Genomic DNA, 57671 nt, shown 5'->3' with positions numbered 1-57671 from the left:
ATCATAAATACCAATACTATCTTTTGTACACACTAATGAACCAACCGATACGACTTCATTTTTATAAAACCCTAAGTACAGTTTCATATTTTCACTATTCCATAAATGGAAAGAAGTAGTTTGATTGTAGAATGCTTGTACATATATACCTTCCTCTGATGTACCAAATAGACTAGCTAACGCTTCTCCAAACTTTTTAATTTGTTCTGATGAAGATGCTTTTTGTATCGTAAAACCTTCTGGCAAGTTTGTTGTTGGATGTATTGTATGTAAGTTTGCTACCATCGCGATATTTTGTTCTGTTTCTTTTAATCCAAGCTTTATTAATTCATTCTTTATAGTATCCTCTAGCTTCTCGTCCCAAAACCAAACACTCATTGGATATTTCTTTTGATTATAGTATGCTACCTCCTTATATAATTTCTCGATATCTTCCGTTACATTATTGTTTAGTAAAGTAATGATATTAAATGTATCTGCAGGTAAACCACAGTCGACAGCAATGTAATCCTTCGTTTCTTTTACATTCATTCCCTGTGCCTGCCGTGCAATATATGAAGTTTTATATGTAAAATTATCTATTAGTAACTGTTTAAAATTCATTCATTTTTCTCCTTTCATAATATTTGTAATCGAATACTTCAGTATTAAATATAACATATAAGAAATGCACCTATTTCTATAAAAATATCTCTTTACATCACTCTTTGCGCCCTAAAAGAATAAAAAACGATATAACGTTGTCGGAATGAAAAAAGTGGTATATAATAAATATTAACATTACTAGTAATTATTTTAGGTATTCCTAGAATAAAGGAGCGATACATATGAAAATTACTATTTATTTCGGAAGTCATGAAGATCAAGATGTTCGTACTATGGACTGTCATTTAGATGTAGAAGATACAGAAGAGATTGTTTCTGTGTCATAATATAAATTGTATGGATGAACCCTCTTCCCTACAGCGTTTAAGGCACCTTTTGCAGGTGTCTTTTTTGTTGTTTTTTTCTTCAAAAACCCTTTACTTTAGAGCGTTTTAATAGTAAAATATAAACATACGAACAAACGTTCTTTTTAAACTTACTTGTACATGAAGGGATGATTTTTACAATGGCTCAAGCAAAGCGCAGAGGAAGAAAAAAGCAAACACCTATTATTTCAAATACAGGCTTTATCGGCTCTGTCTTTATTGATACATTGGAGTTACAAAAGAAATCCTATTATTTCGCTCGTAAAAAACTTCAAATTGTTCATCACGTATTAGATGGTCTCTCTGGAGCAACAAGTTCTTTATTTAAAGAACATAATATTTCAGCATATATGTCATGTGTATATTTACATAAACAAAAGAAAATCGGCTTTGTTCTTTCAACGAAACCATTTGAACAAAGTGACGGTGTTGCTTATTTTGTAAATTATTTAATCGAAAAGAATTTTTACGGTAATCATGACGAAGACGTAGAATATCAAGAAGTATTTAATACAGGTTTTATCGGTGTAGTATTCGCCGATTTATGTAGTATAGATCGCTTTAATTTCGAGTTTGAAATGGGTATGTTAACGAAATTAATGAAAGATATGATTATTCCGGTTAAAGAACTCTTTTTACGCCACAATGTACCGGCATACATTTCCACTTCTCATCTAGAGGAACAAAACAAATTAGGTTTCGTTCTATCTGTAAAACCATATGATGAACGTGCAGAAGCAGATTTATATTTTGAAGCGTATTTAAAAGAACGCGGGTTATTTATTGGTGATGAAGAAGATGATATTGATAAGATTGTTATTAGAAAAACAGCTGAATTACGATAGACAAGCGCAGGATTATCATCCTGCGCTTTTTCGATATTATTTAATTACGTTCAACACTATACCCTTTTGAATGAATTTCTAAATTCAATTTATTTGAGTAAGCCTGATTCAAAATAAGAAATACGATCCCTCCTCCAATTGGAAGCGTGTAGGCTGGAATATGATTTAATAATAGACCTGATAATGCCAGTGCTATCGGCTGCATCATTTTACCTATGCTTAATCCAATACTAAGCACTCTGCCCCTATATTCATCTGGAATCTCTCTTTGCATAAAATAAATTAAAGGGATATCAATTAATGCTATCATTAGCCCTAAAAAGAACATAATAACGCAATACGTAATAACGAATACAAAATCATTCACTTCGAAGCTTTTGAATAAAACTGGAATCCCTGAAATAATCATAATAACTGACAACATAGAACTTAGCTTTTTCAAAAGATAGGAGTAAGAAAAACGATCAGTTATCTTTTTTACTACCATTGCACCAATTATCATCCCTACTGGAAAAGTCCCTTGAATCATACCAAATTGTTTAGAGCTAAGATTGAGAACTGTATTAATAATGTATGGCAATGGAACAGTTACAGCAAACCCTAAGAAGAAATTAAGTGAAATTAAAATACAAAACGTATTTTTTAAGCTTTCCCGCTCCATTAAGTAAGAGTATCCCTCCTTTATATCTTTAATAAATTTAATTTCTCTAATTGAACATTCCTCATTTATGTATTGCTCACATAATTTAAAGTTTATAAACAATATGGATATAGCCGAAAGGATAAATGAAATACCATTAATAATTATAAAAGTTTTCATATCAAAGACTGCAAAAACAATGCCTCCTAACATAGGTCCTAGAATTAAAGATATAGAGTCGATAATTTTACTTATAGAGTTAAGACTCATTAGTCTCTCTTTAGAGACGATATTTGGTTTTGCAGCCTCTAACCCTATTCCAAAAAATGTTGTAAATACTGTCATAAGAAAGGTTGTAGTATAAATAATAAATAAGTTTAATCCATAATGGCTACTTAATATATAAACAGCTATTAATAAGCAGCCACTTAGTAAATCCATACAAACGATGAGTTTCTTTTTATCAACCTTATCAGCAATTACACCGGCAAATGGATTCATAACAATCATTGGAATTGTTCCTAATATGAGCGTAATCGCGAAATTTAACGCTGATCCGGTTATTTGTAAAACATACAATCCTAATGCAAAACTATAAATAGAGCTACCGAATAGTGATACTGTTTTTGCGATTGAATATAAAAAAACATTTCTTAGTTCCAGGTTTCTTTTTTTATTTTCCATATGTAATCGTAAACTTGCCATAACTTTTCCCCCTGCCTAATTTTGTGTTACGTACATTGTAAGTTCTCGGGTCAACCCAATCGCAATATGTACGATTTGAAAAGTTTGAAGGGAAAATAAATAAAAGATGGGGTTAACCCCATCTTTTTCCGAAAAATGAATATGTATAAATTTCTTCTCCTTGAACAAAGAAATCCTCGTATTTTCCGCCCCGTTCCAAATAATTTGACGTTCGTTCATCAATGGATTGAAACCTTAGATTATGAATTTCTTTCATTACTTTTGAAAGTTTAAAATTCTCTCGAAATCTAGTTGTAATTTGGCTATTTATACTGAATTTATTAAATAAAATAAATGAGCTTAATAAATAACAATCGTGTTTAAAAAGCGAATTTAATTCGTGTAATAAAAAAGCCTCATGTTCAAAACTATAATTACTTGTACCAGACTGATCAATTACAATATCAACAGAATCTTTTTGAATAGGGATATTTAAAAAATCAGCACAGATAAATAAAATGTTTCTTTTAGGATTTCTTTTTTCAATTACATCTTTTAAAAATAAAAGTTTATTCAAATCTCGATCAACAGCAATATATAAACAATCTTCCGGTAGTTCTTCATAACTATTCCGTAAAAAGAATCCGAGGCCGGATCCTAAATCAAGTAGTATCTTATTATTTAAATCTAGCTGCATGAGTTTCTTTTTCGCCCATTCTCCTCCCTTCTGTATATTTTCTAAAAAAGCAGTATCCGTTTCATGAATATAATCCGAAATAGTATCATCAAGTGACGTCAGCTCATTTGCTTTAAATAATTTACCCGCAGTTATAATTCCTGAAGTAATAATATATTCTTCACCACAATCACAAATTAACTTCCCCTCAGTAATTTGATTGTTAGTAATAATTCCATCTTGAAGAATTAATTTTTCGCTACACTTAGAACATGTAAGTAAATGTAGTACACTTAAATCTATCCCTATAATTGAATTAGAAGTTTCGTTTGTTAATAATAAATCATGTAACACTCCCTTTAATTTGTCCCGTTTCTTCTTCAAAAGTTCTATTTCCTGTTCCATCTTGTCAAATTTCAGTTTAAATAAAGATTGGTAAAAGGTATCTTTTTCGTAATTCATAGATTTCGCTAAATTTTTATAAAAAAATAGTTCTTTAATTTCATTCAAACTAAATCCTAAATCTTTGTAATGTAAAATGAGTTCTAAATCTGTTTGACAATACTCATCAAAAAAATAGTGCCCTCCCTTTTTTTCAGGAATAATGAGACTAAGATCCATATAATGTCTAATTGTATCAATACTTAAGTTATTTACTTCTCCAAACTTACCGATTTTCATAATATCCCTACCATCGAAATATTCTCTTATATAGATTTCTATTTTTAACTTTAAAAATCCTTTCACCTTTTTCATTAACATTATTTACGGAATGAAAAAATGGTACTATTTATATTGGTGTGCCTAATAATGTTTGAAAGTAAAACAAAACCGATTACTTTTTTTAAAAGATACATTGTATAGTGCAGATGTACGAATGGCTCGTGGAGAATATTATATATTCTGTCGAGAAGTATAGAGGGCTTGAATTAATATGATTCTCTGTGTTGGTTAAGCAAAATAAACAGACTAATTAGCACTAGTATCTAGGATTTATTTAGGGCTAGTACCACCAGTAATTTAATATTTTGAAGTATCCCCAAAACGATAAGAATGACCTTCTTTCTATAAATGACATAAATTTTTTGTTCTGGGGTACTATAAATTTTTAGTTTTATAACAATGTGGCGATATCCTTATCTGAAATCGAGTTTTATAAGGTACTTTTAATCAACCTTTATTCCAAAACTATATATAATTTAATCACTATCGGTACTAATGTCGGATCTTAGGTTAGAAAATAACTGGTAGACTTGCAAGGGAACGAATTTTACTATGGTTATAAATCAATTGATCTGCTTCGATTGCTAGGCGGAGATTAGGTAGCCTCTTTAACAAAGTGTCTAATGCAATTTGTCCTTCTAAACGCGCCAATGGAGCTCCCAAACATTGATGTATACCAGCCCCAAAGGCTAAATGGTTATTCTCCTCCCGTGAAATATTCAATTCCTCTGGATAAGGAAATATGTTCGGATCAATATTTGCAGCAGTCAGGGAGAGTAGAACCAATTCACCTTTACGTATTCTATTTCCATGTATTGTCACATCTTCACTAGCAAAACGGCTACTAAACATAATTGGACCAGCATAGCGTAAAAGTTCGTCGACAGCGGAAGCCAGCAGAGAAGGATCTTGCCTTAGTAAATTCATTTGTTCAGGATGTTGAAGTAACGCTAGTACACCATTACTAATTAGATTAACTGTTGTTTCATGTCCAGCGATAATAAGCAGCCAAATTGTCGAAAGAAGCTCGTTCTTACTCAACTTGTCTTCTTGCTCTTTTGCTTGAACTAGCGCGCTTATCAAATCATCACTAGGATTTAGGTGTTTTTCGTTAAACAATACTTCAATATAATTAATAAACTTTTCAAGTGTTGCTGTCACTGCAGTCCCTTGACCAGGATCCACTGAGGCCTTCATCAGTTCTTGTGTCCATGCGCGAAACTGATTTCGATCAGTGACGGGAATCCCAAGCATCTCTGAAATGACAATAATGGGTAGTGGGTAAGCAAAGTCTGCAATAATTTCCATCTTTCTTTGTTCCTGTACAACATCCAACAATTCGTCGGCAATTTGCTGAATACGAGGACGAAGGTCTTCAATCATACGTGGTGTGAAGGATTTAGAGACTAGCCGACGTAGGCGAGTATGATCAGGAGGATCTACCGTAAGCATATTCGGCATATTCATAAGCCATTCAAATAGTTTACTCACTGCTGTATTCTCCTCAATGGGATTCTGCTTATAATGAGGCGGTGTGAATTTTCGTAAATCTTTGATAAAACGGGAATCCTTTAAAATAGCAACCACATCATCATAGTGAAATACAACCCATGCCCCTCCCATTCCATAAAAGTCATCAATGTGAAAGAAACGCTCTTTTTGCTCCATAAGGTTTTTATAGAACATAATGGGATTACGCATAGTTTCCGGCGAGTTCAAATCGTTAAAAGTTAGTTTTTTCATTAATTTCCTCCCTATCAGTATAACTATTGAATGACCTAACATTAATCCTACTCTTTACCGTACTATTCTATGCCCCTTCATGTTACAAAAATGATATATCTAATATATAGAACGCTTCTGTTGCAATATTTCTCAAGAAATTAATATACTAAAGATATATGACTAAATATTATGCAGATATTAGGAATCGCCACACATCGTTAGCAAGCTAAGATTTTGAAGTAACTCCACAAAAAAAGTTCCGGAACTCAAAACTCTACTATTTAAAATATTTACATTCTCCCTTATTATAGCAACGTTGGTACTAATCCAAGTTGACAGACATATGATGCGATTCCTATGATAAACCTCAATTTGGTGAACAAATATGATTGCGGATACAAAGATTTAAACTAACCACAATTGCCATCAACTTAAGAAATTGGTAACTCCCCAAAACGAAGAACATGAGTTGAGTTCTCATAAATAACTATAAAACAATAAAATTTTCGTTTTGGGGGCACTTCAAAATGTTAAGTTGATGGGCATGTGGTGCTACCCCATGTAGCGTCTGCAATGGAATACTAGAGGTTGTCCTATTTATTAAAAAATTTTAAAATGCGATCATTTATATATTGAGGATTCTCCATAGACATTAAATGGCCTACATCTTTCACCAATTCTACAGTTAAATTGGGTGATGAATTTTCAGCACATTTGAAAGCTTCTATTGGATTATACATTACTTCATTCTCTCCTAACATTAACAGCATTGGCGTTTGAATTTTGGCCAACTCTTGATTTTTAAAAATATATGGAAATCCTTGTTCTGTTGGAGTTTCATTTTTCACAGAATTATTCCGCATCATTCCTGCTATCAATTGTTCTTGAATAAAAGGATGAATAGTGTATCGCTTATTAAAAATCCAATCTAAAAATTTCTCGACCCCTTCCCTACTATTCATCATTCCTGAAGCATAGGAAAAAAACAAAGGATGAAAAGGAATATACGTTGCTGCAGGACTCATTATTACAGCCTTATTTACCATCTCTGGAAAAAATGTTAAGAAATTAACGGTATGCAAAGCACCATATGACAATCCTACAATATTCGTACTACTAATTTCTAATGTATGTAATACTTCTTTTAACCATAGTGCGTAACTTAAACGATTTGTAAAGTCTTTTTTAGGAATACTTTTATTTTTATCTCCTAAAATATCAACACACATAATTCTGAATTGTTTACTCCATTGTAAAATATTTGAATACCACATTGTCGAACTCATTTTTGCCCCATGGAGTAATACGAGAGGTTGTGCTAATTTATTACCACTTTCAATAATATGAGTCTTTCCTTGCGATGTTTGTACAAAGTAAGATGAAAAATTAGTTGGCCATAATTTTAGACTTTTCTCATAAGATTGTAGATAGTTAGTTTCTTGATATTTTTGTTCTAAATTCTTCATTTTTGTTCCCTCCATATAACTCATTTTTATAGTTCACTTTTAAAGTCACAGTAGTTTTGCTTTACCTAACACCCATTTTAAATTTAAAGGTTTCAATTTTATCGACTGCCTTGTTATATTCTCTATCGCTTTTTTAATATTTTCCGATTCTATAGCTGTTTTTTGTATAAATATCATTTGATAACACCTGCATTGCTGTATTACTTAATATTTCTGGAGTAAGCAAATTATAATTTAGCTGGACTCCGGCTTCTAATTCTTCTATTTATTCTTTGAGCAACTATAGGCTGACCTCCCATAACTGGAATAACTAGCATGGGAACACCAAAATATAAATTTTCACTGGAACTATTCATTCCTCCACGTGTAATAAATAGATCAGTATGTTGGAGAATATCTAATTGAGGAACGTAATTATATAACTTAAAATTAGAAGGATTATTTTCTAATTTCTAATTGACTAACATCATTTTGTTCCCCTACAACTAATATGACAGTAACCAGGATACCTCAAAATGTTGCAAAACATGTTTGATAAAAGTTGGGTTGCTGGTTAAATACTGTTCCCATAGAAATAAAAATTAACTTTTCCCTTCTCCTGTTCTAAGGAAAAAGAATCTCCATCTTTACGCTGTGCAATAGAAGGCCCGACAAATATATAAGAATCATCAAATTCCTCTACATTCCCTAAAAATCAAATAACTATTCCTTTATTGCTAGTGTCGATTTTGTACGGATATTTGAAGTGAAAATAAAAGTTTCCTCTTTGAATAAATTTTTACTAAATCCCCCTTCTACCCAAGAGTTTTTTTCTTTCATTTTAATAAAATCACTTGTACTATTAAATGGAAGAAACAATTAAGAAACAAAGTTGATATAAAAAATCACGTAATACCCTCTCTCTATTTCTCTCATGTATAATAAAAAAACACTAAGAGTAGCAAGGGCTGAATTATGCGCAGATATTAATATTTTTAATCTATTCATCATCAATATAATGAAGGTAAAAGTATTGATTTGAGAATATACACACAAAGATTACATTTAAGAAAAATGGAAGAACCCAATTCATTAAATTTATCACTTTAGCCAAAAAGACTCCTTCCTCAAGGAACGCGAAGTAAGTAGGTGGGATATGAATGTCAGTTGGCATAGCCCAACATGTTTGCTATCATTTACTTGTACAGATTGCTCTTTAAAAACCGAAGATATGAGGTTGGTTGCAGAAAAACGTTGCAACCGTAAAATCTTCAACGTTCTATCACCCCACGCTGGTCGAAGTTGCGAAAACTCAGCTAAAGTAGGAGTGTGGGAAGTCGTTCTTTAGAATTGTGCCCTTGGTTTAACAAATGATTTTTTGTAAATAATATGTTTGTTAAAAAATTTATTAAGGGGGACTTGTATGCCACAGGATCGAAAAGCAGAAGTTCAAAAACATGCATATGAAAGAAAAGAGATTATGCCAGATAATTCACAATCTCTACCGCGTCACATGCAAAAAGAGCTACCTCACGAATTTTCTGTAAATCCTCTGTTTGCCCGCGAAGGAGAATCCGTCGTTCCGCGTTTTCATATATCTGATGAAGGTATGTTACCAGAAACAGCGTATCAAATCGTCCATGATGAAATTACTCTTGATGGCAACGCCCGCCTAAATCTTGCAACATTCGTTAGCACATGGATGGAGCCTGCCGCAGAGCAACTATATGCAAAATCATTCGACAAGAACATGATTGATAAGGACGAATATCCACAGACAGCTGAAATTGAGGAGCGGTGTGTCCGTATCTTAGCCAACCTCTGGCATTCGCCAAGCCCCCTTACGACTATGGGCGTTTCAACAACTGGATCGTCAGAAGCATGTATGCTCGGTGGGCTTGCTTTAAAGCGACGCTGGCAAAATGCACGTAAAAGTGAAGGGAAGCCGTTGGATCGTCCCAATATTGTGTTTAGTTCGGCTGTTCAGGTCGTTTGGGAAAAATTCGCGAACTATTGGGAGGTTGAACCACGCTATGTGAAGGTTAGCCCAGAACATCCCCAATTGGATCCTCAGGGGGTTCTCGCAGCCGTGGATGAAAATACGATTGGTGTGGTACCGATTCTCGGTGAAACTTATACCGGTCTTTATGAACCGGTTGCCGAAATTGCAAAAGCGTTAGATGATTTACAGGCGAGAACGGGTCTTGACATTCCCATGCATGTAGATGCAGCTTCAGGAGGATTTATAGCACCGTTTCTTCAACCAGATTTAGTCTGGGATTTTCAATTACCGAGAGTGAAGTCCATCAATGTATCCGGACATAAATATGGATTAGTCTATCCTGGATTGGGTTGGATAATTTGGCGGGAAGCTGAAGATCTCCCTGAGGATCTAATCTTCCGTGTCTCCTATTTAGGTGGGAACATGCCAACCTTTGCCCTGAATTTCTCTCGTCCTGGCGCACAAGTGCTCCTACAATATTACAATTACCTACGTTTGGGGAAAAGTGGGTACTATGATGTACAAAGGGCTTCCCAGAAAGTCGCTCTTTTTCTTAGCAAAGCCATTCAGAAGATGGACCCATTCGAACTTTTGTCCGATGGCTCGGATATTCCGGTTTTCGCTTGGCGACTAAAAGAAGGTTACACATCAAATTGGAATCTTTATGATTTATCTCGACAATTACGTGTGTTCGGTTGGCAAGTACCCGCCTATCCATTGCCTCCAGATATGGAATCTGTGACAATTATGCGCGTTGTGGTTCGAAATGGATTTTCCATGGATCTCGCACATTTATTTTTGCGAAACCTCAAACAGACCGTTGCCTTTCTGGATTCCCTGGACGGGCCTATGCCGCATGATACGAAATGTAATAATGGGTTTCATCACTAAATGAAAAAAGCCTAATTTCTTCATATTAAATTGAGAAGTTAGGCTTTTTAGTTATTTCATTTTTTTATTGAATTCATTAACTGGAAGAAGTATTCAGGTTTATGAGTCTTATTTAGGTTATACCATGAATGTAATGTATCTGGTGTAAATACATCTATTTTTTTCAGTACCTCCATTGCAAATTCCAGAGGAGCTATTCCTGATGCAGTAACTAAATTCGCATCAGATACCGCAGATCCCAACTCATAGAACTTTTCTCCTTTATAGTTAGGACATACCATTTTAGTATATTCTAAGTTATTACTTGTATGCTTTCTAGTATCCAAGTATCCCATATTCGCGAGGGCATCAGTTGCACCACAAATTGCAGCAACAATAGTGCCAAGCTTTAAAGCTTGGCCAATTCTTTCTAAGATAGGTTGATGAATTTCTTCACCCCAAGTAGTCCCTCCTGGTAAAATTAAAAGATCTTTACTCTCAAGAGTACATTCATCAAGGGAAATATCTGGTTTTATGCTCAGCCCTCCCATAGTAGTAATCATTTCTTTATTAGCTCCTACTGTAATTACTTTTAAAGGTGCTAAATCTTTTTTGAAATATCTTCCTGAGTTTAGTTCAGCAATTAAATATCCATATTCCCAGTCCGACATTGTATTAAATACATATAAAAAAACTTTTTTTGTTTGCATCCAATAACACTCCAATCACAATTGATATAGCTATTATAATATAACTTCCCTGACAGTTAACGTCAGGGAAGTTATCATACTTGATGAAATTTTATTAATTCAGACAGAACTTCAATAATTCTCTTCTTAAGACTTATTGGCTCAATAACTTTAATAGATTTATTGTACGGTAAAAGTAAATAAGGTACATATTTATGTATCATATCTTTTTCAAGAAGAAAAACTGCTTGATTTGAAGTCCGTTCTTGTAAATAATGTCCTAAAAACCAATGTTGGCAAATATCAGCCAATACATTTTTATCCCCATTAATAACCAAAGAAATAATACTTTCCTTATCTTCTATAGTTGGAAGAAGACTTTTTATAAAAAAGTCACTTGCTGAAAAATTGTCTGGCCGGTTAAACTTATTTTCGGTTTGTATTAAACTTTCAATTCGATCTACTCTAAAACTACGGATATCATTCCTAAGATGACAAAATCCAATTACATACCATTTATTATTCCAATAGATAATTCTGTATGGATCGACCGATCTATAATTTAATTGCTTTTCGCCACTTTTATGGTAAAGAATTTTTACTGAACCCCCGTTAGCTACGGCCTGCTCCAACTCCTTCAAAAAAGTTTCTATAGAGTGTGAACTTAATCGACTTATTACTTCAAGACTAGTTAAATGTTGGTTTATCTTTATTTCCTGCTCTTGATTTGAGTATTTACTTAGTTTTGAAATGGCCCTATTTAATGCTTCACCTCCATAATACCCGGCTTCTTCTGCAAAAACAGCAGCATGAAATAGTGAAGTTTGCTCCTCAAAATCAAAAAAAAGAGGAGCCTCAATAAAATTGTTCAATAAAGTGTATCCGCCGTTATGTCCTGGTTCTGAAATTATAGGTACGCCACTAGTTGAAATTGTATCAATATAACGATACACAGTCCTTATATTTATCTCTAACTTTTCTGAAATTTGTTTTGCAGTAATTTTTTCACCTGAACGAAGCATCCATAGAATTGCTAGCATATTGTCAATTTTAGGCATATAATTTCACCTCTATATGAAACTTATTTTCTATTATATATTTCCGATCTTTGGTATAACTCATCAACTGTTCCTTTCCGATAGCTTTCTATATAATAAGGCCTAGACACATTTGTAATTTCATAAGTTTTTTATTTACAGTCATATCTCCCTCATTATAAAGCTTTACTGCATAATTCATTCCTGCATGATTTTTATGGTACTTCTTTGACCGCCCTTTCAACTTTCCTTCTTTCTTAGCTAGTTCAATTCCTTCACGCTATCGCATACGGATAAAATCACGTTCTAATCGGTTTACACCCGCCATAACAGTAATTAAGAATTGGATGTAGGGATTATCTTCTGATAAATCTAGCCATGTATCTTTTAAGGATATTAAATTTGCCTTTTTACTCCGTATGTTATCGATTAATTCAAATAAATCTTTTGTACTACGAGTAATTTGAGTTAAGTCCGTAACATAAATGATGTCACCTTCTTGTATACCATGCAACATTTTTGGAGGTTTTTTACAATATTTCGTTTCTCTGGGGACTTTTCCTTCAAATTAATATCTATTCCGATTTCGTTCAGTTGCTGAAATGGCCTTGAAGAATTCCGGTTAATTGAACTGACACGTATAATAGTATAAATGGTACTACAAGCGTAACTAGTTTCTTTACTTTCATATTAACCTTTCCCCTTAAAACTAAAGAGATTTATACCTATGCATATAAAAAGAGACATCTTTTATATGATATTGGTTAAATTTGGATGAACATTATTTTATATTGAAAAAATAAATACGTCAAAATTATTTTAGAGAAATTATAAAAATCATATTATATATAGATTAGCAAGCTAATGAAAAAATGCCCTCCTAAAAACGAAAAACGTGTTTCTATCTGAGAATTTATAAAAAAGGATGACGTTTTTATTTCTATTTGTATGTGTAATAAATTACACCTATTTCCTTGAGAATTTTAAAGATTCTCATTCCCAATACCTTACGAGTTATTGCTACAGATCTTGGTTTTGTACACAAAATCTATAGAAAGCAAGAAAAAGATTTTATATCTTTTTATGTTTAGAGGCGTTAAAAAATCACTACACCTCCTTCATATACGTGTAATATACAGGGATTTATAACTGGATATAGAACATAAAAAAGAGATGTTTATATTATTAATAAAATGATATACATAAGTGGAGGGTTAGAAAATGAAAATTGCAATAGTCTGTTTTGATAACTTTACCGATATAGATGTTTTTCTACCATGGGATTTATTAAATCGTGTACGTTTAGTCGGTGGTATTTCCGATTGGGATGTCCAGCTTTTAGGGACAGAACAATCTCATATATCTATGTCTGGCTTGCGTATTCCCATGACAGGAAGCATATCTAATATCCCTTTTGCCGATGCTGTAATATTTGCTAGCGGTAAAGGTGTAAAGGATTTATATAAAAATCAACAATATATTAATAGCATTCATGTAGATCCTCAAAGACAATTAATAGGATCTATGTGTTCTGGTTCACTACTATTAGGAGCTAAAAAATTGCTAACTGGCAAAAAAGCAACTACATATCCATCCGCAGTAGAACAGCTTAAAGAATTTGGCGTAGAGGTTATTGAAAAAAGTTTCGTAAACGAAGGAAATATATCGACTGCTGCAGGTTGTTTCGCTGCTCAAGAGCTCTCAGCTTGGATTATAAGGACCCTGCTTAATGAAGAAATGGTTGATATTGTACTAGAAACTGTTCAGCCAGTAGGAAAAGGTTTATATTTTTAAATAAGTCGAGTGATTGGTTAGTCCTGGAAACAATAAAATGAATTCTTTTGCTTAATATAGACATGGTGTGTCCCCATTTTAAAATAAAAAAACCCGCGAATCATTCACGGGTTTTCTTCTTAATAACTAATTGCTATTGTACCTTCACCTGCATGTACCGCAAATGAAATTGGTAATGGATATAGTTTGAAATCCATTTCAGGGAATGCTTGTCTAATATCTGCAATCCATTCTTCAGCTCCAGGTTTATCGTTAGCATGGAACATGTGAAGTACTTTTGGTAATTCTTTTTCAAGTTCATTTTTAATGTATTCTCGACATTTTTGGATTTTGCGAACTTTCTTTTCAAGTAAAAGCTCGCCACCTTTTACTTCTAATATTAAGTTAACACTTAATAAACTCCCAAGTAAAAATTGAACTCCCTTTACACGTCCACTTGCGTAAAGACCCTTTAAACTTTTCGGGAATACGTGGAAAGGTCTTCTTTTTTCATCTACTAATGTTTTGTGTATATCTTGTAAAGTCATACCATCATTGTATAACGATTTCGCTTTTCTAATTAGTTCATCCATTGGATAACTTGTTGTTTCGCTATCTAATACCGTTAATGGGAAACCTGCCATTTCTGCAGCTAACTTCATGTTTTGATAGGTTCCACTTACTTTTCCGCTAATAGCAACTGCAAATCCCTCTTCATATTCTTCTTTGCATTTCGAAAATAACTCTACCATTTCCCCTATGTTAGGTTGTGATGTAGTGACAGTTTTACCTTCGTTTAAAGCATTATAAACGCGCTCGCGCACACCTTCTTCACAATCTTTATACGACACACCATCAATAATAACTTCAATTGGGATAACAAAGTTATCTCCTTCTGTTGTAAAACTCGCAGTTGTACTATCAGTAATCCAAGCAACACGCTTCATGTTGTTCCTCCCTTAATTCAATTCCTCTTTTCTAATTTTTCTATATATTTATGTTATGAAAAGAGAATATCCCTGTAATAGTAACAGGACTTTATTGTTTTGGCTATAGTAGATAGATGATAAATGTGAATATTTCTTGTCTTTTTCACAAATTAAAAAGAAAATCAAGAAATTTGCTCGATTTTCTTTTTCTCATACATTATTTAAAAGTTTCATTATCTAAAATCACGACATAATCATTCGTCAACCGACCTGCTTCTTTCGTATAACTAACAAGTCTTTGTATGTTATCACAGCTAAGTTTTGCACCCCATACAAGTAATGGTACACCAATAAAGTCAATATGAAACCTTCTAGAAAACAGACCACCAAAAGTCATTGGTAAAGGTACTGTTGGTGATGTATTAGAAAAAATAATCTTTTCATGACTTTGATAATGTTTTTGCAATATCTCTCCTAAATGCTTCATTGCAGGTACAACGACTTTAGATGCCCCGCACCCAATTGTATATACAGGATTACCATTTTCATCTATTCCATGAAAAATAATTTTCCCCATATCTTCGGTTTTCAATTTATTAAAGTAATCTACATTTAATATTTCTTCTTTCGTTAACTTACGGTCAGTTGGCAATTTATTTAAATGATAAGCTGCAGCGAGTGCAGTTGAATGTGTTCCGCCGAAATCAGTGTAAATGAATATCATATGATCATCCCTTGTTATAAAAGTTCAATGTTATTTAGTATTACCGTTCACAGCATTGTTAAACAAGGGATAAATGTATTTACACTTTTTGTATTAACTCATTATATTTTTTCCAGATATAATATCGTCTACTTATTACCGTACCTAATGTAATACATAAAAAGGCATTCGTTACAACCATTAATGTGGAATGTGTACTACCTGAAAACATACTTTGCTTAATTCCAATTTTCGCACCTAAAATAACAAGAAGAATCATTGTGCTTAACCAATTTCCTTTTCGTAATACATGACCCGTTTCACTATCTAATCGAAATGTTAAAACTTTTCCGCGTATAATGCCAAAACCTAAGCCAATTCCAAGCATTGCAACAAATAATAGTCCTTGCAGCAAAGTTATTTGTCCCATATGAATAATGGACTGGATTGTTACAAAGCCCAACAAAACTGGAACAAGCCAAATGCGATTTATTTTGACTTTTCGCTCTTTCCCTTGCATCAAAACAATAATAAGAATAACAAGTACAATATCCATTTAAAGTCCTCCTATATAGTTGTTTGCCTTTAAAAATTATATTCTCTTCTTTTCATTTCATAATTGAAATACGATAGCTACTTTTAATTGTATGATGTGGAATGTGATTTCCCATCAGTCTGAAGCATTATTTTAAAAAATAAAAAGACGTACGAGTAACGAGTACGTCTTCAATAATTTTATTAATATATTCATAACCTCATTTGAATTTTCATTTATCAACTAATTCTACATCTTTGGAATTAGTTTTATCTAACACTCGAATGTTAAATTTAGTAACCATTTTTAAAGAGATTTTATAAATAAAATATCCAAAAATAGAACCTAAAACGTTACAGATTACATCATCAATATCAGTAATACGTCCCACACCACTAAATAAAGACTCAATTAATTGTAGCAATTCAATACTAATTGATATAGAAAATCCTAGTAGAATTGTATTTTTGAATTTCTTGTATTTATTCCATAAAATTGGTACTAAAAACCCTAAAGGCATTAATAATAAAATATTCCCGCCTACATTTCTTACAATTAGACCAATCATAAATTGACTATCTCCATCGTAAGCACTACCAATTTGATTGATGTCTTTAATAATTGATACAAATGGCATCATATTGACCGATCGATTCAAATTTTCAATATTAGAAGGAAAACCGATTGGTAAAGGGAATAGAGTGACTGCTACAATCATACAAATATAGACTACGAATAAAAAGCTTATTATTTCTTGCCACCAAATCACATATTTTTTATTTTTTATACTCATTAATATCCCACGTACAATTAAATAACAAATAATCACTAAAATAATAAACAAACTACCATTGATCATATACAAGATGTTAGTACTTCCCTTCATAATGAATTAATAATTAAAATTTACAACTCTATAGTAATGTTTTTGAATCCTAAAATCTTTATGATTATATACATAAAATTACAAAACCCCTTATTTAGTAAATAAAGGGTTTCTCGTCAATTAAAATGTTTTTCAAAACAAAAACAATCATGAACTCGTTTAAATTGTTTTCTTATGTCTTCTTTATTTTCACCTGTATAATGAGCAAATGTTTGAACCGGATATAACTGATCAATATTACTTTTCATTACACCTTTTATCTCGTCTGTATGATCGCTATATACGTGTAAATACGAATCTACGTTTACAAATCCGTTCTTTTCATACCATCCATGTACCCATAGATTGTCCCTAGTCCACGCTTCTAATCGATTTAGGTTAAGTTCTTTCGCTAACTTTTCTGCCTCATTTAATAGTTGATTACCAATTTTCATTCTACGGAAATCCGGATGAACTGCAATATGCCAAATCATGCCGCCAAGACCTGTCCCTCTTGAACATACCGTACGTTCTTCTAATTCATATTCAATATCTATTAAACCCACAATTTGATTTTCGTATACAGCTACTAATTCAATTGCAGGATTTTCATATTTTTCTTTCTCTCTAAATACGTTATCGTAATATGCTGTATCTAAAAAAGATAACACACGGCAACGTACCCAACCGGTTTCATCAGATTTTTTATATGCTCTAATCTTAGTATCCATGTAATCTAAAAGCCCCTCTATATTTTTATTAATTTTTTAACCCCTACTTCGTTACTTTAGACATATAATCAATTGAACAATCTAAATCTAGATATAATAATTTCCTGCGCTACATCCTTTGCATTAATCATACTTGTCACCGTCATATACAGAAGAGATTCTTCCACCTAATTATTATTCAATATATAGATGAAAGAATCCTCTAGTGATGTATACTAATTGAAAAATGGAAGAAAAAATTATTTGGAATCTACTGACTCAGCATGATATACCTTGGATTTTGAAGGTAATAAAGTAAACACACACAATATAATAGTTATAAGTAACATTACCAATGATCCTACAATAACTACAAGTTGTATAGAAATAAATTGAGTTGCAACTCCGAATAGAATCGTAATCAAAATGGTTATGCCGGCAATTACTAGTCCATATATACTTCCAATCCGTCCCATTATGTGAACGGGAACGTTGTTTTGATAAAAGGTATAATATCCTGTATTTGCATATGCCATAGAGAAAGATAAAATAAGAAATCCGATAGCAGCTATTACGAACCCATTTGAAAAAGCATAAATTAAATAACCAATTGCAATGAATAATGATCCTATTCCAATTAAAAATGACGGCGCTAATTTTTTAGATAACATTGTATTTGTTATAGCTCCTAAAATAATTCCAGCCCCGCCGGCACTAACTAAAAATCCATATTCACTATCTGTTAACAATAGAACTTCTTTAGCAAATGACAATTCAAGCGAATCATTTGCGGTAGCTAAAACCATCATCCCTTGAAATAAGAAGTACACAAAAACGATATACGAAGATTTTTTACTAAATTTTAAAACGATGTTCCAATCTTTTTTTAGTACAGCTAAAGATAACTTGTCATTTGATGTATGCATATCGGATTTTTTATCAAGATTAGGTAATAGCAATGTAATTACTCCTGATAAGAGAAATGCTATAGCATTTATATATATTGCAAACTCTGGTGTACTTGCTATTAACAATACTCCCGCTATCGCTGGGCCAATTAAAAATGCACCAGATCCTATTAAACTACGCAATGAGTTGAAACGTTGTCTTTTCTCAACTGGAATTAATTTAGTCATATATGTCATAGCAGTTGGCTCGTAAATTGCATTAGCCATACTAATAAAGAATACGAATACATAAACCATCCAAAGTGATGGAAGTAAAGATAAAATAGCGATAAATACCGCACGATATATATCGAGGTGAAACATTAATTTTCGTTTATTTAAACGATCAATCATACTCCCTGACCAAGCGTTTGTTAATAAAGCGGCTAATGGTTTAATTACATATAAAGTAGCAACAGCTAGGGCTGAGCCACCCATATTATAGACAAGTACGTTTAGTGCTATCAAGTAAATCCATGCCCCTAAATTTGCAATACCAACTCCGGACAGTAATAATAAAGGATATTTCCAATCGTTAAGTAAGTTTTTCATTTTCGGCCCCGCTTTCCAAATTATTTTTAACCAATAAAAAAACCCCACCCCCAAGACTTTAGTCTTAGGGACGAGATTTATCATCGCGGTGCCACCCTAGTTTGTTAATATGTCACCATATTAACCTTATCAGGTACTGCATTCTAATTCATGCTTATACCATAGCTCTATAACGGGAGCTCCCGTCACACCACCCCCTAATAATAGGTTCCGATGTGCTGCTCAGAGGCTTGGTTCAATAAAGAATTTTTACTCCTTTTCAGCTAAATGGAGCTCTCTGTGAAAAATTCATTTTATTTACTCTTCTCTTCACTGCATTTGATTTTTCCATATTATCACATTTACATTTAACTGTAAATAAAAAATAATCAGATATTTACAGTTGGGTCATTTTTGCTTTTCGACCAATTCGGCATACGAAACGCATTAGCTTTTTATGAAGATAAGGAAATAAAGTGAAGAATACATCCATTGTTTTTTTTAACGGCATTGGACATATAACTAATTTATTTTTATGAATAGCTTTCAGTGCAATTTCAGCAAACTTGTCTGCTGAAATCGGCTTATTTGTTTTTAGTTGTTTTATAATTTGGTCCTTATTCATATTAATTGCAATTGATTTTTCAAATATGGGTGTATCTACAAAAGTTGGACAAAGTACACTTACATTTACACCATATTCTTCTGCCTCATAATGTAATGAAGTGGTTAAACCGACGATAGCATGTTTTGTTGTTGCGTACGCGGTACAAAGTGGAGCAGGTCCTAAACCTGTTGCAGACGCAGTATTAATGATATGACCAAATCCTTGTTTTTTCATGAATTGGTAAGCCAATTGTGTCCCGTAAATTACTCCTAATAAGTTTATTTCAATAATATGTTTCCAATTATCTAAAGACATATCGAATACTTCTCCATACATAGCAATTCCTGCATTATTAAACATATAATCAATTCTACCAAACTCATTAACTATTTTTATAATAAGTTCCTCTACGGATCCAGCGTTAGTAACATCTAAATATTCGAACCTAGCTAGTTGATTATTATTTTTTATATTATTCACAAGCTCTTGACCACTTGTTTCATTAATATCTGCGATAATTACAAATATATCTTTATTTGCTAATTGAATAGCTAAAGCTTTACCGATACCAGAAGCTCCGCCAGTTACAATCGCGACTCTTTGTTCATCCATATAAAAAACCTCCTGTTGTTAATACATATAATGAAAACGGACGAGTGTAAAGATTTGAACAATCGTTCTAATTCGCTTGTAATACTACGCATGTTTGTTTGAAATAGAGAGTAAAAAAATCGTAATGGCTTCATTAAATAAAACTTCTAATTCCTCTGTTTCAAATGAATGAATGAATTGACATAATCCACCTAGCCATGAACCTAATAAAAGACTTGAATCCTCAACATTTTCTATATAAAATTCACCACTTTGTATACCTTCATCCAAAATTTTTTGATATGTTTTTAAAGGGATAACAGCTAAACCATAGAGTTGTTGAATTGTAGAAGGGTTCGCGCTCGGATCAGAGGCAAGTTCTTGTCCGGCTCTTAATAATGGCGTTTTGTAATTATAAAGTACAAATTTAGCTATCCCATATAATTTCCCAGTAGCGTTTGTATACTGTTTTTCTGCTATTTCCCATTTATTGTGCCAATTTCTCATACTGTCTTTAGCTAAATAAACAAATAATTCTTCTTTATTTTTATAATGGTAATATATATGTCCTTTACTATAACCAGAGGCTTTTGCAATGTTATCAATTGAAGTTCTTGTATATCCTTTTAAGGAAAATAATTCTGTCGCCTTCTCTGCTATTACTTCTTTGGCTAAATCGCTATCGTATCGTCTTTTATTCAATGTAGACTCCTTCCGTCGTTTAATACAAAAAAATTGAACAATCGTTCTAATTTCAATATATGTAAGTTTTTTTGTTTTAGTAACTGTTAAGTTTCTTATTTATTATTTTTTATAAAAATTACGGTGCGTGAAATTACTAAACTCTATAAAAAAAGAGCCTATTGTATATAGACCCTTCACATTGCTTGAATTAATTTGTATTTGCCTCTGCTAACGGTTGTAACGGTGGTTCTAATTTTAGTTCTAATGCATCGCCTTCTTGTATAGCTTGTCCTTTTTCAATACTTTGATTTGTTACATATCCCGTACCTGAAGTTTTTAAATCTAATTTTAATAGTTTAGAAAAATACATAACATCACGCATTGACCAACCTTGTAAATTGGGCATTGTTGCGTTGTTTCCTAATAAAAATATACGATCACCTTCACTCATTACTTCACCAGACTGCGGATATTGTTTTTTTATTTTTCCTTCTCCTAAAATTATCGGTTGGAGTTTCTCTTTTTTCACATTATTCTCTACCGTATCTATTGATTGATTCACATAGTTTTGCACTTTTAATTGGGATTTTTTCGTTGCATCGGCCATTTGTTGTTCTGTATATGGTTTCACCTTTAAATATTCAAGGCTATTTTTCACAACTGGTTTAAATATTTCAGCGAGTGGCTGGGCTCCATATTCATCTCCCTTTAACTTTGGCTGCTTAATAGCTAAATATATAATTAACTCTGGGTCATCAATTGGAGCCATACCTAAAAATGAAAAAATATAATTTTCTTTTCCTTCCATATATCGTCCATTTTCAGGATTCGGAATTTGGGCTGTTCCTGTCTTGCCTCCTATTGGGTAACCATCGACTTTATACATTGTACCTGTACCTTTTGAAGACGTAATAACACGCTCCATTAAGTCTCTTACCTTGTCCGCAGTCTCTTTTTTTATCGGATTGCCAACTTCTTTCGGTTGATTTTCCATAATAACTTGCTTGTTTGTTGGATTTACAACTTTGTCAACGATATATGGTTGCATCATTTTCCCGTCATTTGCTATAGCCGTAGCAGCTTGGATTAATTGAATTGGAGTTACTGTAGAACCTTGTCCGAAAGAAGTTGTTACTTGTTGAATTTGTGTATTTAATAGTAAAGTATTTTTACTTTCACCAGGTAAATCTATTCCCGTTTTTTGGTTAAAACCAAATTTATTCATATATTGCTTAAATTTATTTGGTTTTAATAACTGATCTTCTAAAATAGAAAAAGCTACGTTTGATGACCTTTCAAAACCTTCATCAAATGTTATAGATCCCCATCCAAACCCACCATTATGATCTTTTATATCCGCTGAACCTACTGAATACTTGCCGGATTGAAAATATTCTTTCCCGTTATATACACCTTCATTGATTGCAGCAGCTAACGTAAATACTTTCATCGTTGAACCTGGTTCATATGCATTTGCGATTGGATCATTTAAAAAGTATTCAATATCCCCTTTATTAGGGTTAAAACTGGGTTTACTAGACATAGCTAAAACTTTCCCAGTCTTTGGATCCGCTATAATACCTACTAACATAGAAGGATCATAGTGCTCTTGCGCCTTATTCATCGCTTCTTCTAAAAAACTATTAATTTGTTTATCAAGCGTAAGATATACGTTATTTCCATGTTTAGCGGGTTCTATTTTTCCTATATCATTTGTAAGCGGGATACCTCCTCGTGCTCCCACATATTCTATATTCCCATTTGTCGAGCGCAAATATTTATCTAAACTTTTTTCAAGTCCAAACTTCCCTTCTGTATTTCCTTTATCGTCTGGTCTAGCAAAACCAAGTATATAAGATGCAAAATCTTCATTTGGATACACTCTTGCTTTCTCAGGCATAAAAGAAACACCCGGGATTTTCAATTTTTTAATTTGTTCTTTCTTTTCCCTAGACAAATTCCGGCCAACTTTTCCGATTTCAACTTGCGTACGCCCCTCATGGAAATTTTTTAATACGTCCTCTTTATCAATTTCAAGCGCAGTAGCTAATTGCTCTGCAGTTTCATCTTTATTCTTCACTTTGTCATTACCTTTCAAATTCACAACAACACGATACGTTGTTGAATCTTGAACGAGCACTTTTCCAGTTTGATCATAAATCGTGCCACGATTCGCTTCCAAAACACCATTTTTATTATGTTGTTCATTTGCTAAATCCTTTACATTCACATTATGCACGACTCCTACTGCTTGAATATAGAAAAAACGCAAAAGCATAATAAGAAACAAAACAATAAAAGCAATCATAAAATACCGCGCGCCTTTATTCGTTTGAAGTTTATACATATTTCGCTCCTTTCTTTTTATTGATACATGCAAGGATGTGCTTTAAAATATGTAATTTTTACTTTCAATACTATATGTTTCGAAGTTTTCCTTTCAATTCCTTTAAAACGTTCTGAAAGTAGCCATTGTTTCTTTTTTATTTATCTATTTACATTGCGGTGCGTGAAATTTTTGAATATTCAGACAAACTTAGGTTGACTTATTATAATCTACAAATTTAATAAAAACTTTTGATACTAGCTCATTTGTTCCTTCATCATTCTTTTAATGCGTATATCCTTATCTTGTACATAATAAAAAGTTCTCCTCTGGATTTCCAAAGGAGAACTTAAAAAAACTACGAATAGTTATTTATAACAATTAAGCTATATGATTATATTTCGCTAAAAAAGGAATTCGTTTTGCTACTAATGCGTACATTTTGAATACAAGTTTCGCTATCGGCTCCAACATACGTGTACTTTGCACTACTAAGCCACTTGTGATAAATGTTAAGAAAGCAGCACCCAGTATATCTAAAGGATAATGAACACCTACGTACATACGTGAAACACCGACTAATACTGCCCAAATAAGAGCGACATATTTAAGTTTTTCTCCTCTAAGCAAAAATACAAATGCAATGGAAAATACAAGTACTGAATGATCACTAACAAATGATGAGTCTGCTGCATGTGGTACTAATTGATGTACATCATGTGATACAAATGGACGTGGGTGGTAATATACCGCATGTATCACAACATTTACTAATAATGCGATAATGACTGAAAGTGTCGTATATAACACTGTGTATTGTTTTTTAATTGCATTGACTTTTTTTCCATTATTAAACCATAAGATAAACATAAACAAAATTGCTACATATACAGCACTATTTGTAATAGCAATCATTAGCGTATCTAATAGTTTGGACGATCCAGCTAAATTATTAAACCATTGAAATACTGTGTAATTCATAATTCTCTCTCCTTAAATAAAAGCGTTCTTGATTTACACAGTATACAACATCAATATGAAAATGGGCTTAAACTTTTCTCATCTAATTCTCATTTTACTATTACTCATTTGACAATATTGAGACTAATTATAACGGCTAATTATGTATAAAGCTAAAAAACCTTTAAAACAATACGAATCATATGCTTTTTATGTGTAGAATACATAACATAGTCATTTCAATATATTAGTTGCAAAATCATATTTTTATTACATACGAAGCGCAATGTTACCAAATTGTTCTCCTTGTTCCATACGAGTTAACGCCGCAATGGCTTCTTCTAACGAATATATTTTATCAATAATTGGTTTAATTTTATGTTTCTCTATAAACTGAATCATTTCATTAAATTCCTCACGGCTCCCCATAGATGTTCCCATTATATCGATTTGATTATAAAATAATGCTCGTAATGGTAATTCAATTTTATCTCCTGAGCTTGCACCAAAATTAACAATTCTCCCATTTGGTTTTAATACATCAAAGTATTTTAAGAATGTTGCTGGTCCTATACTATCGATGATTAAATCTACTTTCTCTCCGTGTAAACTCTCTTCCCAATTTCCAGAACTATTAAAAGAAAAGTCTGCGCCATATGTTTCTGCAAAGTTCCTTTTGTTCTCAACTCTTGAAGTAACACTGACTTTTGCGCCAATTGCTTTCGCAAATAACATGGCAAACGTCGCTACACCGCCGCCTATTCCTGGAATTAAAACATGTTCTCCACACTTTAATCTACCCTTTGTAAAAAGCGCTCTATATGCAGTTAATGCCGATAAAGATAATACGCCAGACTCTTCCCAAGTAAGATATGACGGTTTTGCCACTACATTTTCAGCTGGCACAATGATATATTCAGCAAACGTTCCGTCTTTCGGTCCACCTAACACCTCTGGTAACTCTGGTACTTCGGCAATATGATCCCATCCAATGCTAGGATTTATAATAACCTCGCTTTGTAATAAAGTACCTGAAACACCTTCTCCAATTTCCGTAACAATACCAGCACCATCTGATCCTAAAACTAATGGTAATTGCATTTCTTTTCTATTATTCATTATAAATAAATCTCGATGATTTAAACCTGCTGATTTTAATTTCACTTTCACTTCTCCAGCATCAGGTGTTATCTCAGGTAATACTTTATATTCTACCCCTTCAAATCCAGCTTTATATTGATGTACGATAGCTTTCACTTTTATTCCCCCTTCATATTTCTAATGTACTAGAAAGTTCGAAATAAACAAAATAATTTGACCGTAAAAAAGAAGGAATGCACAAAACATCCCTTCTTTTTGAATTATTAAAGTGAAACGGTAGGCAGTGTAATCGTAACGATTGTTCCTTCGGCTTCTTTACTCTCTATTTGAATCGTTCCTTTGTATTTCTCTACAAGTCGTTTTGCAATAGACAAACCTAGACCGTTTCCACCTTGTTTTCGACTTCTTGCTTTGTCCACACGATAAAAGCGGTTAAGAACAAAAGGTAAATCATCTTCGGGTATTCCTGCTCCATGATCTATGATACGAATTTTAACTTTTCCTGCTTGTACACTAGATTCAATACATATATATTGATTATCTTCCTTTGTATACTTCACTGCGTTATCCATTACGATAATAATAATTTGTTCTAAGTAAGATGATGGTATTGAGACATACGCTGCATCTCCATCCAGTTTCATTTCAAATTGAAATTCAGTTTGAAGTACGCCAAAGTTTTGTGTAACTTGTTTTAATATACTATTTACATGGACTGGCTCAGTTGCGATTGGATGCATCTGTTCTGATTCGGCTCTTGATAATTCTAACAATTCTAAAACTAACTTATTTAAACGATCGACTTCCTTTAAACTGGATTGAAGCGATTTATCTAAAACTGCTGGATCATTTTTTCCCCACCGATTTAACATCGATAAGTGTCCTTGGATAATTGTTAATGGCGTTCTCAGCTCATGAGATGCATCTTCTACAAACTGTTTCTGTTGTGTAAAAGAAGTTTCTACTTCATCCATCATTTCGTTAAAAAGAAACGATAATTTTGCAAGTTCATCATTATTTTCACGTACTGGAACCCGTTCATTTAGCCCATTTTTCTTAATACGCTTCATCGTATTCGTTATATTTTGAATACTCGACAATAGCTTTTTCGTGATTAGTACCCCACCTAAAAAACTAAGGATTAATCCACATATTCCGGCAATAATCATTACCACTAAAATAATTTTTAATAAATGATCAAAAGCCTCTAAGTTTTTCGTAAGTTCAATCGTGCCAGTGAACTCTTTTGTTTGAATTGGTATACGTTTAACTAATATGCGATCTTCTACATGTCTTTTTATAAATAATTCATCTTGTAAAACTTGTTTTGGCTTTATCCATGTCTCATTAAAATCTCGCGAAACAGTAACAATTGGTTTTCCATCCATGCCGATAACACGAATCATTTGATGTTTATCAATCATATTATTTAAGAAATCTTTACTGTTTTCAAACGTTTTACTCGAAAGGGTATCATTTTTATCTTGGAAGTAGGCTGCTATTTCTGTCACTTGTCTATTTATTTGTTTCTGTTCATAGTCTATAGTCCACTTATTAATTACAATAAACTGCAGAGCGCTATATAAAATGAATAAAATAAATACTAGAGTAGTGGACCAAAGTGTTAATTTCCACTTTATAGGTAGATTTCGAATTCGATGCACAATATTTTTAATCATTTCATTATATATCCAGCACCGCGGACCGTTTGGATATATTCCTCCTTATCTACACTATGTAACTTGTTACGTAAATAACGAACGTATACATCAACGATATTCGTCTCAACCATTGCATCATATCCCCATACTTGATCCAATAAAACATCACGGGTAAGTACTCTATTAATATTTTTCATAAACATAAGCAAGAGTTCAAATTCTTTATTTGTAAGTTCGATTTCTTCATTTCCTTTTGTAATCGTTCGCGATTCAATCTGGAGCTGTAAATCTTTGAACGTAAGAGATGAAACATGCTTGTTTTCTATATGTTCTTCCCGTCTAAATATAACCCTCATACGTGCCAACAGCTCTTCAATTGCAAATGGTTTCGGAAGATAATCATCGGCTCCGCTATCTAATCCTGTCACGCGATCCATAATACTATCGCGTGCAGTTAGCATAATAATTGGTGTATTTTTAGTTGCCCTTAATCTACGACACACTTCTAGTCCATTTAACCCAGGCAGCATTAAATCAAGTAAAATAAGATCATAATTTGTTTCAAGCGCGGCCTCTAATCCCTTCCTTCCATCAAACTGAATGTCTACCTTATATCCTTCATACTTTAATTCTAATTCTAAAAAATCAACTAAACTTTCCTCATCCTCAATAATTAATATGCGTTGCAACAGTAATTCCTCCTATACAGTTAAATGAATGAGTACTCCTATCCCAAATATAATTGCAATGATTTGATGTGCTTTTCTATACAATATCAAGTTTGTTTTTTTATTATGTTTCTGTAAGAGAAATCCAACGATTCCTAGTATGATTAAAATGAAAAGAGAGAATATACCACTATAAAATATAAGCAAATGCCGACTTCCTTTTAATAAAAAATAAATGCCGTGAGTAATTGATACAGCTAATACAGTATATCCAATTAATACGTGAAACTTTTTAATAAAAAGATATACATCCTTCATCAATTTAAATCCAATGATATTTTTCTTTTTTAAAAATAACCATATATGACGTAAAATCCATAACGATGCAGCTAAAATTGCCCCGTATTCACCGAAAGAACCTAATTTCTTATTTAACCATTTCATATTTAATACGTTGCCGTATATTACATTAATAAATAACAATGCTATACTACAAAAAATAATAGTAATGCCTATAATTTTAACATACAAATGAATATATTTATTTCTTAGTACCTTCTCCAATTCATTCAAGCTCCTTCCTTATAAACCTTCTGTAACAAGCAGAATATCAAATAAAAAAGAAAGGAACATGAGAGAAAGATTAAAATAAAATGAGAATTTAAAGATCACTTGAATTTTCTAGTGATTATTTTTAGCTAATTTTATTATTTTTTGAATAAACGGTTCTTTTGCGTTTGTGTATGAAGCACGATCAAAAGGATATGTAGCAGCAAGTTTCTCTTTTAATTCTCTATATTCTTTTTGTACCCATTTATGTTCTCTAAGAAAATCACGAAATAAAATGTTATTCTGCCACTCCTCACTATTATAAATATAAACATGTAAATGGTGGGTGCCTGCCCTCCATTTGCCCTTTCTAAAAAAACGCCAATTAGGGGTTTCTTTTGGAACATACTCATATCCAATTTTTAATAGGGCTTCAATCCACGTTTCTGTAACTTTCAAATCAGTTACACCAATCATCATATCAATTAATGGTTTCGCACCTAATCCCTGTACAGACGTACTTCCTATATGTTCAATAGCAATACAATCTTCTCCGAATAAAGAAATAAATTTCTCCTTTTCTATTACATACTCTTCATACCATTCTTTTTCATACGGTTTAATAACGATTTGTTGTGCCATTTTATTCACCTTCTTATAATTAATTATTATTATATTTATAAAATTTCATGTGTTTAACATAGGATTTTCAAAAAATATGTCGAATACTGAAATATACAACTTTATTATAATAAATGCGAGGTATATTATGAAAGATTATCCAGTTGAAATTCAGTTGAATCAAGTTACATTCCGGTTAAAAGAGCATCATAATTTTGATTGGCTATTGAAATTAGGAAACGTATTTGCGGTTTTTGACCAGCAAGATTCAGGCAATCTATCTTTCGGTGTAGAAAAAGATGGGCGTAAGAAATTTATTAAATATGCAGGGGCACAAACACTTGCATATGAAGGAACAATGAAAGACGCTATTGAAAGATTAAAAAAATCAGCTTCCCTATACGAAGAATTAAAGCATGACTCGCTTATAAAACTAATTGAACATTATCCAGTTCACTCTGGATATGTACTAATTTTTGATTGGTTTGATGGTGAATGTCTTCATTCGCATTGGAGTTTCCCGCCTCCTGAAAAATATACTAATCCAAGCTCTCCATTTTATAAATTTAAGCATTTATCAGTTATGGAACGAATTCAATCATTACATTCCATTTTTTCTTTCCATACATTTGTCGAAAAGAACAACTATGTAGCAATAGATTTTTATGACGGTAGTATTTTATATAATTTTCAAACAAATGAGACAAAGATTTGTGATATTGATTTATATTCTAAAAAACCATATGTGAATAAAATGGGAAGATTATGGGGTTCCTCTCGTTTTATGTCTCCTGAAGAATTCGAGCTACATGCAATGATTGACGCAAGGACAAATGTATTTAATATGGGGGCAATGGCTTTTGCTCTCTTGGGCGGTGGAGAAGATCGCTCCTTTACAAAATGGGAAGCAAGTAAAGATTTATATGAAATAGCGTATCGTGCTGTAAATGAAAACAGAATTGAACGATATGCATCGGTTGAAGCATTTTATGAAGAATGGCTAAACGTGGCTAATGCTAAAAAGATATAAACTTATATTATTAAAAGCAAAAAGTTTCTACTATAATCATGTATAATATATTTGAAATGGAAATTCAAAATAACGGGGCAAATATTATGAACTTTGTTTATATTAATCAAAACGTATTAAATAATCTTCTTTACATTTTAAGTAGTATATTTATTTTTTATTTTATATATGATAGCGGGCGCAATTTAAAGAAATATAAAAAACTACTTATTATACTTTGTACGAGTATCCCTCTTATTTTATGTATGCGTTATCCTATCTATATGGATGAAAATTGTATTCATGATTTAAGACAAATACCAGTTATTATAGGTACGCTTTATGGCGGCTTCCCTGTTGGTATAATATTGCTTGCCATCTTATTAATTACAAGGTTTTCATTTTATGGATTTAGTATGTTAACAATATTAGTTTATGGCACAATGTTTATCATTACAGCGTTCGCATCCGCAAAATTTAATAAGTATAATAGAAAAGTTAAAGTAGCTTACGGAATGTTTTTAACATTTTTTCTAGCAATATTTACAACTGTAATTGTATTAACCTTATCAGATTTTGAAGTAAATAATTTATACATCATTTATTTCATAATATTACCAACTACTTTAATGTTATTTGTAATTTATTTTAATGAAGTTTTAAAAGATGCAGTATGTATGCGATCGAAGTTAATCAAAATGGAAAAAATGGAGATTGTTAGCCAGCTTGCTGCTAGTATATCGCACGAAGTAAGAAATCCATTAACTGTCGTAAAAGGATTTACTCAACTTTTAAAAACACCAAATTTAACTCCAGAATCAAGAGACGAGTATATTGAACATATACTTGAAGAGTTACATCGTGCCCAAGGAATTATTGATGATTATTTAACGTTTGCCAAACCTGCTTCAGAAAAATTAGATCATATTTCAGTAGAACAAGAGTTAAATCGAGTTATTAACATGATCTTACCTTTATGTAATATGAATACAATACATATTACAAAAGATTTCTCTACGGCAACAATTGTTGGTAATAAACAGCACTTTCAACAATGTTTTTTAAACTTAATAAAAAATGGTATTGAAGCAATGCCTAATGGTGGTACTTTAAATATCTCCTCATCTATTAGTAATAATAAGGTTATCATACGAATTGAGGATAGCGGAATTGGTATGTCACAAGAGCAAATAAATCGATTTGGTGAACCGTATTTTAGTACAAAAACGAAGGGTACAGGTTTAGGCACAATGGTTGCTGTTAAAATTATTGAAACGATGCAAGGTAATTTGAAAATCCGAAGCGTTATGAATAAAGGTACAACTTTGACAATTACATTACCGAAATATAATATGAACTCATCTAAAAACAAATAAAAAAGGAGCATAGTTGCTCCTTTTTTATTTGTTTCGATACATAAGTATCTTCTATGTTTTGTAAGTTTACATTTGTGGAGACTAATTAGAAATTAGTACCCTCCGCCCCAGCAGCTGCATCCAACGATAATTAACAAAATGAATAACACAACTAATAAAGCGAAACCTCCACCAAAACCACAAGAACCACCGTAACTCATATTTTCTCCTCCTTTTGGTTTGAAAACTAATAGGTAGTTGATCATTTTAACTGGTTCGTATTATACATTATGTAAATATCCCCTTTTTGAGCATGTCTATATAAAAATAAGTAAAGCACTCATTTGAGAGTGCTTTAAAATGGATACCAAAAGTTTTGAAATACATGTAACTTTAAATACACAGCAACAATTAAAATAAAAACACCTATAAATAAAGCAACAAAATCTCCTCTTTTCGCTTTATTTGTATAAAACCACGTACGTGTATCCTTCTTTCCAAACCCTCTTAAATCCATTGCATTTGAAACTATATCAATTCTATCTAGAGAATGAATAATTAAAGGCCAGAAAATTAAGACACGGTTTTTCATACGAATCCATAAACTTGCTTCTCCTTTTTCAAATGCTACTCCTCTCGCCTCTTGCGCATATTTAATAATTTGATATTCAGACTGAATATCAGGTATATAACGTAATGCAATATTTATCGCATAAGTAATCTTATAATGAATTCGAAATTTACTTAAGCTACTCACAAATCCGCTTGGATCAGTCGTATAAATAAAAATAAGTGTAAATGGTAATAACGTAAAATACTTTAATGAAAGTGTAGCTGCATAAAATAATGTTTCATAAGTAATTGTTGCATATCCAATATGTAGAAATGAAGTATATGATTCGGTTAATTCAGATCCATGGGTTGGTGTAATAAATAAGATCATAACAGAATTTAATAAACTAAATGTAAATATAACAGTAAAAACAATAAAAATTTTACGAAATGGAATTTTAGCAACCAGGAGTCCAATACATCCAATTATAAATACAAATAGCAATACGCGAAAATCAAAAAATAAAAAAGTAAGCGTCATACAAAAAATAAATAACAACAATTTCACTGCTCCATCCATACGGTGAAAATATGTACTATACACCTTCCGCCCTCCTCATAACATTAAAATAAAGTTCTATAAACCTTTCAGGATTTGCAATACCACTAAATTTAACGAGTTTGAATAAAGAACTCTCCCTTAAGTTCGCCCTTTGTAACGTTTCTAGATTTCCTAATACAGTAGACGCGGTATTATTCGCAATAATTTCTCCTTCATGTAGAACTATCGCCCTGTCTGCATATTCTAATGCAAGATTCATATCGTGTGTAATAAAAATAAAAGATATTCCCTTTGCAGCTAGTTCTCTAATAAATGTCATAAACTTTTTATAATGATAATAATCTTGTCCCGCTGTCGGCTCATCTAAAATGATAAGTTTCGGATTTGTTGTTAGTACAGATGCAATCGTTACTCTCTTTTTTTGTCCATAACTTAATGCCTGGATTGGCCAATTTCGAAATGGATACAAGCCACAAATTTTTAACGTTTCTTCCGCTCTAAGCTTAATTTCTTCCTTTGATACCTTTTTTAATTTTAATGTGAATGAAACCTCTTCTATAACAGTAGGCTGTGTAATCATATGATTTGGATTTTGCATGACATATGATATAATCTCTCCACGTTTACGAATAGACCAAGTATTGATATTTATTCCATTAAATAAAATCCTATCATTATTTGTTTTGTTTATACCTATCAAACTATGAGCGAGTGTTGATTTTCCGGCGCCATTATGACCTAAAAGTGCAACAATTCCCCCTTCTTTTATGGAGAAAGTTATATTGTCTAATACTTTTTGCTTATTAGAATAGGAGAAAGACAAATTTTCTACTTTCAATATTTCTTTGTTTTTAGGAGTATTTTCACAAAAAACTTGCTTCTCCATCCACTCATTTATTGCGCTACGAACACTTTCTATTTGAAGATTTTCAAGAGGGTATATTACCTCATTCTTACTATCAAACTGTAATCTCTTTAATGCTTCCATGTACATAGGTTCCCTTAAGCCAATAGAAGGTAATATATTTGAGGCCAAAATCTCTTCTGGTGTTCCTATCTCAACGATTTCCCCTTCATCCATTAAAATAATTTTATCTAAATCCAGATTTAACATTTCTTCTATTCGATGTTCAATAATTACAATTGTTTTATTATATTGTTTATGTATATCTTTAATAAGTTCTATTGTATGTAAGCTACTTACTGGATCTAAATTCGCTAAAGGTTCATCAAATAATAATATATCCGCATTTGTCGTTAGCAGACCTGCTAACGACACAGTTTGTTTTTGCCCTCCTGATAATTCATGTGGACTTTGTTTATGAAAATTATGCATCTTTACCTTTTTTAATGATTCCGAAACAATCTTTTTCATATCATCTTCATTTACGCATTCATTTTCTAAATAAAAAGCTACATCTTCCTCTACTGTAAGACCAATAAATTGTGCATCTTGATCTTGCAAAATTGTTCCAACCTGTTTACTCTGTTCAAAAATACTTCCTTTCCTCGGGTCTTTTCCGTCAATTAAAATAGTACCAGTACTAGTCCCTTCATAAGAAAATGGGATTAGCCCATTCATACAATGAGCTAATGTTGACTTCCCTGAACCACTTCGCCCAGCAATTAGCACTTTTTCCCCAGGATATATATGAAATGTAACGTTTTTAACAGTAGGCTGCGCTGCATGCTTATATTGAAAGTTGAATTGTTCAAAAGAAATAATTGGTTGCATGTTAACATCCCTACTTTTCAATTTTTAAATGTGTATGTTTCTTATTAGATTTAGCTAACCCTATTGTAATTGGCAATCCAAGAACTAAAAATACAATAACATCAGCAACTGTTGCACCTAATACTTGTATAACAATTTTGTCAAATGGTTCTCCCATCACGATAATATCGAATGCCCCAGCAAATATAATAGCAATGACAATACCAATTAAGCCAGTAATAGCTAAATAGGAAATATCCCCTTTATTATATGTCCCGTTTTTCACACTAAAGCCAACTCTTTTTTGAATGAGCCCCATTGCAAAGCCGATAATGCCTGAACTAAAAACCCAGCCCCACCAAATACCCCAGCCAGCAATTGTATCTGTTACGGTATGACCGATAAGTCCTATTAATAGTCCTGCCACTGGGCCAAATAACGCACCAAAAATGGTTAAAATAGCTAACGCAGGTTTAATAAATGTATTGGGTGCAATAGAAAATCCCCAAAGTCCTAATATCCCGTATAATGCTGCTCCAATTCCGATTGCCACTACTAATTTTGTTGATAATTTATTCATTACAATTCTCCCCTCTTAATAGTCAACTTTTATTACTCTATATTTATTTTGAAAATGAATTATGCATCGACACTCCCTTTCTATACAACAAAAAATGACCTCTTACATAAGAGGTCATTTTCTTTCACGTTCAAGAATCCTCTTATCTTCCAAAAAACACATCGTGTTCTCTGCGGAATTAGCACCTTCCTATAAATATATATAGGGGTTGCTGAGGTTTCATAGGGCCGTTCCCTCCACCTCTCTGGATAAGTATTAATTTGTAATTCGTATTATGGCATTAAAAAATATAAATTTCAACACTTTTCTAATTATTTTTATTTTTTGTCTAATAGTACATTTAAATCATTGTATTCTTATCGGAATTGTGAAATAATAAATTCAAAATAGTTACGGGAGGAATGTACGATGAAAGTAATCGGTTTAATTGGTGGACTAAGTTGGGAATCTACATCATTATACTATAAACATATTAATACACTTACACTCTCTCAATACGATCAAAATGCAAAGCTTGTTTTATATAGCATGGACTTTGGTGAAGTAACTACTTTATTACAAAATCACCAATATGAAGAAGTGAAAAACGAATTAGTCACCGTTGCAAAGAAGGTTGAAAAATCCGGAGCTGAATGTTTATTAATGTGTTCCAATACGGTCCATCTATTTGCTGAAGAAGTGGAAAGTGCAATATCCATTCCACTTCTTCACATAGGTGATGTAAGTGCTAAAGAAATGGTAGAACAGAATATAAAGCGTATCGGATTATTGGGTATGAAACAAACGATGGAACAAGACTTCTATAAATCACGATTAGCGAATTATAGCATTGAGACAATCATCCCCAATAAAGAGGAAAGAAATTTTATTCATCATGTTATTTTAAATGAATTAAGTAAAGGAATTATTTCAGAAACATCAAAAGAAAAGCTATTACAAATTACAAAGTCATTAATTCAAAATGGCGCAGAAGGTATACTACTAGGTTGCACCGAAATACCGTTGCTCATTTCCCAAAACGACCTTACTGTTCCTGTTTTTGATACTGCTTTTTTACATGCAAATACTGCTGTGCAGTTTGCGGGATAATCATATAAAAGCATAAAGGTGCGCCTCTATGCTTTTATATTACCCACACTATTTATTTAAAAGAGATGTAATCACTGTGATTGCTTCATTTGAACCACCACAATCTAAAAAACTATCTTTCAGTTTTCGTATTCCATGCTTATACTTTTCATTTGAAAGAACATCGGTTACCGCTTCTTTTAACGTTTGCACATTAACATTCTCTTTCAATAACCGATGCGCTGCTTCAAGCTCAGTTAATCTTTGTGCTATCATTGGCTGGTCTTTATCATGTGGAATGATGACAAATGGGACATTAAAATGAATAGCATCGTGTACACTGTTCATACCGCCATGTGTAATAAAAACATCTGCTTCACTTAATACTTCTGATTGAGGTACGTATGGAGCAATTATAAAATTGTTTGGCGCTTCCTTAATTTTAGAACGATCATTTCTATCGCCAATTGCCATTACAACTAATCCATTAAAATCTGAGAAAGCATCAATACATGCATTAAAGAATGGTTCGATCCCTTCAAGCAGTGTTCCCATTGAAATATAAATAACTTTCTTATCTTTAAGCGATTCAAGTGGAAATTCAACATTTATTTTACGCTTTGAAATACTTGGTCCAATAAAAATGTTATTTTCTCCGAACGAATCGCTATTAGGTTGGAAATAACGACTTGTGTACACAAGAGTAACATCTCCCTTATTATGCATAAATTGAAGATTATTTTTAGGCTTTACTCCAAATTCACGATCCATTTGATATAACAACTGTTCAGAAATTTCATCAGGTCGGAATGGTATTGCTGCATTAGGATGAAAAGGTAAAGTCTCTAAAAATTCAGTAGGAATTAAAAATATAGGAGAAGAAACTATGCCTGGAATTTGTAAATACTCCTTTACTAACTCTCCAGCACCAAATATATCATAAATTACGAAATCAAAATTTATGTTTTCACATAATTGTTTCACAATTTCTAATATATATAAAGAAGTTTGAACATGTACACGAAAGAAAGAATTCAGCCCATCTAGAGTTTCAGAATCAATAGAAATCTCCTTTAATAAATCTGGATGTGTATATACAATAGCTCCCAAATCTTCAATTCTGTCTTTAAATTGTTCTGTCGTAATATAATGTACGTGATCCCCCCGTTCAGTATAGGCTTTAACTAAACTTAATGTAGGATTTACATGTCCCTCTGCTGGAAAATTAACCACTAAAATATTTAGCACTTATTTCTCACTCCTTACATTTCAATTCACTTATTAAGCATACTGTAATTATTACCGTCAAACTTCCCCTAATAGTCCTAATATACTTGCTACTTTAGATTGATAAATAATTATCAGTTATTTAATTAAAAAAAGGCATCTACATATGTAGATGCCAAACCGTGATAAGGAGTGTTCTGTGAGGTTAGAATAAGCTTTTCAGCTTGTCCTATGCTATCAATATATGTTTTATTTTATAAAATGTGAATAATTGATAGAATAATTTTATCCTTCTTTCTCACCCATTTTGAATTAATTCTCAAATAAGACAACTCTATTTTTATAACATTTCATATGTTTTAATCTTCTTTAGAGCTATCTATTTTTACAGTTTCTCCAGTCAATCGCTTATTTTTCAATTCAAAATAAGCATCTAAAACTTCTTTTCCAATATCAGAGTTAATACCAGATTTGTCATTCATAACCCACGGCACAACTACGGAAAACGCTACTTCTGGATTATCATATGGCGCATATCCTGCTAACGTTAAGTTATAACATTCTCTTCTCTCGCCTTTTTCATTTCTTCCAATATCACTTTCTCCACCGTATACCGTCTGTGCTGTTCCTGTTTTACCTGCTGGTTTATAAGATGCTTTTTGGAACGCCCTTACTCCTGTTCCATCACCCTCTTGGAATACCTTTCTAAATCCTTCTTTTACTTGATTTATATATTCCTCTTTCATATCAATTTTATTTAAAACAATTGGTTCTACTGCATGCACCACTTTACCAATCTCATCTTTTTGCGACGTTTGCTCTCTTACCTCTTGTACAATTTGTGGCTTCATTCGATATCCACCGTTTGCAATTGTTGAAATATACTGTACGAGCTGAAGTGGTGTATACGTGTCATACTGACCAATTGAGTAATCTAATAAGAAACCCGGCTGATTATCTTTTTTACCAATTTGTCCAGCTGTTTCATTCGGTAGATCGATGCCCGTTGGAACACCTAATCCGAATTGTCTGAAATAGTACCTCATTTTATCAAAGTATTCCTGTTTAATATTTAATGAACTATTTTTCACATAATCCACGCCTGCAATTTTTAATGCTGTATGAAACATATAAACGTTTGAAGAGACTTGTAACGCTCTTAAATCATCAATGTTTCCAAACTCTTTCCAAGACTTCTTCTCCCTAGTACCTTTAAGCTTCATAGGTGCATCATAAAAATAAGTACCTGGTGTTATAGCTTTCGTTTCAAATCCAGTTAAAACTGTCGCACCTTTAACTGTTGATCCCAGCTCATATGAACTAGTCATTGTGCCTAATGCATAGTCTTCAACTTCTGTTTTCCCGTCTTTTTCTACAAGTCTTTTCCCAGCCATTGATAATACTTGTCCGTTTTTCGGATTCATCATTACAACGAAAGCACGGTCCAACATAGATTCAGATCCTTTATATGCCTTTAATATTTTTTCTATACTTTCTTCTACTTTTTTCTGTAATTCCATATCTATCGTTAAAGTTAAGTTCTTACCGCTCTTTCCCTCAGAAATTGTTTCCGTTCTAATTGTAGTACCTTGTTTATCTGCAACGCTTCTTACTTCTTTTTTTGTACCATGAAGTACATCTTCATATTGCTGCTCAATATAACTTTTTCCAACCCTATCATTTCGGCTATAATCTCGTACCAAGTAATAATCTAATTTTTCACTTGGTAATCCTTCATCGGAATTAGAAACATTTCCAAGAACAGATCGGAATAACCCATCATTTACATACGCTCTCTCCCAATCAACCGACACATCTACACCTGGGAGATTTGCTAAACCTTCACTAATTATAGTAAATTCCTTTTCACTAACATCTTTTTTAATAATTTGAGGAGCCATTTGATAACCAGAAGTCATCTTACTTTTAATAGCTAACACTTTAATATCTTTATCTGTTAAATCTTGAAGATCTTTATCTGTAACTCGTTTTCTTTTTAACTCTTCAATTTTTTTATCTAAATTTTTTCCGGTAATATCTTTATCTCTGAACTTATTTATTTCTTTTTTAGATACTAATTTTTCAGTTAGTTTCGGATTTAATTGCATCCAAAAATCTTTCTTATCCGTCTCAGTTAGCTTGTCTATATCTTCTTGTGGTATTTCAATTATGTCTGCAAGTTGTCTTGCTGTTTTTAATATTTCTTCTGATTTTACACCTTTCATCTTTGTATATGTAATTGTACGTAAAGACTTATTATCAACTACTGGATTCCCTTCTCGGTCAAATATTTTTCCCCGCGGCACAGAAAGGCTTACGGTTGCATTTTCTCTCTTCTCCACTTCATTTTTATACGTCTCACCATCGATAATTTGTACTTTACCTAATTGTATAATCATGGCAGAAAACAATATAAATACACATAAGAATAAAATGTTTAACCGCATCGGTACTGCTCTACCGCTTTTTTTCTCTTGTTTTTTCACCTTGTCATAATCTCCTCCTTACTGTATTTCTATTAATAATTGAATCTATATATTAAAAGTAATGCACATTTTCTATACATTACTTTGCACAAATACTAATATATTGATGAAAACTTAATAGAAATTAAAGCAAATCTAAAGAAAAGGTAAAGTTTTCTAAATTAAATACAAAAATACCCAATAACCAAAAGCTTAGCTTTTGGTTATTGGGTATTTAATAAATTTAAGAGTTAATAATTGGACGTATCGATTCAAATCTATCATCATAATTTGATAAAGGCTTTTTACTCTGAAATTTTGGCAAGTAAATCGTTACTGTTGTTCCGACGCCAACCTCACTCATAATACTTATATTCCCTTGATGACTTTCAATAATTTTATAACTTAACATCAACCCAATACCGGTACCTTTTTCTTTCGTACTATAAAAAGGTTCACCTAATCTTTTAATTCGTTCTTCAGGTATTCCTATTCCTTTATCAATTACATTAATAATGATACCATCTTTGCCTATTTCTTTTATGTGAATTGAAATTCTCCCACCATCTGGCATAGCTTCGATTGAATTTTGCAAAATGTTAATAAATACTTGTTTCAGTTGATTTTCTGAGCATTCAATGATTATATCTTTGGAATCTGCATATAATTCAACTTGAATATTTGTCATAATTGCTTTTGTATTTATTAACGAAACGACATTTTTAAATATTTGATAAAGATTTTTCTTTTCCGTGCTTAGTTCATCTGTTTTAGCAATCGATAAAAATTCTTGAAGAATCGCTTCTATTCTTTCAATTTCAGAAAGCATTAGATCAAAATATTTTTCTTGATCTTCTTTATTAATTTGAAATAGCTGTATAAAGCCTTTAATGACTGTTAATGGATTCCTAACTTCATGAGCAACACCAGCTGCTAATTGACCGATTGCTGCAAGTGTATCTGATTTATTTAGCAATTCTTCTGTCTTTTTCCGCTCTGTAATATCACGTACAATAATCATAATTTTATCATGCAATAACGGTAAACATCTAGCTTCGAAGAAATCGATACTTTCATTAATTGTAAGTGGATATTCCACAATTACATTTGTCCCTTTTTCTTTCACTTGACAAATTGCTTCTTGAAATTTTTTTGCTACTGTAGATGGTAATACTTCGTAAAACTTTTTTCCCATAAAAGCTTCTGCGGGTACGTAAAATTTTGTAGGGGATCCTGCTTTATAATCAATAATTGTTCCATCATCTTCCGTTAAGAAACATAAATCTGGTAAAGCCTGAAAAATTAATTCTAATTCAGACGTTTGTTGTTTTAATTTCTCTTCTATTGCTTTTAAATGTGTAATATCCACACCAACAGCCCAATAACTAAATCCACGTACAGGAAACTGTTCTGATATATTGGACCACATTATCGTTTTAATTTCACCATTTTTACAAGTTAAACGCATTTCCCAGTCTCTAAAGTTCTTTCCACGAGTCAAAAATTTCTTTTGTATCTCGTGACGATAATCATGATCCGGATACAGTAATCGAAGTGCGTTTGGATTTCCAATTACCTCTTCCGCAGTATAGCCTGTCACAATTTCACATTCGCGATTCCACAAAACAAAATCTCCATTATAATCAAGTGCATCAACCATAACAGGCATGTTTTGTAAGATTGTATGTAGTTCCTCCTCTTTTCGAGTAAGTAACGTCGTATTTTTATTTTGAAATCCTTTCATTACTCCATCTATAATTAAATTTGAAAGCATTTCAAAGTATTTTTGGCAATTGAAAATTTCGCTTTTCTGAGACCATACAACAAAAGATCCTAAATATTGATTGTATAAAAAAATGGGGATTTCAAGTTTGGGAAGTTTACATATTTTCTTTTCATTTATTCCAAATGAAAATATACATTCTTTTTCAGCATCAAGAAGTTGATGTGATATGTTGGTTAATTGATAAAATTGTTCTGCCATGGTTTCTATTGTACTCACATCAATAAGTTCCATTAGCCGCGCATTCATTCCTTTTTCACCTCAATATGTAAAATTCATACAAATTTTAAATTCATACTTCTCCATTATACGAAGAATGTGCCTGTAGGTATATAGCTGAAGAATAATTATTCGAACAAATTTTATTTTTCAATTAAAAACAAAAAATATATCCGTGCAAATTGAAACTCTAATTAGTAAGTTTTTTCATCACCGATTAATTATTAGCTGTGCCAATCATGATCTTTTATGTTGCACAAACTCTCCTTAGCTCCTTACATTTGTTAAGTTTTGACATGAATTCATACGCATTAGTTGTATTATAAAAATGCATTAAATATAAAGTTCATAAAATTTTCACAATTACTATGAAAAATATAAACATTTATTCCAATATATTCTATATAATAAAATGTAATAAGGCTTCTATGAATCTCATAGAATACCTTACCCCTAATAAAAAGAAAAAAAGAATCTATTTATTTTATTAAAAGGACAGATGATTAGTAAGTCCTATAATAAACAAGGGATTCAATAAAATGTTACACATTTTATTAAGGAAAGTACATCACTATTGAATAGTGGTGTATTTTTCTTTTAAAAGACCTCTACATGACCTCATTTACTACTACAACATTTGAGTTTTATCATAAATAATTTTATTGTAAAGTGACGAAAAAGTTGCTTGATTTACAATAAAGTCGTTTAAAAAATAATAAAGTTGCTAAAAAAATGAGAGTCATTTTAAGCTATATGTGATAAAATATACAAATCAAATTTAGGAGGAGTTATTTATGAAGTGCAATAAATATAATTGGGTACATTTAAAGAGGGAAAGCGTATCAATGACCCTATAAACTACGTCTACCCTCATTATTTATTGGAGGGTTAAATGTGAATACATCTCATTCACAGTCAAATTCACGTCATAATCAAGTTTTATTATGGCTTTGTGTTCTTTCTTTTTTCAGCGTTTTAAATGAAATGGTTTTAAATGTTTCATTACCTGATATTGCTAGCGATTTTAATAAGGAACCAGCAAGTGTAAACTGGGTAAACACAGCGTTCATATTAACTTTTTCCATAGGAACAGCTATATATGGAAAGCTATCGGATCAGCTAGGCATCAAAAAGCTACTCCTATTTGGAATTATAGTGAACTGCATCGGATCAGTTATCGGATTTGTTGGGCATTCGTTCTTTTCTGTAATTATTTTGGCTCGGCTTATCCAGGGCGCGGGTGCAGCTGCATTTCCAGCACTTGTGATGGTTGTTGTGGCGCGCTATATCCCAAAAGAAGATAGGGGTAAAGCATTTGGACTTATTGGGTCCATTGTAGCAATGGGAGAAGGTGTAGGACCATTTATTGGTGGAGTGATTGCTGAATATATCCATTGGTCTTATTTACTGCTTTTACCACTTGTGACGATTATCACTGTTCCATTCCTTGCAAAATTAATGAAACAGGAAGACGTAATAAAAGGCTCTTTTGATACTGTAGGGATAATATTCATGTCCGTAGGTATTGTATTTTTTATGATGTTTACGACATCTTATAGAATTTCCTTTCTAATCGTTAGCATTATATGTTTCCTGATATTTGTTAAACATATTAGGAAAGTATCTAATCCTTTTGTTGATCCTGCGCTAGGAAGAAATGTCCCATTTATGATTGGAATCATTTGTGGAGGACTTATATTTGGAACTGTAGCAGGATTTCTTTCTATGGTTCCTTATATGATGAAAGATGTGTATCAATTAAGTACTGCTGCAATTGGAAGTGGGATTATTTTCCCTGGTGCAATGAGTGTTATTGTTTTTGGTTATATTGGTGGAGTTCTTGTTGATAAGAAAGGCTCTTTATTTGTGTTAACAACTGGAGTTGCATTTCTTTCTATCAGCTTTTTAGTAGCTGCCCTTTTTATAGAAACAACACCATGGCTCATGACAAGTATATTAATTTTTGTTTTTGGAGGGCTTTCTTTTACGAAAACAGTTATCTCCACCATTGTTTCAAGTAGTTTGGAACAAAAGGAAGCTGGTGCTGGAATGAGTTTGCTTAATTTTACAAGCTTTTTATCAGAAGGAATGGGTATTGCAATTGTAGGTGGATTATTATCGATAGGTTTGCTAGATCGAAAATTGTTACCTATAAATGCTGATCCATCCACTCATTTGTACAGTAATATGCTATTTCTTTTTGCGGGGATCATCGTCATTAGCTGGTTGGTTACTATGAATATGTATAAGCGTTCAAGAAGAAATAGCTGAACTTGACTGGGCCGCTATTGTTGAATAAAACTTAGATTTTCAAATGACTTTATCGTTATTTTTTTTAGTGTAGTGAAATATCTTACATCAAAAATTAAACAACTTTAAGTATAACCCCGTCCTAAATTTAGAACGGGGTTATATTTATTTGAGCTTTTAAAATTTAATAACTTTATTGTTATTTTACATTTATACAATGAAAAAAATTCCGAGAAGTTATTCTTCATTAAATAACTAATTATTTAAACATTTCAAAATGACCTGTAACCCACTTTTGATGATTACGAGCAAGGTATTGTTCCGTCTGAATAAGTTTATCTACAAGTTCTTCTTTAGATAATTTCATATATTTACTTCTTACTTTTAAAATATTGCGACTAGGTGAAATGTTTCTTATAGTCGATTCATCAAATGTGGTTTGTGGTGCAGTCTTTTTCTTGTTTTGTTTTATTTTAAAAGTCTTACTATATTGTTTGTAATAAGAATACAGTTCCTCATTTCTTTTTATTGTATTAGAATGGATACCTTTTCCTGTTACATCAAGTTCTTTTGATTTCTCATGAATGTTTTTGTATGTTACAGGAATTCCATTTGAAATGAGAGTATCAATTGTCAACATACCTAATTGAATAGAACGATTTTTTCTTTGTTCGTGAACAGACCTCAACCAAGAACGACTACCAGAAGGTGTTAGATTTGATAACTGGTTCATATCTCTGTTCCTCTCTATATTTTTTGATTAAATCAATTTCTTTTAATTCAATTTTAGCTTGTTTCCGCATTTCTTTTGCTTTTCTTACTTCAATTTCGAGCCCAATTTTTTTGAAACGTTTTTCCATGTCCTCTGCAACCTTAATAGCTTCTAATAGTTCATGTTCTTGTTCTGGTTGTGGGATTTTTGCTTTGCACCCTAAACATGCCATCTTCGTCGGACATACATAATCTGTCACACAAGTGCCGCCTAAAACGTTATTAAAAACTCCAACTTTTTCACTATACTCTGTAAGTTCTTTTTGAAGTTCTACTGGACTTCGTAGTAAAGCATCATCTATGTCAATATAGCTAGAAATTACATCTTGAAGTTCACCGACCGATTCAGCAATTTGACTTGGAGTTGGAGCCGAATAGTATTCAGTTACCACTAAGTCTCGTTGATGCAGAATTTTCGCCAAAATATCAATAGGCATCTTTTGACGTTGTACAGCTTCTGTTGCAAATGCATGCCGTAACAAATGTGTTTTTACAATTACAGGAGAGCCCTCTTGTGTTTCAAATCTTAACCCGTGTAGTAGAAATCGAATACAGGCATACACTGCATGAATCTTAAAAGCTTTATGATTATATTGAAAATAATAAGGCTTTTCTCCTGGAAACAAGTGCTTTCTATCATGACGATATTCAACACTGGGAATTTTTCCTCCATAATGATCCTTTAGCATTCGTGAAACAGTTTGGATAATTTGCATTGTTTGTTTACTCACATAAAATTCTTCTACAATATCTCTTCCTTTTGGAATCGCATAAAATGAATAATGAAGTTTTTCTTTTACCAATTTAGTTTGTATACATTCTTTCGTGTTGCTAATTTGTAATAGTTCATTTATTCTTGCTCCTGTTGTTGTAAGAATATCTATCGCCAATAAACCAAATGTACATCCAGCATAAAAAGGTTCTACATCAAAAAAAACACCTTTTACATTATTCCTATAACGACCTAAAAAAGCAGAAAAACTAATTATATCTTTATGACCACTAGCAAACGGAGGGGATTTACTTTCAGAATTCTTATCCATATACCCCCACAATTTTAGAAAGTCTTGTTTTTGTTTTATTTCTTCTTTGTTGGCCCTTTGAAATAAATTTCCTAGAACATCATTTTCAATTAAATCAGTAAACCATAATCCATCTACTTCGTCATCTTCATCTAAAGGTTCAGATTTTACAAATTCTAAAAAGTGGTGATTATTATTTTTCGAATAGGTTGATTTACGTTCTTGTGCTTGTTTAACTACTGTTTTGGGGAAGTATTCTTCGTGGTGTAATACAAATGACTGCTTATCCCATAAACGAAAATAAAAACGTTCTCCAATTCGTGTCGGTTCTTCGTAATGAAATTCCAGTGGAAGAGATAAGTTTTGTTCCTCAACACGTTCTATTGTTTTTTGAAAACTTTCCCTTATACGTTTTATTTGATTCCAGCGGAAATGGGCTTCCGATCGGATTTTGGGTAGAAAAGGAACTATAGCATCTGTTTCATCTTTCCGACTATTTTGTGCCTGTTCCGTCGCTAATTTTTCAAATAGAAAATCATTTGAGTTAAATAAAGGTATAGGAAAAAGAAATTGCTCAAAATATTCTTGTTGTTCGATTGATAATTTATGAGTTAACCACTTTTTCATTTGAGAGGAAAGTGCTCTATAATTTTTAAAAAAACTCATTCTCATAGAATTGGAATGTTCGGGATAAATTGTTCCTTTAAAATATTTATACAAATGTTCCATAACATCAAATTCTGACATCGTATTCAAGTTAAATGCTAAAAAAATATCTTGGAATCTTGGATTAGCATTTATTAATGTATTTCTAATTGTATGCGAATCTAGATTTTTATCCGCACTAGTAAGTATCCCTAATAAGAGATGATTTGCCCAAGGTTTATTAACACAAGCACTCAAGAAATACTTTAAGTTTCTTTCATCTAATTTATCTAAAAGAAAAATACCTCTTGAGTCTTTTAAGTGAAGAATTTTTCCGTCCACTTTTTCCTTTAACTTATCATACCATTCATTATTTGGTACATCTCTAATTATTGTTGACATACTTACTCCAACCCTTCTAACAGTTCTTGTAAATCATGATCTATTTCTTTTTGGACTTCAATTGTTGTATGTTGGAATTCGATGTTTTTCTTCATTTTTTTACTTTGTTCATATTCGATTTCATTTTTTTGCATATTTTCAAACATTTGGTCATGTGATTCTCGATGTTTTTCCTCATCGAAATAATGCTCATACACTCTAATGGTATCTGGATTTTTCCATTTCATATACTTAATAAGTTCATTCTTTCGTTGGTGGATTTCGGAATCATATTTAGAAATGTTATGAATCTCTCTAAGTCTAGTTGTGACAAACCAATGCCTTGCTTTATGTGGATTCAACTTAATATCGCCATTTGTCATTGCTTTGTTCCAATGATAGTACCAAGCATGATACGTTAAAGGTGTACCAAACTCTGAAAGGAATATAGGAGCTTCATCAGATAGTTGTTCATAATTAAAATGGTTTATATCATATTTCATTCTTTCGGTATTAATATATTGAAAAAGGCGTTTTACAGTGTCTTTGCTAAATCGAAGAAACTTTACCTTTCTTCCATAGCTACCTTTACTGAATGTAATGACTTCTTGATGACTTTTTCTTGAACGATAATCTCCAATTGTTAATTCAATGATTTCAGAAGCCCTAGCTCCAGTTTCAAAAAGCATTCGTGATATAACCGTTTCTCTTTGAGACCAATTTATATTTTTCCCCGCTTGATAGACTTGAAAGGGTAAGTGGGGATCGTCAATAATCTTAGGTTGCCATTCATCATTGATAATTTTGAAATAAGAATCCGTTAATCTACGATGTTCTAAAGGTTCTTCTGTTCCGCTAATAGCGGGCATGCGTGGTTTGTCCTTTCTAACACCTTCAACATGACTACGATAGTCATTGAGAATTGCTTCGGAATCTATTAATGGATTAGGATGATTATACTCGTCTAAACGAATAAGCGATTTATAGAATGATTTAATCGCAGATAAAAAAAGATTTACGGTATTGGGGCTTTTGTTTGTTAGATTAACAAAGCAAAAACTATCCTTTTCACGAACTCTACATTCCATTTCGCTTTTTAAATAATCTTCAATGGCTATTCGTATAATTTCTGGTGAATCATCCCATTTCACATGTCTTTCTTGATAGTTGCTATGCTGTTCTAACCAATAAAAAAAAGGTAACAGACATTGTAAATAAGATAAAGCTGAACTTTTCGATATTCTTCCTATACTATCTTGGTAAAAGTCCGTTAAAGGCAAAAATGGTTCATTATTACTATTAAAAACTAGCAATTCATATCGACTCTCAACATCCTTCGGACAATATGCATAATAATATCCTTGGCCCATTGTGCAAATCACCTTCCAGCAACTTTAAATAAAATTAATCTTCTAACCAGTTGTAGAGTGCAATCTTTGATTGGTATGTGTTTTCTGCTTTGTTTTGCATCGCATCGTAGTCTTGCTGTGTAAGATCAGATAAGTGTTTGTTTTGTTTTTTAGGTATTTTAACGAGAAGAGTAGTTGGACTCCAATTTTCACGAATCGCTTTTTTAATAAATCCATCAGGGTTTTTCACTTTTGTAGTAGACTGCTGCATAATAAGTAGTATTTCTAAAGTACGTTTAATTCCAACAATAGATAAGACTGAATGAATTTCTTTCGTAGGTGAGGTAAGTGTAACAGCTTCGTATGCTAATTTTATTAGCGTAGCTTCTTCATTTTCAAATGACTTTATGTGGGATTCTTGATGGGGTTCTTCTTTTGTGGGAACGATCTCTGTAATATGAAGCAAATCACTTTCAAGTATCCGCCATCCTTCTTTATCACTATTGCGATATGAATTAGGCAGCTTACCAGAACGTATCCACCTTTTAATCGTTTCTTCATGCTTCCCTATGAGGGAGGACACTTCTTTGACTGTGTATATTTTCATAAACACACCTCATTAAAAGTTTTTGTTTCCAGAATATTCTATTTTAATTATACAAAAATTGAATGCTGTAGTAAATCTATTTTTTTGTTGTGGTAGCAAATGAGGTCATAAAGAGGTCTTCTAAAAGAAAAATACACCACTAGAAATTAGTGATGTATTTCCGTTAATAAAATGTGCAACATTTTATTAACATAAAGGCTTATAAAAGCTTTGTGTGTTAGAACCTACTTTAATATTACATAGTAGATTCTTTTTTTCTTTTTATATTACATTACATATTTATATAAAGCATGTGCAACACCATGTTCTTCATTAGTCAAAGTTTCATATTGACACATCGCTTTTATTTCTTCGACTGCGTTCCCCATTGCAATTGATAGGTTTGCTTTTTCCATCATAGATACATCGTTTAGCCCATCACCTATCGCTACAGTATTTTCAACTGGAATATTTAAATGTTCCGCTAAAGTATATAGTCCATTTCCTTTTTGAGCGTCTCGATGATTAATCTCTAAATTATGCCAATATGAAGATGTAATTGCTAAATCAGTATTATGCAGAAACGTTTCTTTTAACTTTTTTAATTTTTCCATGTCATAAGAAAATGGTAAAAGCTTATGCACATGTATATCTGTTTCTACAATTGGTTTACAACTTTCTGCACTAAGAAATGCTGTATGTTCAAGGTATAATGCTGCGATCGTTTCCAACTCTTTCAAATCGATATTTTCATTTGAATGTTTCACATAATCGATTTCATTGCGTACACTCTCTACTCCATATTCCGGTACGTACACACCTTTATTAGTATAAAGCTGATAATATAATCCGTTTTCTTCAAGATAATTCACAATCTCGAGTGCCTGCATATTTTGAATTGGATATCTCTTCATCATTTTTTTATCATTATATATAAGCGCACCATTTTCGGCAATAATTGGACACTCCAAATTAACTTCTAACAACAATCGTTCAATATCGAAGATAGAACGACCTGTACAAATTGCTACAACATGACCAGCTTCCTGACATTTTCGAATTGCTTCTGCATTCTCGTTACTAATCATTTTGTTCCCCGAAAGAAGAGTTCCATCTAAATCAATTGCGATTAATTTCATTATTTCTTCACCACTTTCTATATATACACGCACTCATATGAAATGAAAGGTATCGTTTTCATACCGCTCTCGTAAAGCACTCTTTATTTATAATTTATGAAAAGCGTTTCAGGTCAAGAAATAATTATAAATAAAATCCAAAGCAAGGGCTTTGGACTTTAAACTATGAATTATAATGAATATATTTTGTCTCACATGTGTATACATTCTTTTCTTTAGTTGGAACGTATACTTTAAACTTTTCTAAACGTTTTCCGTAAACATGAATTGTGACAACGCTTTCATTGCCATCTATTTCAAGAATGTGACAATCAGCTGGTGGAATGACTTTATCTGTTTCTCCTTCTCCCAAATAAAGATTTCCTGTATGAGTTAAATAAACAAGTGAATTTTCAAGCTGCTTAGTTTGTATAAAGTTCTGCACCATTATTCTCCCTGTAAATACACCTTCTACTCCCCATGTGCCATCATGATCATGCAAAGGAGTCGATTGTCCATCTTTCCATACAAGAGCTAATACTTCAAAACGATTTAAAGGATCTTCATATAATAAGTGTCGTGCATATTGAGCCGAATTCGCCTTCTGTTTTTCTAACGGAAGCCATGTTTTCTTTTCTAAAAGTTCTTCTAATAATTTTTCAATCCCACAAACCATTTGATCTTCTAACAAATTACTATTTATTAAATCCGTTACAGCTTTAATAAATGTTTGGAACGTCTTACTTCCATTACACGTTAACATAAGCATCCTCCTCTACTCTTATTCACACACTTCCATACTAAATAACCAACTAAAATTTCACAATTGAGAAATAAAAGAACAAGGTACAGTAAATTTGTACCTTGCTGAACAGTTTATTGAGTTTTTAAGCAGATAGGTAAGAATTTCAAAGTTTGTTCATTTTCCAATATACATTGTTCTAAATTGAACGATGGGGATAATGCTATCTTTTCAAAAGCATTTATAAAGGTAGTTAATGCAATCTCAGCTTCTAAACGTGCAAGTGGTGCCCCTAAGCAAAAGTGAGGACCTTTACCAAATGTTAAATGCTTTTCATTTCCTATTCGGTGTATATTAAATTTAGAGGCTTGTGAAAACTTTTTCTCATCTAAATTTGCTGCACTTACCCACGCAACCACCATTTGATCCTTTTTCATTAAAGGGCCAAATATATTTGTATCCTCTGTAATTCTCCTAGCTAATGTAATGGGAAAGCGATAGCGTAATACTTCCTCAATTGCTTTTGAAATTAATGTAGGTTCTTCTCTTAATTCTTTATATGTTCCTGGTGAATCCACTAAGAAACAGTAAAAACTATTAATAATTAAATTTGTAGTCGTTTCATTGCCAGCCGCTAATAAACCCAATGAAAAAGTAACAATTTCTTCATCAGTTAATCTTTCGCCTTCATATTCAGCTCGTATTAAATCTGAGATAATATCATCCGTTAAATGGTATCTCTTTTCCTGAACGATTGGTAGAAGATATGCTTTAAATTCATTTAGTGCTATCCCCTTTTCTACATCCAGATCATTAAACTTTTCTTTACTATACGGCATAAATAAAATATCAGACCATGCTTTAATTTTTTTGCGGTCAGTTGTTGGCACTCCTAACAAATCGGATATAACAGTAACAGGTAAAGGAGCAGCAAACTCTTCAACGATATTAACTTCACTATATTTTCCAATATGTTGTACAAGTTCATTTGCAATAGCCTGTATTCGAGGTTTCCATTGTTCTAAACTCCTTGGAGTAAATGCTTTAGAAACGATAGAACGTACATTGCGATGTTCTGGTGGATCAGTAGAATTAATATTGATTCGAGTTTCTAAAGGAGGGATTGAGAATTGTCTTCGCTCCCTTCTACTTGAAAACAGGCGATAGTCTGATAAAACACGATTTACGTCCTCATACAAAAATACATTCCAAACATCTTGCTCTTCATCATAATGTACGGGGTGATTATCCCTCCTAAATTGATACCACTCATACGGATTCCACAATTCCTCTTTCGTTTTCAGCTTTGAAATTTCATGAACTAAAATCACATTTTCAGGCGAAGCCATAGTCCTTTCCTCCCTTTTCTTTTACAATAAAAGTGATGGGTCGGTAATTCAAAGTTGTATAATCTAACATATGTTATTTTAACATATACTAAAGTGGATTTTTCGTAGGAGAACTTGAGAAATAAATAAGGGGGATTTTTATGTATGTTGATATTTTATTGCTCGCAGAATTGACGTCAGGGCCAAAATATGGGTATGAAATAAAGAAAAATATCCAAAATCGGTTAGGAGAGAATTTTGAATTAAATCATAATATGCTTTATCCTTCTCTTCGACGTTTTGAGAATATGGGGGCTATAACGAAAAAGGTACATACACAAGTCGGAAAACCAAACCGAAATATGTATGATATTACTGAAGCAGGAGAAGAAATTTTTTCTGAAATGTTACGCAAGTTTCCCGAAAAACTCGCGACAAATAATGCAGAATTTCTTGTTCGTATCGCGCTATTTGAAAAACTTGATTATAAAGCTAGAAAAGAAATTTTAACAATACGCCAAAACGTACTACATAAACAGCTTACTGCTATTCAATCTTTAGATGCTAGTTCATCTTTTATTACAGAAGTCATTGAATTTAGTAAATCGCGTATTGAACATGAATTGCTCTGGATTACATCACTTATGAAGAAAATATGAAAAATAACAAGAAAAGTTAAAAACAATGAATGAAAATGAGATTTATTATCAATACTATAATTAATAAAAGGGCAACCACGATTTGGCTACCCTTCAAAAATTTATACTTCCGGATCGAAAGTTTTGCAATCTGTTTCTTCTGTAGTCGATGCTTGTTTTCCTTTATGACTTACTACATAAATTGCGTCTGCGCTACATTTATTACCGTTAGCCCAAAATTTACAATTGTTTACTTCACATAAAACGTCTTGTGCCATAGTATCACACCTCCTCGTTCTATTATCATTAACAAAATTCGGAGGTATGATACTCTTTGTTATGCATTTTTTATTCCATTTTTAGCTTTCTTAATGGCTCTATATCCCCTTGTACAATAGCATCTATATTTTCAGTTATTTTTTCAATATCAAAATGCCACCATTGAATTTGCAGTAATTCCTCTATTATTGTATTTGTAAATCGTTCCTTTATTTTATTTGCGGGGTTTCCACCAACAATTGTATATGGTGCAACGTCTCTAGTCACAACAGATTTAGCTGCAATGATTGCACCATCTCCTATTTTGATTCCAGGCATAATGGTTGCATCCATACCAATCCAAACATCATTACCTATGACTGTATCCCCTTTGTAAGGTAGATCAGACAAACTAGGTGTATGCTTCTCCCACCCATTTCCAAATATATTAAATGGATATGCCGAAAATCCATCCATCCGATGATTCGCTCCGTTCATAATAAAGGTAACTCCATTTGCAATACAACAAAATTTTCCAATGATAAGGTAATCACCAAGAAATTCATAATGATGTAATACTCGATCTTCAAATGTTTCTCCATCTTTCGCATCATAATATGAATAGTCTCCAACAAGTATATTAGCTTTCGTTATTGTATTTTTTATAAAGTGAACATTTTTATTTCCTTCAATAGGGTATTTAACATTTGGATTAGGATTCATGTTGCACAGCACTTCCTTTCCTATTCATTTCACTCTCTACTGCTATAACTGGCTTTAAATTGTATATAGGTAAAATAAATAATAATCCAATTATAAATAGTAAAGCTGTGCCTTCGTACATCGTACTTAATGAGAACATTTCTTTTAATGAACCAGCAATACTCATTGTTACTACCATTGAACCGGTGAATAGCGGACTTAAAATGCCATTTACACGACCAATAAAATCAGTATCACTATTTTGAATAATGAGCGTATTAATACCTATTTGAATACAAGGAAGAGCTAAACCGCTAAAAAGTTGTGCTGTGAGTGTTACCCATAAATTGGTGGAATAACCTATAATACCGATGCCGATTGCCTGACCAAGCATACCGATAATTAACATCTTTTGCGGCGCAACATTTTTTGCAAACACCATCGCTAAAGCACCACCAACAATCATTCCTGCACCATTTACTGTTAGTAACCATTGTAAACTCTCTTTTGATAATCCTAACTGCTCAGTTACAATAAAAATACCTAACGGCTGAATTAAACCAATTCCTAGTCCTGCTGCCATAAAACAAAGCCCTAGCAAAGTTAATGCTTTTTTCTTTTTCACATATTTAATACCATCAAGCATTTCCTGTAATAAAGTGATTTCTTTTTTCTCATTATCATTCTCAAGATCTTTCGGAAGAAATAACAACACAGCTGCTGCAAGTAAAAAAGCGATACCTGTAATAATGATTGAAATATAAATTCCAAAACTATGAAAAATAAATGTTCCAAGAATCGGTCCTAATACCATAAATATCGCAAATATTGTTTGATAAATAGACATTGCTAATTGAATTTGTTCTGCCGATAAATGCTGTTTAAATAATTTCATGCCAGATGGTTGAGAAAACTGTGAAAGAATTGCAGAAATAAGTGTGACAAAAAATACGATTTTCCACGTTCCAAACATTAGAGTAATTAATACTGCAAATACTGATAAAGAACTTAAAGTCTCACACCATATCATAGTCCTCTTCGGCTTCCACCTATCAGCAAACGTTCCACCAATAAAGGAAAAGATGAAAATTGGAGCAAACTCCGCCACTGAAATCATCGAAATAGCAAAAGCATCACCCTTTGTCATTTCCATTACATATAGTAATACCGCAAAGTTCCGAACCCATATTCCAATTTGTAAAAATAATGCTGATGCTAAAATCCCTTGAACAAACCGATTTTTTAATACTTGTGATACCCCATTGTTTTGTTTCGTTACTACATTTGTCGACATAAAAAAGCCTCCTATTTCATGTTCTGAACAGGAAGCAGCACAAATCATATAAAAAGACTATATATTCGCAGAGCGAAATACATCCCTTTTCTATAAATGTACAGACTAATCCTATTCAGAAGAATATTTCGTTTTTTAACGAAGATCTCTTATAAATAGAATTAGTTGATCATTGGGATGTTTTCACCCTTCCGTTTCGAATTTAAATAACACATACATACTCTATGTAAAACATTTTCAATGTATGCATGTCTCCCTTTAACTATTCTAGAAAGTTAAAGGCAATTCCTCTAAAGAACGCATTAAATAGTTACCTTTCCATTTAATGTCTTTACGATCGCCTTTTATTTGTAGTTCAGGCATTCGGTTGAACAAAGTAGTAATAGCGATCTTTGCTTCTAACCTCGCAAGTGGAGCTCCTAAGCAGAAATGACTACCATGGCCAAAGGCAATGTGACGGTTGTTCTCCCGTGTAATATCAAATATTTCTGGATTTTCAAATACTGTTTCATCACGGTTCGCTGAAGCCAATGCGATAATAACCATATCTCCTTTCTGTATTGTTTGATGGTGAATTTGAAAAGGTTCTGCTGCCCATCTTGCAGTTGTAACCTCAACTGGAGAATAATAACGCAATCCTTCCTCAATAGCCGAATCAATTAGTTTTGGATTATCTTTTAATAACTGTAATTGATTTGGATTTTCAAGAAGTGCTAATACTGTATTTGTTATTAAATTTACCGTTGTTTCGTGTCCCGCTACAATTAGTAACATGATCATCGAATATAGTTCTCGGGCGCTAAGTTTATGACCTTCACTCTCTGCAAGTATTAAAGCACTCACCAAGTCTTCTTTTGGCTCTTTTCGTTTCACATCAACTAAATATTGAAGATATGTAATAAACTCAGATAGTTGTTTTTCAGTTTCTTTTATTTCTTCAGGTGTTTCTGGTGTTGCAATAACAGCATGAGACCAAATTCTAAATTTCGCTTGATCTTCTTTTGGAATACCGAGCATCTCACTTATCACAATAATTGGTAATGGAAATGAATAATCATCCACAAGATTTAATGTACCTTTTCGCTCTATATCACTTATCAAATCATCTGCTATTCTCTGAATTCTTCCGTCTAATTGTGCAATCATCTTCGGTGTAAAAGCTTTTTGAACTAAAGATCGTAAACGACTGTGGTTAGGTGGATCTGAATTTAGCATATGTGTTGTCAAGTGATCACTATTATCAACGGAAAGATACATGTTCTTTGTATCTTGAGAAAACACATTTTTCCAATCTTTTTTTAAACGATTATCTTTTAAAAGTGGCAGAGCATCTTCATATCTAGTAATGAGCCATTCTTTACCGATTTCAACTTGGTTTACAAATAATATTGGTTGTTTTTTTCTCGATTCTTTATAAATTTCATACGCATCTTCTTTAAACTGAGCTGAAGCTAAATTAATGCCATCCTCTATGCTTAACCCAACTTTATTTTTCATTGACATTGTATTCCCTCACTCTCATTTGTTGTTGAAAACCAACCCAACATATGCATTATACTCTAATAAAAACGCGAAAATTGTAAATTTTTAATCAAAATCTCACTTCGTATATTGAAAAATAAAAAGTGAGAAAGTAAAATCGTTTCACTCCCTCACTTCTCTTTATGCGAAGCACATAAAATTACTAATTTGTTGATAGCGATAACTTACTTTACGACGACGACCACCTTGCCACGTGTAACCTGATACTCCATTTCTTCTCACTTCAGTCGGGAAGAACCATAAATCCCTTCCGAAAGGACCAGGACGATGTAAGCGTAAATAGCCCCATCTTCCTAGACAGTTACACATCCAGGATTTCATATTACCTGGTTGTGCAGGAGAAGCAAATGTAGACGGTAACGACGGCGCTTGTGACGGAGGTGGTGACGTTGGGGCATCTTCCGCATCATCTGGTCTGTAATCTTCTTGTTCAATATCTCTCACTTCATTTGTAAGTTCATACCCGTAGTTTTGTGGATTATAATACATCGCTTGATCATATGGATAATTTTGTTGGTTATACATATTAATAAATCACCTTCTTTTCATTCATTTCCTTTACCATTCATATGTGATATGCCATCTCTGGGAAGCTTATGTATAGCCTAAATTCAACAAAAAATAAAGCTCGTATTTTAAAAATACGAGCTTCTTCATAAACGGAATAGATGTATTATTTTCTTAATTTCACACTATAGAAACGCATTTCATCTAATGAACCTTCAAATTCAAATACTTCTTGTTTAATTAATTCCTTTAAGCGATATTCTAAAAACGTATCGCCAACTGATTGCTCTACAAGACCAAGTGCTTCACCAATTACTCTAGGAGCTTTTCGGAATTCTTGATCAGCACCTATACTTTTCGCACATTTAATAATAAATTGATCAAAATAATTTTCTTGTACAGAACGCACTTCATTGTCTGTCCAAATTCTTAAAAATTCCGTACTTTTCGATAGACTATCCCACTCATGTTCAAACTGCATACGATTCTCTACAGTTAAATACGGCAATTTTACAAAACTTTTTTGAATTAGAGCTAAACTTTCAGGTGGTAACTCTCCTGTTCCACGAATAACATACTCTAGTTTTAATATTTCTTTACTTGCTTCAGATGTATTCATAACGCGAATATTTTTCTTATCTTTTAATTGCGCCATTACAAAACATAGACCTACATGTTCATGTGCGTTATCGGCTTTCCAAATTGTAATAGGCGTTTCACTAGGAATAGCGTATAGTTCTTCCATAGTTTCTAAAAACCTTGGTAAATACTCTTCTTCAAAATAATTTTCATAAGCATTTAAGTTGTTTACTAACCATTCCTGTCTTGCTAGTTGCCCTTCATTCATATGTAACTTATTTATCGGCCCAATTGAAAAGAATTCAGAAAAAGCAACAACCATCTCTTCCAATCGTTCTTCTTGACCAAGCATATGCT

General features: G+C 32.4%; 52 protein-coding genes, 2 pseudogenes, 1 riboswitch and 1 other annotated feature (2 of these 56 cut by a window edge). Of the genes and pseudogenes, 10 read left to right on the top strand and 44 right to left on the bottom strand.

From position 1 onward, the window contains the following. Nucleotides 1-603: the 5' portion of a GNAT family N-acetyltransferase gene (locus tag PDK19_RS13600; RefSeq protein ID WP_270707322.1), read on the bottom strand. Its footprint begins 198 nt before the window's first position; 603 of the gene's 801 nt are visible here — the first part of the coding sequence; its start codon is at nt 601-603; its stop codon lies off the left edge, out of view. A 496-nt stretch (nt 604-1099) separates the two neighbouring features. On the opposite strand from PDK19_RS13600, the gene PDK19_RS13595 reads away from it, so the two are divergent. Continuing rightward, nucleotides 1100-1816 carry a hypothetical protein gene (locus PDK19_RS13595; RefSeq protein ID WP_002021581.1) on the top strand — a complete coding sequence of 239 codons (717 nt, stop codon included), beginning with the start codon at nt 1100-1102 and terminating at the stop codon, nt 1814-1816. A gap of 40 nt (nt 1817-1856) precedes the next feature. On the opposite strand, the gene PDK19_RS13590 is transcribed toward PDK19_RS13595, so the two are convergent. Both PDK19_RS13590 and PDK19_RS13585 read right to left on the bottom strand, forming a co-directional pair. Then, nucleotides 1857-3161: an MFS transporter gene (locus tag PDK19_RS13590; RefSeq protein ID WP_242293572.1), complete on the bottom strand. Its 1305-nt coding sequence runs from the start codon at nt 3159-3161 to the stop codon at nt 1857-1859. 112 nt (nt 3162-3273) lie between these two features. After that, a complete protein-coding gene (locus PDK19_RS13585; RefSeq protein WP_270707318.1) occupies nt 3274-4497 on the bottom strand; it encodes a methyltransferase domain-containing protein in 1224 nt (407 codons plus the stop codon). 126 nt (nt 4498-4623) lie between these two features. On the opposite strand from PDK19_RS13585, the pseudogene PDK19_RS27420 reads away from it, so the two are divergent. After that, a pseudogene (locus tag PDK19_RS27420) lies at nt 4624-4735 on the top strand (DUF4318 domain-containing protein); the annotation flags it as partial. 314 nt (nt 4736-5049) lie between these two features. Here the strand turns inward: PDK19_RS27420 and PDK19_RS13580 are convergent. The 3 genes from PDK19_RS13580 to PDK19_RS27300 form a co-directional block, all read right to left on the bottom strand. Next, nucleotides 5050-6282: a cytochrome P450 family protein gene (locus tag PDK19_RS13580; protein WP_270707316.1), complete on the bottom strand. Its 1233-nt coding sequence runs from the start codon at nt 6280-6282 to the stop codon at nt 5050-5052. 575 nt (nt 6283-6857) lie between these two features. Then, a complete protein-coding gene (locus PDK19_RS13575; RefSeq protein WP_014893674.1) occupies nt 6858-7730 on the bottom strand; it encodes an alpha/beta fold hydrolase in 873 nt (290 codons plus the stop codon). Nucleotides 7731-7957: 227 nt separating this feature from the next. Beyond that, nucleotides 7958-8125, bottom strand: a complete 168-nt coding sequence (locus PDK19_RS27300; protein WP_318825955.1) for a glycosyltransferase — start codon at nt 8123-8125, stop codon at nt 7958-7960. Between the two features lie 1007 nt (nt 8126-9132). Between PDK19_RS27300 and PDK19_RS13565 the strand changes: the two genes are divergently transcribed. Beyond that, nucleotides 9133-10602 (top strand): glutamate decarboxylase, encoded by a 1470-nt coding sequence (locus PDK19_RS13565; protein WP_001135423.1) that lies wholly within the window; start codon nt 9133-9135, stop codon nt 10600-10602. A 56-nt stretch (nt 10603-10658) separates the two neighbouring features. On the opposite strand, the gene PDK19_RS13560 is transcribed toward PDK19_RS13565, so the two are convergent. From PDK19_RS13560 to PDK19_RS13550, 3 genes and pseudogenes are all read right to left on the bottom strand, one after another. Beyond that, a complete protein-coding gene (locus PDK19_RS13560; RefSeq protein ID WP_049111347.1) occupies nt 10659-11291 on the bottom strand; it encodes a type 1 glutamine amidotransferase family protein in 633 nt (210 codons plus the stop codon). 74 nt (nt 11292-11365) lie between these two features. Next, nucleotides 11366-12328: a helix-turn-helix transcriptional regulator gene (locus tag PDK19_RS13555; RefSeq protein ID WP_001124116.1), complete on the bottom strand. Its 963-nt coding sequence runs from the start codon at nt 12326-12328 to the stop codon at nt 11366-11368. 63 nt (nt 12329-12391) lie between these two features. Then, nucleotides 12392-12934, bottom strand: a pseudogene (locus tag PDK19_RS13550) (recombinase family protein). A 594-nt stretch (nt 12935-13528) separates the two neighbouring features. On the opposite strand from PDK19_RS13550, the gene PDK19_RS13545 reads away from it, so the two are divergent. Beyond that, the gene (locus PDK19_RS13545) at nt 13529-14101 is read left to right on the top strand and encodes a DJ-1/PfpI family protein (protein WP_049112220.1); all 573 of its coding nucleotides are present in this window, start codon (nt 13529-13531) and stop codon (nt 14099-14101) included. Between the two features lie 119 nt (nt 14102-14220). Here the strand turns inward: PDK19_RS13545 and PDK19_RS13540 are convergent, their stop codons facing one another. The 15 genes from PDK19_RS13540 to PDK19_RS13470 all read right to left on the bottom strand — a co-directional run bounded on the left by PDK19_RS13540 (nt 14221) and on the right by PDK19_RS13470 (nt 29089). Continuing rightward, complete coding sequence (locus PDK19_RS13540; protein ID WP_000831949.1) at nt 14221-15027, bottom strand: DegV family protein; 807 nt, start codon at nt 15025-15027, stop codon at nt 14221-14223. Nucleotides 15028-15226: 199 nt separating this feature from the next. Beyond that, nucleotides 15227-15733 carry a DUF3189 family protein gene (locus PDK19_RS13535; protein WP_014893677.1) on the bottom strand — a complete coding sequence of 169 codons (507 nt, stop codon included), beginning with the start codon at nt 15731-15733 and terminating at the stop codon, nt 15227-15229. Nucleotides 15734-15812: 79 nt separating this feature from the next. After that, nucleotides 15813-16268, bottom strand: coding sequence for a DUF1453 family protein (locus PDK19_RS13530; RefSeq protein ID WP_000355837.1), 456 nt, complete (start codon nt 16266-16268; stop codon nt 15813-15815). Nucleotides 16269-16479: 211 nt separating this feature from the next. Continuing rightward, nucleotides 16480-17112: a VanZ family protein gene (locus PDK19_RS13525; RefSeq protein WP_000281848.1), complete on the bottom strand. Its 633-nt coding sequence runs from the start codon at nt 17110-17112 to the stop codon at nt 16480-16482. Nucleotides 17113-17249: 137 nt separating this feature from the next. Then, on the bottom strand, nt 17250-17843 hold the full coding sequence (locus PDK19_RS13520) for a GNAT family N-acetyltransferase (protein ID WP_000379883.1): 594 nt from the start codon (nt 17841-17843) through the stop codon (nt 17250-17252). A 239-nt stretch (nt 17844-18082) separates the two neighbouring features. Further along, nucleotides 18083-19321, bottom strand: a complete 1239-nt coding sequence (locus PDK19_RS13515; protein WP_049112231.1) for an MFS transporter — start codon at nt 19319-19321, stop codon at nt 18083-18085. Nucleotides 19322-19384: 63 nt separating this feature from the next. Continuing rightward, nucleotides 19385-19643: a binding site (T-box leader), on the bottom strand. A 54-nt stretch (nt 19644-19697) separates the two neighbouring features. Beyond that, nucleotides 19698-20519 (bottom strand): SDR family NAD(P)-dependent oxidoreductase, encoded by an 822-nt coding sequence (locus tag PDK19_RS13510; RefSeq protein ID WP_000344381.1) that lies wholly within the window; start codon nt 20517-20519, stop codon nt 19698-19700. Nucleotides 20520-20603: 84 nt separating this feature from the next. Continuing rightward, the gene (locus PDK19_RS13505) at nt 20604-21200 is read right to left on the bottom strand and encodes a TetR family transcriptional regulator C-terminal domain-containing protein (RefSeq protein ID WP_270707311.1); all 597 of its coding nucleotides are present in this window, start codon (nt 21198-21200) and stop codon (nt 20604-20606) included. A gap of 190 nt (nt 21201-21390) precedes the next feature. After that, nucleotides 21391-23529: a penicillin-binding protein gene (locus tag PDK19_RS13500; RefSeq protein ID WP_270707309.1), complete on the bottom strand. Its 2139-nt coding sequence runs from the start codon at nt 23527-23529 to the stop codon at nt 21391-21393. A 360-nt stretch (nt 23530-23889) separates the two neighbouring features. Next, the gene (locus PDK19_RS13495) at nt 23890-24489 is read right to left on the bottom strand and encodes an undecaprenyl-diphosphatase (protein WP_001110138.1); all 600 of its coding nucleotides are present in this window, start codon (nt 24487-24489) and stop codon (nt 23890-23892) included. A gap of 249 nt (nt 24490-24738) precedes the next feature. Then, nucleotides 24739-25725 (bottom strand): zinc-binding dehydrogenase, encoded by a 987-nt coding sequence (locus tag PDK19_RS13490; protein WP_049113531.1) that lies wholly within the window; start codon nt 25723-25725, stop codon nt 24739-24741. 107 nt (nt 25726-25832) lie between these two features. Next, nucleotides 25833-27248, bottom strand: coding sequence for a HAMP domain-containing sensor histidine kinase (locus PDK19_RS13485; RefSeq protein WP_000594491.1), 1416 nt, complete (start codon nt 27246-27248; stop codon nt 25833-25835). Then, entirely contained in the window at nt 27245-27919 is a 675-nt protein-coding gene (locus PDK19_RS13480; RefSeq protein ID WP_088106763.1) for a response regulator transcription factor, read from the bottom strand. The genes PDK19_RS13485 and PDK19_RS13480 overlap by 4 nt, the downstream gene beginning before the upstream one ends. A gap of 12 nt (nt 27920-27931) precedes the next feature. Continuing rightward, a complete protein-coding gene (locus PDK19_RS13475) occupies nt 27932-28462 on the bottom strand; it encodes a hypothetical protein (RefSeq protein WP_014893680.1) in 531 nt (176 codons plus the stop codon). Between the two features lie 117 nt (nt 28463-28579). Next, nucleotides 28580-29089 (bottom strand): GrpB family protein, encoded by a 510-nt coding sequence (locus PDK19_RS13470; protein WP_014893681.1) that lies wholly within the window; start codon nt 29087-29089, stop codon nt 28580-28582. Between the two features lie 127 nt (nt 29090-29216). On the opposite strand from PDK19_RS13470, the gene PDK19_RS13465 reads away from it, so the two are divergent. Then, nucleotides 29217-30098 carry a serine/threonine protein kinase gene (locus PDK19_RS13465; protein ID WP_088106764.1) on the top strand — a complete coding sequence of 294 codons (882 nt, stop codon included), beginning with the start codon at nt 29217-29219 and terminating at the stop codon, nt 30096-30098. Nucleotides 30099-30184: 86 nt separating this feature from the next. Then, nucleotides 30185-31453 carry a sensor histidine kinase gene (locus tag PDK19_RS13460; protein WP_001012272.1) on the top strand — a complete coding sequence of 423 codons (1269 nt, stop codon included), beginning with the start codon at nt 30185-30187 and terminating at the stop codon, nt 31451-31453. A gap of 92 nt (nt 31454-31545) precedes the next feature. On the opposite strand, the gene PDK19_RS13455 is transcribed toward PDK19_RS13460, so the two are convergent. The 4 genes from PDK19_RS13455 to PDK19_RS13440 all read right to left on the bottom strand — a co-directional run bounded on the left by PDK19_RS13455 (nt 31546) and on the right by PDK19_RS13440 (nt 34840). Then, entirely contained in the window at nt 31546-31653 is a 108-nt protein-coding gene (locus PDK19_RS13455; protein WP_000120182.1) for a YjcZ family sporulation protein, read from the bottom strand. A gap of 134 nt (nt 31654-31787) precedes the next feature. After that, nucleotides 31788-32588: an energy-coupling factor transporter transmembrane component T family protein gene (locus PDK19_RS13450; protein ID WP_000287574.1), complete on the bottom strand. Its 801-nt coding sequence runs from the start codon at nt 32586-32588 to the stop codon at nt 31788-31790. After that, nucleotides 32581-34281 (bottom strand): ABC transporter ATP-binding protein, encoded by a 1701-nt coding sequence (locus tag PDK19_RS13445; protein ID WP_270707303.1) that lies wholly within the window; start codon nt 34279-34281, stop codon nt 32581-32583. The genes PDK19_RS13450 and PDK19_RS13445 overlap by 8 nt, the downstream gene beginning before the upstream one ends. A gap of 10 nt (nt 34282-34291) precedes the next feature. Further along, nucleotides 34292-34840 carry an ECF-type riboflavin transporter substrate-binding protein gene (locus PDK19_RS13440; protein ID WP_049112470.1) on the bottom strand — a complete coding sequence of 183 codons (549 nt, stop codon included), beginning with the start codon at nt 34838-34840 and terminating at the stop codon, nt 34292-34294. A gap of 139 nt (nt 34841-34979) precedes the next feature. Further along, a riboswitch (SAM riboswitch) is annotated at nt 34980-35095 on the bottom strand. Between the two features lie 153 nt (nt 35096-35248). Between PDK19_RS13440 and PDK19_RS13435 the strand changes: the two genes are divergently transcribed. Then, the gene (locus PDK19_RS13435; RefSeq protein ID WP_270707301.1) at nt 35249-35929 is read left to right on the top strand and encodes an aspartate/glutamate racemase family protein; all 681 of its coding nucleotides are present in this window, start codon (nt 35249-35251) and stop codon (nt 35927-35929) included. Between the two features lie 48 nt (nt 35930-35977). Here PDK19_RS13435 and PDK19_RS13430 read toward each other — a convergent pair whose 3' ends face one another. The 3 genes from PDK19_RS13430 to PDK19_RS13420 all read right to left on the bottom strand — a co-directional run bounded on the left by PDK19_RS13430 (nt 35978) and on the right by PDK19_RS13420 (nt 41632). Beyond that, a complete protein-coding gene (locus PDK19_RS13430; RefSeq protein WP_000932169.1) occupies nt 35978-37156 on the bottom strand; it encodes a macrolide family glycosyltransferase in 1179 nt (392 codons plus the stop codon). A gap of 338 nt (nt 37157-37494) precedes the next feature. Next, a complete protein-coding gene (locus tag PDK19_RS13425) occupies nt 37495-39621 on the bottom strand; it encodes a peptidoglycan D,D-transpeptidase FtsI family protein (protein ID WP_270707300.1) in 2127 nt (708 codons plus the stop codon). 223 nt (nt 39622-39844) lie between these two features. Beyond that, the gene (locus PDK19_RS13420) at nt 39845-41632 is read right to left on the bottom strand and encodes a PAS domain-containing sensor histidine kinase (RefSeq protein WP_074615744.1); all 1788 of its coding nucleotides are present in this window, start codon (nt 41630-41632) and stop codon (nt 39845-39847) included. Nucleotides 41633-42396: 764 nt separating this feature from the next. On the opposite strand from PDK19_RS13420, the gene PDK19_RS27415 reads away from it, so the two are divergent. Beyond that, on the top strand, nt 42397-42459 hold the full coding sequence (locus PDK19_RS27415) for a tetracycline resistance efflux system leader peptide (RefSeq protein WP_106081929.1): 63 nt from the start codon (nt 42397-42399) through the stop codon (nt 42457-42459). A gap of 37 nt (nt 42460-42496) precedes the next feature. After that, the gene (gene tet / locus PDK19_RS13415; protein WP_001097891.1) at nt 42497-43873 is read left to right on the top strand and encodes a Tet(L)/Tet(K)/Tet(45) family tetracycline efflux MFS transporter; all 1377 of its coding nucleotides are present in this window, start codon (nt 42497-42499) and stop codon (nt 43871-43873) included. Nucleotides 43874-44111: 238 nt separating this feature from the next. Here the strand turns inward: tet and PDK19_RS13410 are convergent, their stop codons facing one another. The 7 genes from PDK19_RS13410 to PDK19_RS13380 all read right to left on the bottom strand — a co-directional run bounded on the left by PDK19_RS13410 (nt 44112) and on the right by PDK19_RS13380 (nt 51815). After that, complete coding sequence (locus PDK19_RS13410) at nt 44112-44585, bottom strand: hypothetical protein (RefSeq protein WP_001072817.1); 474 nt, start codon at nt 44583-44585, stop codon at nt 44112-44114. Continuing rightward, a complete protein-coding gene (locus PDK19_RS13405) occupies nt 44551-46692 on the bottom strand; it encodes a site-specific integrase (protein ID WP_000104012.1) in 2142 nt (713 codons plus the stop codon). Before PDK19_RS13405 ends, PDK19_RS13410 begins: the two co-directional genes overlap by 35 nt. A 2-nt stretch (nt 46693-46694) precedes the next feature. Continuing rightward, nucleotides 46695-48041, bottom strand: a complete 1347-nt coding sequence (locus tag PDK19_RS13400) for a tyrosine-type recombinase/integrase (protein ID WP_000529730.1) — start codon at nt 48039-48041, stop codon at nt 46695-46697. 34 nt (nt 48042-48075) lie between these two features. Then, complete coding sequence (locus PDK19_RS13395) at nt 48076-48627, bottom strand: helix-turn-helix domain-containing protein (RefSeq protein WP_000708737.1); 552 nt, start codon at nt 48625-48627, stop codon at nt 48076-48078. Nucleotides 48628-48893: 266 nt separating this feature from the next. After that, complete coding sequence (locus PDK19_RS13390; RefSeq protein WP_208735789.1) at nt 48894-49745, bottom strand: Cof-type HAD-IIB family hydrolase; 852 nt, start codon at nt 49743-49745, stop codon at nt 48894-48896. 163 nt (nt 49746-49908) lie between these two features. Beyond that, nucleotides 49909-50487, bottom strand: coding sequence for a cysteine dioxygenase family protein (locus tag PDK19_RS13385; protein ID WP_000954458.1), 579 nt, complete (start codon nt 50485-50487; stop codon nt 49909-49911). Between the two features lie 113 nt (nt 50488-50600). Continuing rightward, complete coding sequence (locus PDK19_RS13380) at nt 50601-51815, bottom strand: cytochrome P450 (RefSeq protein ID WP_270707297.1); 1215 nt, start codon at nt 51813-51815, stop codon at nt 50601-50603. A gap of 140 nt (nt 51816-51955) precedes the next feature. Between PDK19_RS13380 and PDK19_RS13375 the strand changes: the two genes are divergently transcribed. Next, nucleotides 51956-52453 carry a PadR family transcriptional regulator gene (locus PDK19_RS13375; protein WP_000289107.1) on the top strand — a complete coding sequence of 166 codons (498 nt, stop codon included), beginning with the start codon at nt 51956-51958 and terminating at the stop codon, nt 52451-52453. A 101-nt stretch (nt 52454-52554) separates the two neighbouring features. On the opposite strand, the gene PDK19_RS13370 is transcribed toward PDK19_RS13375, so the two are convergent. The 6 genes from PDK19_RS13370 to PDK19_RS13345 all read right to left on the bottom strand — a co-directional run. Beyond that, nucleotides 52555-52710 (bottom strand): DUF1540 domain-containing protein, encoded by a 156-nt coding sequence (locus PDK19_RS13370; RefSeq protein WP_000046091.1) that lies wholly within the window; start codon nt 52708-52710, stop codon nt 52555-52557. 70 nt (nt 52711-52780) lie between these two features. Continuing rightward, a complete protein-coding gene (locus PDK19_RS13365) occupies nt 52781-53413 on the bottom strand; it encodes a Vat family streptogramin A O-acetyltransferase (protein WP_270707296.1) in 633 nt (210 codons plus the stop codon). Beyond that, nucleotides 53403-54686: an MFS transporter gene (locus tag PDK19_RS13360; protein WP_074615350.1), complete on the bottom strand. Its 1284-nt coding sequence runs from the start codon at nt 54684-54686 to the stop codon at nt 53403-53405. The genes PDK19_RS13365 and PDK19_RS13360 overlap by 11 nt, the downstream gene beginning before the upstream one ends. A gap of 267 nt (nt 54687-54953) precedes the next feature. Further along, nucleotides 54954-56189, bottom strand: coding sequence for a cytochrome P450 family protein (locus tag PDK19_RS13355; protein WP_074615351.1), 1236 nt, complete (start codon nt 56187-56189; stop codon nt 54954-54956). A 159-nt stretch (nt 56190-56348) separates the two neighbouring features. Continuing rightward, nucleotides 56349-56753, bottom strand: a complete 405-nt coding sequence (locus PDK19_RS13350) for a hypothetical protein (RefSeq protein ID WP_014893683.1) — start codon at nt 56751-56753, stop codon at nt 56349-56351. Between the two features lie 148 nt (nt 56754-56901). Continuing rightward, nucleotides 56902-57671 carry the 3' portion of a DUF1835 domain-containing protein gene (locus tag PDK19_RS13345; RefSeq protein WP_262722825.1) on the bottom strand. The gene runs 235 nt beyond the window's last position, so only the last 770 of its 1005 coding nucleotides appear in the window; the start codon falls outside the window, past its right edge; the stop codon is at nt 56902-56904.

The sequence above is a fragment of the Bacillus cereus group sp. BcHK124 genome (assembly GCF_027712065.1).
GTDB classification, from domain to species: domain Bacteria; phylum Bacillota; class Bacilli; order Bacillales; family Bacillaceae_G; genus Bacillus_A; species Bacillus_A pacificus.
Note: the sequence above shows the minus strand (reverse complement) of the source record. Positions and strands in the feature narration are given on the sequence as shown.

Coding starts and splice junctions, on each gene's coding strand:
- PDK19_RS13595 (WP_002021581.1), top strand. CDS start 1,100: ATGATTTTTACAATGGCTCAAGCAAAGCGCAGAGGAAGAAAAAAGCAA.
- PDK19_RS13590 (WP_242293572.1), bottom strand. CDS start 3,161: ATGGCAAGTTTACGATTACATATGGAAAATAAAAAAAGAAACCTGGAA.
- PDK19_RS13585 (WP_270707318.1), bottom strand. CDS start 4,497: ATGAAAATCGGTAAGTTTGGAGAAGTAAATAACTTAAGTATTGATACA.
- PDK19_RS13580 (WP_270707316.1), bottom strand. CDS start 6,282: ATGAAAAAACTAACTTTTAACGATTTGAACTCGCCGGAAACTATGCGT.
- PDK19_RS13575 (WP_014893674.1), bottom strand. CDS start 7,730: ATGAAGAATTTAGAACAAAAATATCAAGAAACTAACTATCTACAATCT.
- PDK19_RS13565 (WP_001135423.1), top strand. CDS start 9,133: ATGCCACAGGATCGAAAAGCAGAAGTTCAAAAACATGCATATGAAAGA.
- PDK19_RS13560 (WP_049111347.1), bottom strand. CDS start 11,291: ATGCAAACAAAAAAAGTTTTTTTATATGTATTTAATACAATGTCGGAC.
- PDK19_RS13555 (WP_001124116.1), bottom strand. CDS start 12,328: ATGCCTAAAATTGACAATATGCTAGCAATTCTATGGATGCTTCGTTCA.
- PDK19_RS13545 (WP_049112220.1), top strand. CDS start 13,529: ATGAAAATTGCAATAGTCTGTTTTGATAACTTTACCGATATAGATGTT.
- PDK19_RS13540 (WP_000831949.1), bottom strand. CDS start 15,027: ATGAAGCGTGTTGCTTGGATTACTGATAGTACAACTGCGAGTTTTACA.
- PDK19_RS13535 (WP_014893677.1), bottom strand. CDS start 15,733: ATGATATTCATTTACACTGATTTCGGCGGAACACATTCAACTGCACTC.
- PDK19_RS13530 (WP_000355837.1), bottom strand. CDS start 16,268: ATGGATATTGTACTTGTTATTCTTATTATTGTTTTGATGCAAGGGAAA.
- PDK19_RS13520 (WP_000379883.1), bottom strand. CDS start 17,843: ATGGATACTAAGATTAGAGCATATAAAAAATCTGATGAAACCGGTTGG.
- PDK19_RS13515 (WP_049112231.1), bottom strand. CDS start 19,321: ATGAAAAACTTACTTAACGATTGGAAATATCCTTTATTATTACTGTCC.
- PDK19_RS13510 (WP_000344381.1), bottom strand. CDS start 20,519: ATGGATGAACAAAGAGTCGCGATTGTAACTGGCGGAGCTTCTGGTATC.
- PDK19_RS13500 (WP_270707309.1), bottom strand. CDS start 23,529: ATGTATAAACTTCAAACGAATAAAGGCGCGCGGTATTTTATGATTGCT.
- PDK19_RS13495 (WP_001110138.1), bottom strand. CDS start 24,489: ATGAATTACACAGTATTTCAATGGTTTAATAATTTAGCTGGATCGTCC.
- PDK19_RS13485 (WP_000594491.1), bottom strand. CDS start 27,248: ATGATTAAAAATATTGTGCATCGAATTCGAAATCTACCTATAAAGTGG.
- PDK19_RS13470 (WP_014893681.1), bottom strand. CDS start 29,089: ATGGCACAACAAATCGTTATTAAACCGTATGAAAAAGAATGGTATGAA.
- PDK19_RS13465 (WP_088106764.1), top strand. CDS start 29,217: ATGAAAGATTATCCAGTTGAAATTCAGTTGAATCAAGTTACATTCCGG.
- PDK19_RS13460 (WP_001012272.1), top strand. CDS start 30,185: ATGAACTTTGTTTATATTAATCAAAACGTATTAAATAATCTTCTTTAC.
- PDK19_RS13455 (WP_000120182.1), bottom strand. CDS start 31,653: ATGAGTTACGGTGGTTCTTGTGGTTTTGGTGGAGGTTTCGCTTTATTA.
- PDK19_RS13445 (WP_270707303.1), bottom strand. CDS start 34,281: ATGCAACCAATTATTTCTTTTGAACAATTCAACTTTCAATATAAGCAT.
- PDK19_RS13440 (WP_049112470.1), bottom strand. CDS start 34,840: ATGAATAAATTATCAACAAAATTAGTAGTGGCAATCGGAATTGGAGCA.
- PDK19_RS13435 (WP_270707301.1), top strand. CDS start 35,249: ATGAAAGTAATCGGTTTAATTGGTGGACTAAGTTGGGAATCTACATCA.
- PDK19_RS13420 (WP_074615744.1), bottom strand. CDS start 41,632: ATGAATGCGCGGCTAATGGAACTTATTGATGTGAGTACAATAGAAACC.
- PDK19_RS13410 (WP_001072817.1), bottom strand. CDS start 44,585: ATGAACCAGTTATCAAATCTAACACCTTCTGGTAGTCGTTCTTGGTTG.
- PDK19_RS13405 (WP_000104012.1), bottom strand. CDS start 46,692: ATGTCAACAATAATTAGAGATGTACCAAATAATGAATGGTATGATAAG.
- PDK19_RS13400 (WP_000529730.1), bottom strand. CDS start 48,041: ATGGGCCAAGGATATTATTATGCATATTGTCCGAAGGATGTTGAGAGT.
- PDK19_RS13395 (WP_000708737.1), bottom strand. CDS start 48,627: ATGAAAATATACACAGTCAAAGAAGTGTCCTCCCTCATAGGGAAGCAT.
- PDK19_RS13390 (WP_208735789.1), bottom strand. CDS start 49,745: ATGAAATTAATCGCAATTGATTTAGATGGAACTCTTCTTTCGGGGAAC.
- PDK19_RS13385 (WP_000954458.1), bottom strand. CDS start 50,487: ATGTTAACGTGTAATGGAAGTAAGACGTTCCAAACATTTATTAAAGCT.
- PDK19_RS13380 (WP_270707297.1), bottom strand. CDS start 51,815: ATGGCTTCGCCTGAAAATGTGATTTTAGTTCATGAAATTTCAAAGCTG.
- PDK19_RS13375 (WP_000289107.1), top strand. CDS start 51,956: ATGTATGTTGATATTTTATTGCTCGCAGAATTGACGTCAGGGCCAAAA.
- PDK19_RS13370 (WP_000046091.1), bottom strand. CDS start 52,710: ATGGCACAAGACGTTTTATGTGAAGTAAACAATTGTAAATTTTGGGCT.
- PDK19_RS13365 (WP_270707296.1), bottom strand. CDS start 53,413: ATGAATCCTAATCCAAATGTTAAATACCCTATTGAAGGAAATAAAAAT.
- PDK19_RS13360 (WP_074615350.1), bottom strand. CDS start 54,686: ATGTCGACAAATGTAGTAACGAAACAAAACAATGGGGTATCACAAGTA.
- PDK19_RS13355 (WP_074615351.1), bottom strand. CDS start 56,189: ATGTCAATGAAAAATAAAGTTGGGTTAAGCATAGAGGATGGCATTAAT.
- PDK19_RS13350 (WP_014893683.1), bottom strand. CDS start 56,753: ATGTATAACCAACAAAATTATCCATATGATCAAGCGATGTATTATAAT.